Origin of the sequence: Peribacillus sp. FSL K6-1552, assembly GCF_038005205.1 — a bacterium.
In the GTDB taxonomy this organism is placed as follows: Bacteria; Bacillota; Bacilli; order Bacillales; family DSM-1321; genus Peribacillus; species Peribacillus butanolivorans.
Genome location: NZ_JBBOST010000001.1, coordinates 1 through 57,671, shown reverse-complemented (window position 1 = coordinate 57,671; position 57,671 = coordinate 1). Strand labels below are relative to the sequence as shown.

Below are 57,671 nucleotides of genomic sequence, written 5' to 3'. Positions count from 1 at the left end.
CCAACATTCAAAGCTTCAAGTAGCTGAGGCCCAGCAGGAAATTCAGTCCACTTAACGGTATAACCCACTTCTTTTAAACGTGTTTCCAGCTCTCCTTTTGATTTTAAAATATTTAATGTCCCGAATTTTTGATAGCCGATTCTGATAGTCTTATCACTTTCTTTTACGTCAGCACTCTTTGTACTGCTTTTTTCCTGCCCACATGCTCCTAATACCAGCATAATGATGCTAAGAATACTCAGTATCCACACATTGCGTTTTTTTTCCATACTCTACACCCCTCATTAAACTGATTTGTATAAAATAAAAAGCTCCTTTTCTTCACCAAAAGTACAATAGGTCAAAAAGATGCCTAATGTGAGATGGTAAGTGAAAAGGAGCCTTCGGTAGCCCGATCGGCCATTTAATTTGTGAGCTTTTTTCTTACTCAGAACCAGAAAGAGAGTTTTTTCTTTAGATTCATAAAATATAAATTGAATATGTATACATATTAATATCAGTATTCGCACCTGTCAACTAAGAATTGATTTATTTTCGGAATAATTCAAATATTTTATATAAAAAAACATGGCGGACACTAGGCCCACCATGTTTTCTTTATTTTTTATCAATCAAATAATGTGCTAACAGATTGTTCTTCATGAACACGAATAATTGCTTCCGCAATCAAAGGAGCTACAGAAAGCCCAACAATTTTATCGATTTTCTTGTCTTCAGATAGAGCAATCGAATTTGTTACGACCAGTTCCTTGATAGTTGAATTTTGAATCCGTTCGATAGCAGGGCCTGACAGGACTGGGTGTGTACAACAAGCGTAGACTGCTTTCGCACCATTCTCTACAAGTGCATTAGCTGCAAGTGTAATAGTACCTGCTGTATCGATGATGTCATCAATCAGGATTGCCGTTTTTCCTTCAATATTACCGATGATGTTCATGACTTCAGCCACATTCGGTCTTGGACGACGCTTATCGATAATAGCAATCGGTGCTTTTAAGCGATCTGCCATTTTACGGGCACGCGTTACTCCACCGTGATCCGGAGAAACGATGACAATGTCACTTAGATCTTTTTCTTTGAAGAAATCAGCTAAAATTGGAACTGCAACAAGGTGATCAATTAGAATATCAAAGAAACCTTGGATTTGTGGCGCGTGTAGATCCAATGTGATGACACGATGTGCACCAGCTGTTTCTAAAAGATTCGCTACAAGTTTAGCTGTAATTGGTTCACGAGCACGTGCTTTACGGTCTTGTCGAGCATAACCGTAATAAGGCATTACTATGTTGATTGTTTTAGCTGAAGCACGTTTTAGAGCATCGATCATAATTAAAAGTTCCATTAAATTTTCATTGACTGGTTGGCTTGTTGATTGGATTACGTAAACGTCACAGCCACGAATACTTTCTTCAATATTAATCTGAACTTCACCGTCACTGAAACTTGTTACGCTACATTTTCCAAGTTCAACACCGATTGCAGCAGCAATTTCTTGAGCTAAATCAAAGTTTGAATTTAAAGAGAATACTTTTAAATTAGGATCTAAATACTGATTTGACATGATGACCTCCGTGGGTTAATTATTAAATTTTAACTTCTTCACATAATCTTCTTTGTTTACTTGACGAGCACGAGCAACAGATAAAGCTTCCTGCGGTACATCTTGAGTGATGGTTGACCCGGCAGCTACATATGCCCCTTTTCCTATCGTTACAGGTGCAACAAGATTAGAATTACAGCCTATAAAAACATCGTCTTCAATCTTCGTCAAATGTTTATTTGTACCGTCATAATTCACGGTAATAGATCCGCAGCCAATATTAACATTCTCTCCAACCTCTGCATCTCCAATATAACTCAAATGAGAGGCTTTGCTTCCTTTACCAAAAACGGTTTTTTTAATTTCGACAAAATTACCGATTTTAACTGAATCCTGAATATCGGATTGAGGTCGAACATGTGCAAAAGGACCGATTTTAACTGAACTTCCAATACTGCTTTCGTGTACAACCGATTGTTGAATCTCAGTTCCATCACCAATTTCACAATCACTGATCTCCGAATTAGGACCAATCAGGCAATCCTGCCCGATAATACTTTTCCCTTTAATCAATGACCCAGGATAAATAACCGTATCCTGCCCAATTTTCACATCAGCTTCAATAAACGTTGTAAGTGGATCGATAATCGTTACACCATTTCTCATATGTGATTCATTGATACGACTCCGTAGAGTTTGCTCAGCCTGCGATAAAGCCACTCGGTCGTTTACACCCAATGTCTCATCAAAATCACTTGATTGAAAGGCTGTCACCGATTCGCCTTCTTCTTTTAAAATTTCAATAACATCCGGCAAATAATATTCACCTTGGACATTATCATTTGAAACTTTTTTCAGCGCGCTAAATAATGCCTGGTTATCGAAACAATATGTACCGGTATTTATTTCCTTAACATATCTTTCTTCATCGGAGGCATCCTTATGCTCGATGATTTTTTCAACCAGGCCGTTCTCACTGCGAAGAACTCTTCCATAGCCATCCGGATTATCCGCATATGCTGTCAGAATCGTTGCTTTCGCCTTACTTTGCTCATGCAATGTTATAAGCGCTTCCATCGTCTCTGCTTTGATTAACGGTGTATCTCCGCAAATAACAAGGGTAATTCCGCTTTTATCGGATAAAACGTCTCCCGCTTGCATTACAGCATGTGCCGTGCCTAATTGCTGCTCTTGTAATGCATACTTGCAAGAATCACCAAGCTGTTCTTGAACTTTTTCAGCTCCATGGCCGATAACTGTTACAATATCTTCTATCTGAAGTTGATTGACTTGATCGATAACATGTTGTACCATTGGTTTTCCGCAAACAGGGTGTAAAACCTTGTAAAGCTTAGATTTCATCCTAGTACCTTGCCCAGCGGCCAAAATTATTGCATAGCGATTACTCATAACAGGCCTCCATTTTCACCTTTTTATCCACTAAAAATATTATCTCAAATAGTGATTCATTTCAAGGTAACAATTAAAAGTACATATAATTGTCAACAGCTAATTCAAGAAAAAGTTCAATTTTCTACCTACTCGCAAACTTTATTTTTGATGTTTTAGTATTTATTAAATCCTTTAAATATTAATTATTTGCCTACAAAAATGAGATTTTTTCATTATCCCCTTAATGGCTAGAAGTACACAAATGATATCTCCTCACCCTTTTTAATACATTCCACTCCTTATGTTAAAGCATTGCTACAATTGCATTTTGCCCTATGTAAACATCATTTAGAAGCACAACCACTGTTGTAAACTTCCATTCCGAATCCGAGTTACCTAATCCTTTCACATTCAGACTTTCACAGGTTACGTTAACATTTTTACAAAATAGTTAAAATGCCCTTTAACTAAAAATAATAAAAAATTAGTGTGTCCAAAAATGTTTAAAAAATAAAAAGAGGGGGTATTTAAATTTTTGAAGATATTAACATTAATAATACAAAATAAGACAATAGTGGAACAAAAAGCAATTATGGTTGCTAAGTAAAAAAACTATTCTGTTTTGAAACAATAAAAAAGAGCACTACTTATGAAGTAGGCTCTAGATGCACGAATTTTAAATTTAAAGTTCAAAATTAAGAGTGATTAAGAAGCTCCAGCTCCCGCTTCCTCTAATTCAGTTTCAAGTTCTCCTAATCGATGATATTCTGTCAAGACAGCTTCTTGAATTTTCCCGCGTGTAGAGGAATTGATTGGATGTGCGATATCTCGGAATTCTCCATCTGGAGTTCGTTTACTTGGCATTGCTACAAATAAACCATTGTTTCCGTCGATTACACGAATATCATGAACCACAAATTCATTATCCAGTGTAATTGATGCGATAGCTCTCATACGACCATCCGTATTCACACGGCGTAATCTTACGTCAGTTACTTCCATTTAAGCTCACCATCCCTTTTTGTTGTTGTTAAAACTTAAAGTACATATTCAACAAAAAAACGTGAACTCCTTCTATTATCTGTAAGTTTTTTAGAAAATTCAGCCTAGTTTTAAAAAAAAATAAAAATCCCCCTTAAATTCCAGGGAAAATGCCCATGACGAATTCCCCCTAAAAAAGAAGACAAAATAAAAAACGCCCGTTTATTTAACGAGCGCAACCACTTCTATTTCCACTAGTGCATCTTTAGGAAGACGTGCAACCTCTACACAAGAGCGTGCAGGCTTATGACTTGAAAAATATTCCCCGTATACTTCATTAATTGAACTGAAATCGTTCATACTTTTAATAAATACTGTAGCTTTAATGACTGTTTCTAAAGAGGCGCCTGCTTCTTTCAATACAGCCTGAAGATTTTTAAACACTTGATGTGTTTGTTCTTTAACATCTCCTGTTACCATTTCACCAGAAGCAGTAAGAGGAATTTGACCTGAACTGAAAAATAACTTATCTACGATCACGCCTTGTGAATATGGACCAATTGCAGCTGGTGCTTCATTCGTATGTATCGTTTTCATGAAAAATTCCCCCTAATTCTTTCTCGTAAGATAATTGCCACGACTGACATTTATTTTCTTATCTCTTTCAACTACCTGCGTCAATTTAATTAATGAAACATAGTCCTCTACGAGACATTCTTCTGTATGTTCGGATTCCACTAGCACGGCAATTCCGGCAACGGTAGCCTTAAATTCATCCAGCAAGCTGACCATACCATTAATCGTACCTCCAGCTTTCATGAAATCATCAACAATCAATACATTCGAACCCTCTACCAGACTTCTTTTTGAGAGCACCATTGTCTGAATTCTCTTTGATGAGCCAGAAACATAATTAATACTCACTGTAGAACCTTCTGTTACTTTATTATTTCTTCTTACTATGACAACAGGAACATTCAAATAATTTGCCACTGCGTATGCTAATGATATCCCTTTGGTTGCCATTGTCATGATGACTGAGACATTTTTTTTAGCATACATGGAAGCGATTATTCTGCCAACCTTATTCACCGTTTGCGGATGTCCTAATATGTCGGTCATATACAGATAGCCGCCCGGAAGTAGCCTTTCAGGACTAGCGATTGTATCGCATAGTTCATCTATAAAGGCATTGGCTTCATCTTCCTTGATGGAAACAATATATTTCACTCCACCCGCGGCACCTGGCACGGTCGTTAAAGACCCTATACCGCGTTGTTCAAAGGTATCTTTAATGATTGTTAAATCCTCACTTATCGAAGATTTGGCAGAACTATACCTTTCAGCAAAGTAGGTCAGCGAAACAAGTTCCCCTGGATGTTCTAATAAATAATTTGTCATATCGACTAGCCTCTCGCTGCGACGAAATTTCATTGAAACACCCCCTTTGTAAATTCCGAATATTATATTGCAACTATACCATTAATGTACGTATCTATTCAAGGTCGTTTCGATCACCTAACAAGCGCACTGCATAGACTTGATCACAAAATCCACGAAGACCATTATAAATTCTTTGCATGCGGGAATCATGTTCCACCAAACCAAAAACGGTCGGACCGCTTCCGCTCATTAAGACAGAATCTGCACCAAATGTCTTCATTTGATCTTTAATATTCGCAACCTCGGGATATAACTGCAACGTCACTTGCTCAAGTACATTCCCCAAACCTTGGCAAACATCTTGATAGCTGCTTTCCTTAATGGCTGAAATCATACTAGGGACATCAGGATGTTCCATTTTTGCAATTTGCAGCCTTTTATAAATATCAGCAGTCGATACACCGATTGTCGGTTTAGCTAAAATAACCCAGCATTTTGGCGGTGCAGGAAGATGCGTGATTTTTTCCCCACGGCCTCTAGCCAACGCCGTACCCCCATACACACAAAATGACACATCAGAGCCAATCTCAGCTCCAATTTCCGCAAGCTCATCCATAGAAAGACCAAGCTTCCACAGTCTATTCAAACCTCTTAATGTAGCAGCGGCGTCACTGCTTCCACCTGCAAGTCCAGCTGCTACAGGTATATTTTTCTCTATAGTAATAGAAACACCTTTATTAATTCCAAAACGTTCCTTTAGGATAAATGCAGCTTGATAAGCTAAATTCCGATGATCATCCGGAACAAATCGATTATGGGATAGAATCTGAATGTGATTCCCCTTTATTTCTTTTAGTTCAATTCTATCGGCAAGGTCGACTGTCGTCATGATCATTTCTACCTCATGATACCCATCAGGCCGTTTGAAAAGCACATCCAAAGCCAAATTAATCTTAGCCGGGGCTTTTTCCATAAGCTTCAATATGTCCACCTACTTTAACGTTCTTAAAAGTTCTTGTCCTATTTTATCATATTTGTTTATATTCTAAAGGTTTTTTCATCGTAATTTCAATGTATTGAAGTGGAGATTGAACTATAGAGGGGAATAGTCACCTATAGACACTTGGAAGAAGGGATCGCCCCTACTCCCCAAAAAGAGTTAATATGCAGCCGATTTGTATTGATCCATGTATAAAAAAACCAGACTCCATATCTACAATGTAAGCATAAATGAATATGGCTATACATTGTAGAAAGAGTCTGGCCTTGTTTATAAGGACAGCATGATTCCATTTAGTGTTTGTCTTACTCTTTATCCACCAATTGACGTTGTGCTTTTTCGACAGCTAGTTTTACCATGTTTCCTGCGTCCCGAGCTCGAATTCCTCCCCAGCCCTCTTTCTGGACAACATCGTAAAATCCAAGTTCTTTTGCCAATTCCTCTTTAAAACCTTCTGACATAATCCCTTTTTTTCTACTCAAGCGAAACAACCCCTTTCACATGCTGTCACATGCCTAGTGTTTGCATCATACGCTATTTCATAACACCCTTTTTCATCCTAAACTAGTTAGTATTAGATATTTAACACAAAACAAAAAGCAGCAAACATAATTGTTCGCTGCCTCCTCTAAGTTACATCTCTTGTTGTTTGTTTAAAAATGTTAGTTCCACGGTTTCCGTTAAAACATCCGCATAGCTGTAAGATACTCTTTCAAACGCATTTTCATCTTGGTCGAGCTCAATTACAAAAACAGCCGGATAAGTTTCCGCCAAAGTTCCAAAACGTTCTACAGTCTTTCTTCTTCCACCGTTTGCTTTTAAAAGCAATCTTTTACCTAGGTTTGAATCAAGTGCAGTTTTAATATCAGCTAGAGTTTTTGGCATTTTCGGTCCACCTCACTAAGTTTAGTATATCACAAATTGTAAATATACGCAAACAAAATAATAAATTATATCAGCACTTAAAAATGTAGTCAATATATTTTTACCTGAAATTCGGCAAAATCGCGAACATTTTTATTATATCCTGGTAAATGAGAAAATATGTAAACGAACTATTCATTATAAAATATGCCGAATTTTCGTAAATAAATCCACTTCTAGGCTCTTTTCATCTAGAAAAAGCAGACTATTTGTTATGATATCCGAATTCTAACATGATAAAAGCGAGCTGCATTCTTTCAAAATGCAGCTCGTTTATTCTTCCTGAAATGGCTTAAAGGGAAGCCCTGTCCGCAGCACCCCTTTTGTTTCAACTCCACCTAAACCTTTCTCTCCCGTTAACGTATTCCGAAGAACATCCCATACATGGATATGTTCTATAAAAGGCGTAAAGCTTACCTTCCCGACAATATATACTGGATCAAGAGCATGTATATTAACACGTGAAGGTGAGCTTGCGAAATTGGCCCCAGCTTGGATAAGGGATTCAAAATGGGATTGACAAGCTCCCGCAAATATAATCAATTGATCCAAATGAGATACCTTCTTCCTCGCCTCTCGTACGGTCTGTACAAAGTCCCTTGAGTGACGATAGGCATTGATATCGCTCATTGGTCCTTTTGATTTAGAATAGGCATCATGACCAGTGACAACAAGGATATCCGGCCTGTAATGGTCCAATAACCCCCCTATTCGCTGGGACATTTCCTTTTCGTTGCAATAGACACCGTTAACTGGAATACCGAATTTCTGATATAAATCCAGGCATTTCCTAAGGTAGGAAGCATCACCGTCCACATGAAGCACCCTGCCTGGTATCTGAAAATATTCGCCACTATAGCGGTACCCATTACTGGATAGATAGCCGCTTTTTTGTTGCTGCAGCTCTAAGTCCTGTGTTAATAAGCGGTAAGATTGTTCCTGAAGTACCTCATTGGACCTTTGTCGGACATTTCTCTCATTGTCATTTATTATCATTAAGTCTTGAAAAGGTGCATCTGCAATCAATCGGATATCTTCCCCATAAAGAATCGCTTCACGTCTTCCATCAATATCACGGATATCGATTACTCGAAACAACACGTCGCATTTATAAGAAACCCGACCAACAATATCGTTTATTTGAATATTCATGGCCTCACCCCATGAGAAGACTTATTTTCAGCCCGCCCTAGATTATTTTCATTCTTAAGTTATGCGAACCATTCTTGAAAGGTGAAAGTAAAGGAGACTACATATATCTATAGGAAGAAGAAGTCTATTCCCCTAAGGCTATGCTTAGATAAAAAAAAGCCGGAAGCTGGGAGTAGACCCGTTCCGACTAAAACTTTTTTAACATTTACCTTATTTGAAATTCGGCAATAACGCATCACTCAAGCGGCCAAATTCCTTAATGCTTAGTGTTTCACCACGTCTTGTTGGATCCACGTCTGAGGCTTCGAGAGCGGCAAGGATAAGTTCTTTTTTCGATTTCCCATCTGGCAGTTGACTTGTTAAGTTATTTAAAATCGTTTTCCGACGTTGCGCGAAGCTAGCCCGGGTAACAATAAATAAGAAATCCTCATCTTGTACTTCAACAATCGGCTTAACCCGCTTAGTCAGACGTATTACCGCTGAATCGACATTAGGTTGCGGCATGAAAACCGTTTTCGGCACAATCATCACTGTTTCTGCTTCGGTATAATATTGGATGGCGATGGATAAAGAACCATATTCCTTTGTCCCAGGTTTAGCAGCAATTCGATCAGCCACTTCTTTTTGTAACATACACACAATGCCTCTTATGGGAAGGTTCTCAGACAAAAGCTTTAAAATAATAGGCGTTGTGACATAGTAAGGTAGATTTGCAACAACCATCAAGTCTGAGATATCAGCGAATTCCTCTTCAATGACCTTTTTTACATCCGCTTTTAGAATATCCTCATGAATGATGTTCACATTGTTATAAGGTGACAGTGTATCCGATAAAATCGGCAGTAAACGCTGATCAATCTCAAAGGCCGTTACTTTTTTGCTACTTTTCGCTAGTTGTTCCGTCAAGGCGCCTATTCCCGGCCCAATTTCAATGGCGCCGCTTTCCTCTGTCAACTCAGCATGATCGACAATGCGTTTCAAAATATTCGTATCAATTAAGAAGTTTTGGCCTAAGCTCTTTTTAAAAGAGAATCCGTGCTTCTTTAGTATTTCTTTCGTTCTGACAGGGGTTGCAATATCCTTATTCATGTTTTTCCTCCTGATTTATCTGTACAATTGCTTCATAAAAAGCCTCAGTTGATATTTGGAACATTTTTAATCTCTTATATAACTGTTTCCCATTTGTAAAACCAATCTTCAAGATAGAGCCAAGTCTTTCCCTTCGCTCTTTGGCACCTGATCCTCCGATTAAACCTGCATCTATTAAATCCTGCTGTGAAATCTCTTCTGAAGCCTCTTCATCCATTAATTGAGCGTCTTTCAGGGCATTACGAATCGCTTCAGGGGAAGCGTGCTCTACACCTATCCCTCTCCCAGACTTAGGAAGTGCTTCTTTTTTCGTTAAAAAGGCATGTTTACAGCCTTTTACTTGTTCTGAAATTATATTCCTGATTTTTTGTCCAGGAAAGTCCGGATCTGTAAAAATGATAACTCCTCGTGTCTCTTGTGCAAGCCTTACCTGCTCAATGCAGGATTCATTCACCGCAGAACCATTCGTTTCTATTGTATCAGCATTAACAGCCCTTTTTATCGCTACCGTATCATCTTTACCTTCTACAACAATTATTTCTTTGATTTTTTTCATGTTTTCCTCCATACAGAAAAGCGCAAGCACTTTGATTAGCTCTTTAAAACGGACTTAACTCAGATAGACCAATTACCTTTTGAGTCATCGTTTTTCCCATGAGTTAGAATCTATAACTAGACACCATTGCTAAATAAAAATAATTTTACCGCTTATTGTGGAAACCCTATGACTTATTGAATCGTCTATCTTATTAAAACAGTTTTACACTGGGGTTTTCAACAAATGGAAAATAAAACGTCAAAAAACAGGAGACAATTTATCTCCTGCGAGAGAAACCTTATTAGTTCAATACGCGAATCTTTACTTTCTTTACACCCCAGCGATATGCATCATTTTTTGAGGAAAAGAAGACATCTATCCTATTTCCCTTTATCGCTCCGCCTTTGTCAGCAGCTACTGCATAGCCATAACCTTCTACATATACTTTCGAACCCATTGGAATTACACTTGGATCGACCGCAATAATTTTGGCATCAGGATTACTCTTAAGGTCCACACCCGTTGAAGTAACACCTGAACAGCCCTTACAACTTGCTGTATAAGCCGTTGATGAAACATAAATCTCTTTTCCACTTGTAGAATTAACGTTACTCGCTCCGCGTGATGCCTGAGCAACCGTCGTTTTTGTTCCGACCGTTATAACCTTATCCTGCTTTTTATTTACGACTTTTTCTGAAAGTAATTTTCTTTTGACCTCTTTGCCATTCTCCTTAACAACTTCATATTTCTTAGAAATGAGTCCGTCTTTTCCTTCTTTGACGATATTCTCTTTCCCTTTCGATAAGGAATCATCTTTTTTAGTTATGACAGCAAAGTCCACTGGTTCTTCCACTACATCGGTGACTTTTTCAATTCGAATAACGTTTACCGTATTCTTAGCTTCAACTTTTTCGACTAATCCCGGCTCAACTCGATCCAAATCATTGAGCTTTACACCTTGTTGCTTTAAAAAGTCAGCGACAGTAGTCGAAGTTGACCATACCTGCTTTTCGTTTCCACCTACCACTAATTTTAGTGAAAATGCCTTATCGATGGCAACTTCCATATTTGCTTCCATCTTCGTGTTTTTTGAAGGTGTGATTTTATCCTTCTCATTCACTTCAAGGTCTTGTTCCTTTAAAAATTCTTCCACCGTATCGGCTGTTGACCAAACCTCCTCAGTCTCTTCATCTTGTACCAAGGTAATTTTTTGAGCAGGCTTCCAGACCACTTCTAGATTATCCTCTACCTTACTGTCTCCTGAAGGGTGGACATAGTCCGCGGCTTGTACGGTAATCTCTAAATCTTTTAACATATCATTTACAGTAGCTGCGTGTGTCCGCACTACCTCTTTTTTTCCGTCCAGCATTATTGTAACAGTATGCTTTGTTCCTTGATGGATTAGTATTCCCAGTGCCGTAGAGACAAGAATCGCACTGCATATTGCAATTGCCATTCTCTTCTTCCCTAGCTTGGGAATAAGGTTTTTCATAGTTTTTAATAGAATGAAAAACTCCTCCTTCCTCCCGGTGATTATATAGACATAGTTATCAAGCTGTCAACCCATTCACTTCTCATTCAGGAAATTACTACCTATTATGCATATTCTCTATTGAAAAGGAAAGGGCGAATTCTCGACATAATATGCCTATGATAGGAGTGAGATTTGTAGAAACCTTAAAAAATGCGTTTTTAGTTAGCAGACCCCGGGAGATAGTGTCCAAAAATGCTGTCAGTTAATGCCGAATAATTTCTTAGCATTGTCCGTCGTCGCTTTAGAAACTTCCTCTACTGAAAGTTGTTTAATTTCAGCGATTTGTTCAGCGACAAGCTTCACATAGGACGGTTCATTACGCTTTCCTCTATAAGGGTGTGGTGCTAAATAGGGGCAGTCTGTTTCGATTAGTAGACGATCTAAAGGTACTGCAGCAGCCACCTCTTTTGGCTTTTTCGCATTTTTAAAGGTTACAGGACCTCCCAATGAAATATAGAAGTTCATATCAATACATTCCATTGCCGTTTCAGCACTACCACTAAAGCAATGCATGATGCCTCCTACTTCTGATGCTTCTTCTTCCTTTAATATGTTCACGATATCCGCGGTCGCTTCCCGGTTATGGATGATAATGGGTAGACCTACCTTTTTAGCCAATTGGATTTGCTTCCTGAACACCTCCATTTGGATAGCTTTCGGTGATTTATCCCAATGATAGTCAAGTCCCATCTCTCCTATAGCCACAACCTTAGGATGAGAGGATAGTTCCTCAATCCATTTTAAGTCTTCTTCTGTCATATCTATCGCATCTACAGGATGCCAACCGACTGCTGCATACATAAACTCATAAGTTTCTATTAATTCCATCGCTCTAGTTATAGTTGGTCGGTCAAACCCGACGACAACCATATTATTCACTCCTGCTTCCTGTGCTCTTTCGATGACGTCTTCGAGGTCCTCGTTGAATTGCTCCGCATTTACATGCACATGTGTATCAAATAACATACTTTTCTTCCTTTCTAGCACTATTTTATAAAAAAATGAGAGTTTTATGTTTCACATTTAGGTAACAAAAATATTACAAATATTCCCTTTGTGTATCAACACCAAATATATGACTAAAAACATAGACCCCATAATAGTTATGTTTTCCAAAAGTATAAAGAAAAAACATAAAAGTGTTTCATATGAAACACTTTTATGTTTTGAGTTTATTTTACCTTCGAACCATTTGGAATGGAGGCATCTATTGTAGCAACAGAGAGAACTCCATCCTGGCTACCTGCCAAAATCATCCCCTGAGAAAGCTCGCCACGAAGCTTCACAGGTTTCAAATTCGTTACACAAATCACTTTTTTCCCTACTAAATCTTCAGGTTTATAGTGTTGGGCAATACCTGAGACAACCTGCCGCTTTTCATATCCTAAATCTAGTTGCAGTTTAAGAAGCTTATCTGTTTTCTTTACTGGCTCTACTTCTATGACCTGAGCTACACGAAGCTCTACTTTTGTAAAGTCATCAATAGTAATTTCATCAACCTCTGGAATAGTCTCTTCTACTTTTTCTGCAACCTTAGGTGTTCCACCCTGCATTTGTTCTTTAATATATAAAACTTCCTCTTCCATATCTAAACGAGGGAAGATTGGATCTCCCTTTAGCACTTTTGTTTCAGAAGGAATCTGACCGAAGTCCGCTAAGCTATCCCACGACTTTAAAATTTCATCCTGGATGTTAAGCTGAGCAAAGATTTTTTCCGGTGTTTGTGTCAAAAATGGTTTCAGAAGGATAGCCGTCCTACGTAAAGATTCTGCCAAATGCACCATAACACTCGCAAGCTCTTCTTTTGTTGCTTCATCTTTTGCAAGCATCCATGGCTGAGTTTCATCGATGAACTTATTTGTTCTGCTGACAAGCTGCCAAATAGATGTTAAAGCAACTGAAAATTCCATGTTCTCCATGGCTTCCTCATACTTGCCCACAGTATCTTGATTCATTTCTAACAGTGCCTTTTCAAACTCATTATTCGAACCTTTGTAACTTGGAATTACACCGTCAAAATACTTATTGACCATTGCTACTGTTCGATTTAATAAGTTTCCTAAATCATTCGCCAGATCAAAATTGATTCTTTCTACAAATCCTTCCGGCGTAAATACTCCATCTGAACCAAATGGAACTTCGCGTAGAAGGTAATAGCGTAATGAATCCAAGCCATATCGATCAATTAATGTAACAGGGTTAACTACATTTCCCTTTGATTTCGACATCTTACCGTCTTTCATGAGCAGCCATCCGTGAGCAAAAACTTTCTTAGGAAGCGGTATGTCCAGAGCCATTAACATAATAGGCCAGTAAATCGTATGGAAACGAACAATTTCCTTTCCGACTAGATGCACATTCGCCGGCCAATAATTCAGGTATTTAGAATCATTATCCGTTCCATACCCTAAAGCTGTAATATAATTAGTCAACGCATCAATCCAGACATAAATAACATGCTTTGGATTTCCTGGTACTTTGATACCCCAATCGAACGTTGTACGGGAAACAGCCAAATCTTCCAATCCTGGTTTAATGAAGTTATTAATCATTTCATTTTTACGAGATTCCGGTTGTATGAACTCTGGATTTTCCTCATAAAACTTTAGCAACCGATCGGCATACTTACTCATCTTAAAGAAATAAGACTCTTCTTTTACCTTTTCAACAGGTCTTCCGCAATCTGGACAGTTTCCATTGCTTTCTTCAACCTGACGTTCCGTGAAGAAAGATTCGCAAGGTGTACAGTATAATCCTTCATATTCGTCCAAGTAAATATCGCCCTGATCAAGTAATTTCTTGAAGATTTTGGCTACCACATCTTTATGACGATCTTCGGTTGTTCTAATGAAATCATCATAAGAGATATCAAGCTTTTGCCAAAGCTCTTTTATTCCTGATACGATATTATCTACATATTGCTGCGGAGTAATTCCCTCTTCCGCCGCTTTACGCTGGATTTTTTGACCGTGTTCATCTGTTCCTGTTAAGTACATCACATCAAAGCCACGCATCCTTTTATAACGAGCCATAGCATCCCCTGCCACTGTCGTATACGCATGCCCTATATGTAAATTACCACTAGGATAATATATGGGTGTTGTAATATAAAATGTTTTTAATTTATCCTGCACTTTATTCCCTCCTCAACTTTTAAAAAACTGGCTTTAGGACTTGGCCAAGCCAATGAGACTACTTTAAAACTATTATCTCTATTTTAACTCTATATACTATTCTACGCGACAAGAATCATTAATCAAATTATCTTGATAATAGAATAAAAAATATTATAAGTAGATACCCCAGTTAAACCTTCGATATCAGGACACACTCTCCCATATTATGTAAGCATTACCTCTTACCTCAACAAAATATACCTAATATTTATTTTTTGTGCAACAAATCACATAATTTAAAGTCTTCCCCAAGAAAATTATCCTTAATTCAGAACTTATACTTTGAAACTAAATTGGATTTAATCATATAATAGAGAAGCGTGTTCTTCATGCGTAGTTTGTCGAATCATGCTGAAGTAAGTAGTTCCTTGTTACTGATTTAATCTTCGCATAAAACGAAATTGCTGGATTTTTCTCTTTCCCAGCCTTTTTACTTCCTTGGGAAGAAAAGCTATACTCTCTTCTTACAAAAAAATGAAAATAAATCATTGACGAATTTGGGAATGGCTGGTATTATAAATTTATAAAAAAATTTGTCGAATATTGGCGAAAAAAATAGAAAATGGGTACTAAATTGTAAACTGAGAGGAGAATTTTCAAAAATGAAATCTACAGGAATCGTTCGTAAAGTTGATGAGTTAGGCCGGGTGGTTATTCCAATCGAGCTTCGCCGTACATTGGGAATCGCTGAGAAAGACGCTCTTGAAATCTATGTTGATGACGAGCGCATCATCTTGAAAAAATACAAACCAAACATGACTTGCCAAGTTACTGGTGAAGTTTCTGATAATAATCTTACACTTGCAAACGGTAAATTAATTCTTAGTCGTGAAGGCGCTGAATTACTTATCCAAGAAATTCAACAAAACTTTTCAACTTCTAAATAAATGATATAAATAAAAAAACTTCCGATCTTCGGAAGTTTTTTTTATTGCTTACTTAAATATATTATTGTTCATCAATGTGGTACGCCTGGTATACGTCGCGTTTTTGTATATTACGGTCTTTTGCGACCTGCTTGATAGCATCCTTGGAGGTAACCTGTTTGGTTTCTATATAATAATTGACATGACCAACAATGTCAAAGGCCATCCACCATGCTTCTTCAGGCTCTTCCTCCAACCATTGCGCCCCTTCTATTATCAAACAGAACTCACCGCGTATCTCGGATTCCACTGCCCACGCCAATGCCTCACTTACCGTCCCACGAATAAACTCTTCAAACTTCTTCGTTAATTCACGGCATAATACAATACGGCGGTCTCCTAGAATTTCATGCATATGTTTTAATGTTTCTTTTAAACGATGTGGCGATTCATAGACAATCCATGTCGCTTCCATTTTTTTTAACTTCTCTAGCTCTTGCTTTTTTTCTTTTGCTCCCCGCTGTAAAAAGCCATAAAAGTAAAAAGGCTGTGGCGCAAGACCCGAAGCAATCAACGCAGTTAATGCAGCATTAGCACCCGGCAATGGGATGACCTTAAACTGCTCAGCAATTGCATCTTTAACCAGTTCATATCCAGGGTCAGAAATTGTCGGCAGTCCAGCATCACTGACTAAGGCTATTACTTCTCCTGAACGAAGCCTCTCAAGCATCTGCTTCCCGCTATATTCCTTATTATGTTCATGGTAACTAACGATAGGGGTCGAAATTTCAAAGTAATTACATAGTTTCTTCGTGTTTCGCGTGTCCTCAGCAGCAATAACATCTGCTTCCTTTAAAATTCTCAAAGCCCGGAAGCTCATATCCTCAAGATTTCCGATCGGTGTAGGAACTAGATATAGGGCCGGCTCCAATCCTTCTTTTTCAAAACTCTTTTGCTGCCACATAGGTTACTTATCCTCCTTTGCCATCCACTTTTGTTTTTGTTTTCTTGTTAATTGCTTAAACAGGTATTCTGCCTGCATGGCTAATGTCTGAGATTCAAACGTTTCATGATAAATCAGTTCAACAGGGGTACGTCCCCGTGTATACTTCGCCCCCTTGCCTTGATTATGCGTGTCGACCCTACGATCTAAGTTATTTGTATACCCTGCATAATAGCTGCCATCCTGGCATTTCAACACATAAAAATAATGCCTATTCTTCTCCATATAAAATCCTTCTGATTTCCGGATTATATTCATTTTGTTCATTATACACAACAAGAGGTGGGAGAATCTTCAAATCAGGGCTTCCGTCCTTTATCCCTTCAATAAGAATCGTATTTGCTTCTTTTGTGCTTTTTGGATAAACAAATTGTAGTCGCTTTGGTTCAATCCTGTACACTCTCATTAAATGTAAAATATCCATTAAACGGCCAGGCCTATGAACGAATGCTGCTTTGCCACCCTGACGCAATAACTGACTTGAGACACGCATTACGTCCTCAAGGTTACACATAATTTCATGCCGAGCAATTGCAAAATGCTCATTTTTATTTATTTCCTCGATCGATGGAGTAGGAAAATAGGGTGGATTACATGTTACCACGTCATATTTACTATACCCTATCTGTTTTGGAATCTCTTTTATATCTCCATGAATCATCTCAATCTGAGAGGATGCGTCATTATAATCTACGCTTCTCTGAGCCATGTCATATAACCGCTCTTGAATCTCGATACCTTTAATTGTTCCTTTCGTTCTTGTGCTCAACAGCAATGGTATAACCCCATTTCCTGAGCAAAGATCGACGAGTTTTCCTTTTTGAATCGGCACGTTTACGAACCTTGATAATAAAACGGCATCTAATGAGAAAGAAAACACCGATGGGCTTTGGATGATTCTTAAATTCTCAGCCAATAGATAATCGAGGCGTTCATCTCCTTTAAGTTCTACCAATGCTGTTACCCTCCTATATATGTATAGAAAAAGCATGTTTAGGGCCCATGCTTTAACATATCTATCGTACAAAAAGGGTCTGACTCATAGTAAGCGTCAGACCCCGAATCACTATATATTGTAAACGGTCTATCTATCACGTAAAAGAGATGGAACATTCTTTTATATTATTCCATTTTCACTTCTTGTTTAAAAAAGATAAACAGAACAGGCAATCTCCTTCTTTTCGTAAACTCCCAAAATGCAGATTACAAATATGGAAGCCTTCTTGATAGATACGGGCTAGATTGTCATAGCCTTCCCCGATATCCATAACCTTTTCCGCACTCGCAGTACGATTTTTTACTTTTTGTTTAACCTTTACAGAAGCAGGTGCACTCTCGACTTCCACAAGGCCTAATCGATGACGTAAGTGCTCGTTTTCCAACTTGAGCGACTGATTTTCCTCGAGAATTTCCGCTAGATTCTGCTTCAATTCACCAAGCTGTTTATATAATTGGCCTATCTGCGTTTCCATATTGGTCACCGACTCAAAAATATCTTTCTTATCCACGCTCTCCCACCACCTTAATAATCTGTGGCTTGAATAGAAACGGCTCCCTCTTTTAGAATCTCATCTAAAGTATACTCTAATACTCTTTCCTGCTCGATTAGTTCAATCTGAAGTACGCGTTCTAGAATATTAAGCCCCACTACCTTGCCTTTGCCACCAGGCGTATTAATCATTTCACCTAAATCAGGAAGCATTTCCTTCGCACTTTCATACTCATCATTTTCATATTTCAGACAGCACATCAATCGACCGCATAATCCTGAGATTTTTGTAGGGTTCAATGATAAATTTTGATCCTTCGCCATTTTGATTGAAACAGGTTCAAAATCACCAAGAAACGTTGAGCAACATAGCATTCTGCCACATGGCCCGATTCCTCCAAGCATTTTTGCCTCATCCCTGACCCCAATTTGGCGCAGTTCAATCCGTGTTCTGAATATGGCAGCTAAATCTTTGACTAAATCTCGGAAATCCACGCGACCATCCGCTGTAAAATAAAATACAACTTTATTTCTGTCGAACGTATATGACACATCTACAAGCTTCATATCCAGCTTATGCTCATCGACCTTTTGACAACATATAGAATAAGCCTCTTCTGCAGCTGCCTTGTTTTCGTCAACAATTAACTTATCTTTTGCATCGGCAACCCGAAGTACCTTTTTCAATGGCAGGACAACATCATTTTCATCTACTTGTTTACGGGCTGTAACAACTTTACCGAATTCAACACCGCGGACAGTCTCCACTATTACAAAATCGTCCTTAGGAATAGCGAATTCACCCGGATCAAAGTAGTATATTTTGCCCGCTTTTTTAAAACGGACACCTACAACATCATACAAATCATGATCCCTCCTGCAAATTCAGCACAAGCTGTTCCATTAACAGCTGTGGATTTGTGTTGGACATCAGCTTCCTTTTTGCTTCCAAAATATACCCCATATGTTCAGCGAGGCGTCTCGGAGAAAGATGAAGAGCGTGAGTTTCAAATTCCTTCAGTTTACTTTGAAATACAACAAGGTCCTTCTTGTCCAACTGAATGTATAATAAATCCTTATATATAAGAAGTAACAAATCAAGACCTCTATCAACCTGTTCTCTTTCTTTAAAGTGTGAAAACCAATCCGTCTGAAGGTATAACAAAGCCTTCAAGGAATTCTGTTTTAACACTTCATATAATTTTACCACTATTTTTTGAGCTTGTACAAACCATTCATCATGGCTAAGTTCGATTCCAGCTTCCACATTCTGTGTTAAATGTGAGATAACCGAGGCAAGCTGCGGATCTAAATCCTGTTCTATCAGCTTCCGCTTTACATTTTCCGGGGATAACGGCTTAAACGAAATCACTTGGCATCTTGATAATATAGTCGGAAGAATTCTCTGAAGCTGTTCGGTCATCAGAATGGCCACAGTATCAGCTGAAGGCTCTTCTAAAAATTTCAATAGGCTGTTTGCTGCCCCGACTGACATTTTATCCGCATCGGCAATCATATAAACTTTCCGATCTGCCTCTACACTTTTCTTCGAGAATTCTTCTTGAAGACTCTTAATTTGTTCCTTTTTGATCGACAGCCCATCCCGCTCAATCAAATGAACATCAGGGTGATTCCCACTTGAAATTCGTTTGCAATTCCGACATTGCTCGCATGGCTTGTAACCTGCTGTCAGGGCCTCACAAAGTAAGCTTTTAGCGAAGGTTTTACTTATATCTTGCTTACCTGCCCCTTTTTCCCCTTCAAATATATACGCATGAGCCACTCTGTTTTTCGTTATGCTGTTTTGAAGCATCGTCATAACTTGTGGCTGAATTTGACTCATGTCTTGCCATGTTTTATCCAACACTATCAACTCACTTAAGTATATAAATTAATCAGAAGTCCTTTAATTTCACCAATCATTTCTAATATTTCGAGCGAGCTCTTCTCTTTATTCAGAATTTCCTCGCTTAATTCAACTAATCTCGCATCGATCGTTTCCACGGTTTTCAATGGTTGGCTTTGACCATATTGGTTCCAGGTCGTAGACTGCTTCAATTCTAGACCATTTTCAACAGCTTCTCGGACAAACCGCTTCACTAACGCTTTATATTTCGCCAATTCTCTAAAGGTACGTGACCGAACCAATCGCTGGCCCGCCCCTTCAATATCACCTATTAAACGGTTTAATGTTTGGATTTGCATCTTTTGATCCTGTGTTTGGACCATTTGTTGAAACCTTCCATTGCCTGTTTGAGCATGTTTGGTATCCTGCTGCGCTTTATCCAGCTTAATTGGGATATCATGGTTGATTTTCATAACGAACCTCCATACAACTAACCGTTAAAATTGTAAAAAGTTTTCAACTGGCAGAACGAATATGGTTGCACCGCCTACTTGAATTTCCACTGGATAAGGTACATAGGATTCGGCATTCCCACCCATCGGTGAAACCGGTGACACTAACTGGGATCGTGATTGACAATTCTGTTTGATAATCTGAATGGCTTGGTCAACACGTGCATCCTCTGTACCAATCATAAAGGTTGTATTTCCTGATTTTAAAAACCCGCCCGTACTGGCAAGCTTGGTTGTCCCGAAATTATTTTCTACTAATTCATTCAGCAGCCGATGACTATCCTTGTCTTGAACGACAGCAATGATCATTTTCATTCTCATCATCCTCCGGTTACTCTGAATTTTCCTAACTCTATTATCTCTATTATAGCAATTAGTCTTTGCTTGGAATAGTGTTCGGTTGAATAATATGGAAATTCAAATAGTTACTGTTCTGTTTTTTCTAAAAACGTCAGTAAGCGGGCTTTCGTTTCCTCAAAAACATCCTCAATTGTCCGGCCCGCATCCACGATAATGAACCGATCTTTCCATCTATTTATTATTAACTGATACCCCTCACATACTTTTTTATGAAAATCTATGGCTTCCAGGTCTAGTCGGTTCACTTCCCGGTCCCCATTGGACTGAATACGTCTCAACCCTTCTTCTGGATCGATATCAAAAAAGAACGTAGCATCCGGCATCATATCTCCAATTGCGAACTTATTGATATTGTATACTTCTTCTATATCTAAGCCTCTTGCATACCCTTGATAGGCCAGAGAACTATCTATAAAACGGTCACACAGAACGATACCTCCTCGCTCTAGCTCCGGAATAACTATCTCAACTAAATGCTGACGCCTTGCAGCTGCATATAATAAAGCCTCTGTTCTTGGGTCCATAGCTGTATTGGCTTTATTCAGGATAACCTCCCTAATTTGCTCGGAAATGGGAACGCCTCCTGGTTCTCGTGTTAATAGGACTTGGTAACCTTCTTCTTGAAGAGCCTTACCGAGCATTTGGATAATTGTTGTTTTCCCAGCTCCCTCAGGTCCTTCCATTGTTATAAAAATACCACGGTTCATCGGTGCACCTCCAAGGTTCTTTGTTTGTAGTATATCATTTTAACCAACCTGCCCGCTTTCATAAACGATTAGCTCTCCGTTTGAAAGGGAGGAACCGCCATGAAATCTTGATCCCAGGTCAAGCAGTCTTTTTAAGTTGAATATATGCTTCGAGGTAATCATTTCCCCGGACATAATTAAAGGGATCCCCGGCGGATAAGGGATGACCATCTCAGCAGATACCTCTCCAACAGCCTGACTTAATACTACGTGTCTCGATTTCCTTTGACCCATTACAGAATATGGCAGTGCAAGGCTTGTCATTGAATTCTCAGCTAGCCAGCTCACTGCTTGATTGCCCTCCCGTCTTCCAGTTTTTTCTTCAGTTACATTTTTTATTTTTTGAACAATTTCTTGAAAAGGAAAATAGTCATTTTTCTTTAATAATGGCAAAATCATTAACAAATTAAAGGGATCAGCTAATTCTGAATAAATACCTTCTGCTTCACACAACTGCTGTAACTCAAACCCACTTAAACCCTTTGTTGATTGAATGACTACTTTTAAAGGGTCTGCTGACGTTCCCGGTGGTGCTTCTAACACCCGTACCGATTGGAGACTAGCTAATTCCCTTCTGAAATCGGATATCCTTTTAATAAGGCAGTTTTGATCTTCTAATGTAAATGAGGCTAAATAAGACCTGGCTAAGTCTAGAGATCCCATAATCGGATAAGAAGGACTGCTTGATTGGAGCATTTGCAAATAGAATGACACCTGATCTATATCTAATAAGGTTGTATTAATATGGAGATAGGAACCCATCGTCATTGCTGGCAGTGTTTTATGAGCCGAGTGAACAACGGCGTCCGCCCCAGCTAAAATTGCTGTTCTAGGAAAGGGACCTCCTAACTGAAAGTGAGCACCATGTGCCTCATCTACCAGCACTGGAATTCCTCTTTGGTGTGCCAACTTCACCATTTCAGAAAGATCTTCACCAAGACCATAATAATTTGGATACGTTACAATGATAGCTTTTACATCTGAATGAACTTCCAGGGCTTCTTCAAATAGTTCCATTCTGACACCACCTGCAACCCCCCATTCCTCATAAAAAATCGGTTGTAAAAAAATCGGTTGTACATTCGCTAACATCAGTCCATGTAAAATTGATTTATGACAGTTCCTTTGAACAAGCACCTTATCTCCTTCCCGGCAGGTGGCAAGGATCATCGCAAGGTTCCCAACAGTTGAACCATTGACTAGAAAATAACTCTTCTGTACACCATATAGATCAGCTAGTAGTTCCTCAGATCTCAAAATAGCACCTTCAGGGGCATGTAAGTCATCTAAACCGCTTAGTTCCGTAGCATCTATTCCCAGTAAGGAGTTATATACTGCTTGGCCTTTATTACTAAACACCCGTCCATTTTTATGCCCTGGGACATGCAGAGATATCGGATTCTTTTTATTAAATGCACTCATTGCATCGAACAATGGCGTCTGTAATTGATTCATTTCTCTCTCTTCCCTCAAATCATAGTATTTTTTCATTTTATCAAAAAAGTTCGATTTAATCTCTTATTGAGACGAGCGGGGTAGCAATTATGTAGGACTACGCTCCGTATATTTGTAATTCTGAAACAAGCACCTGCTGTCTGCAACTATTCTTCTAAAGCCAAAAAAAGAGTTAGAGAATAAGAAACATTCCATTTCTTTATTCTCTAACTCTTCAACTTTCTATAAACTACTATTGCTTAAGAACAAATTTCAGGATTGGTGATTTTTCTTAATTGTTTCAAGTAATATTTATACCTAGGATCGTTTGTATCCGTCCCAATCATATCCCTTTCGCATTCCTCACAAATAAAAGTCGTATATAAGTGTATCCCCATACCTTTTATCTGTTCACAAACCACGCACGATTCCCCTGCCGTTGTTTTGGTTGTTGTTGTCCCCAACATCTCCACCTCCATACCTGCATTCTCCCCAAAAACCATTGTTCGCATACATAACTTTAAATAGTTTAAGAGAACCGGGGCTGCTTTTAACAATGTATGATGAAGGTTTTCAATACGTGTATGTCTCTATAAAAGTTTCCATAATTGATAAACGCTTTATTATTAATGACTTGTTTTTTATTAAACAAAAAAGACCAGCCAGGATGGCTGATCTTTTCAAAATGGCTTGGCGGCGTCCTACTCTCACAGGGGGAAACCCCCAACTACCATCGGCGCTGAAGAGCTTAACTGCCGTGTTCGGAATGGGAACGGGTGTGACCTCTTCGCTATCGCCACCAAACAATAAAGGAACGTTGTTCCTTCAAAACTAGATAATAAGAAGGTATTTCATTTTTTAAAGCGTGGTTAAGTCCTCGATCTATTAGTATCAGTCAGCTCCACATGTCGCCACGCTTCCACCTCTGACCTATCAACCTGATCATCTTTCAGGGATCTTACTAGCTTGCGCTATGGGAAATCTCATCTCGAGGGGGGCTTCATGCTTAGATGCTTTCAGCACTTATCCCGTCCGCACGTAGCTACCCAGCTATGCCTTTGGCAAGACAACTGGTACACCAGCGGTGCGTCCATCCCGGTCCTCTCGTACTAAGGACAGCTCCTCTCAAATTTCCTGCGCCCGCGACGGATAGGGACCGAACTGTCTCACGACGTTCTGAACCCAGCTCGCGTACCGCTTTAATGGGCGAACAGCCCAACCCTTGGGACCGACTACAGCCCCAGGATGCGATGAGCCGACATCGAGGTGCCAAACCTCCCCGTCGATGTGGACTCTTGGGGGAGATAAGCCTGTTATCCCCGGGGTAGCTTTTATCCGTTGAGCGATGGCCCTTCCATGCGGAACCACCGGATCACTAAGCCCGACTTTCGTCCCTGCTCGACTTGTAGGTCTCGCAGTCAAGCTCCCTTGTGCCTTTACACTCTACGAATGATTTCCAACCATTCTGAGGGAACCTTTGGGCGCCTCCGTTACTCTTTAGGAGGCGACCGCCCCAGTCAAACTGCCCACCTGACACTGTCTCCCACCCCGATAAGGGGCGCGGGTTAGAATTTCAATACAGCCAGGGTAGTATCCCACCAACGCCTCCACCGAAGCTAGCGCTCCGGCTTCTCAGGCTCCTACCTATCCTGTACAAGCTGTACCAAAATTCAATATCAGGCTGCAGTAAAGCTCCACGGGGTCTTTCCGTCCTGTCGCGGGTAACCTGCATCTTCACAGGTACTATAATTTCACCGAGTCTCTCGTTGAGACAGTGCCCAGATCGTTACACCTTTCGTGCGGGTCGGAACTTACCCGACAAGGAATTTCGCTACCTTAGGACCGTTATAGTTACGGCCGCCGTTTACTGGGGCTTCGGTTCAAAGCTTCGCTTGCGCTAACCTCTCCCCTTAACCTTCCAGCACCGGGCAGGTGTCAGCCCCTATACTTCGCCTTGCGGCTTCGCAGAGACCTGTGTTTTTGCTAAACAGTCGCCTGGGCCTATTCACTGCGGCTTTTCTGGGCTATTCACCCTAAAAAGCACCCCTTCTCCCGAAGTTACGGGGTCATTTTGCCGAGTTCCTTAACGAGAGTTCTCTCGCACACCTTAGGATTCTCTCCTCGCCTACCTGTGTCGGTTTGCGGTACGGGCACCTTACATCTCACTAGAGGCTTTTCTTGGCAGCGTGGAATCAGGAACTTCGGTACTATATTTCCCTCGCCATCACAGCTCCGCCTTAATGGAAACGGGATTTGCCTCGTTTCCGGCCTAACTGCTTGGACGCGCATATCCAACAGCGCGCTTACCCTATCCTTCTGCGTCCCCCCATCGTTCAAACGATGTATAGGTGGTACAGGAATATCAACCTGTTGTCCATCGCCTACGCCTTTCGGCCTCGGCTTAGGTCCCGACTAACCCTGAGCGGACGAGCCTTCCTCAGGAAACCTTAGGCATTCGGTGGAAGGGATTCTCACCCTTCTTTCGCTACTCATACCGGCATTCTCACTTCTAAGCGCTCCACCAGTCCTTCCGGTCTGACTTCAACGCCCTTAGAACGCTCTCCTACCATCGACACCATACGGTGTCAATCCACAGCTTCGGTGATACGTTTAGCCCCGGTACATTTTCGGCGCGGAGTCACTCGACCAGTGAGCTATTACGCACTCTTTAAATGATGGCTGCTTCTGAGCCAACATCCTGGTTGTCTAAGCAACTCCACATCCTTTTCCACTTAACGTATACTTTGGGACCTTAGCTGGTGGTCTGGGCTGTTTCCCTTTCGACTACGGATCTTATCACTCGCAGTCTGACTCCCAAGAATAAGTATTTGGCATTCGGAGTTTGACTGAATTCGGTAACCCGTTGGGGGCCCCTAGTCCAATCAGTGCTCTACCTCCAATACTCTCATCTTGAGGCTAGCCCTAAAGCTATTTCGGAGAGAACCAGCTATCTCCAGGTTCGATTGGAATTTCTCCGCTACCCACACCTCATCCCCGCACTTTTCAACGTGCGTGGGTTCGGGCCTCCATTCAGTGTTACCTGAACTTCACCCTGGACATGGGTAGATCACCTGGTTTCGGGTCTACGACCTCATACTCATTCGCCCTATTCAGACTCGCTTTCGCTGCGGCTCCGTCTTATCAACTTAACCTCGCATGAAATCGTAACTCGCCGGTTCATTCTACAAAAGGCACGCCATTACCCATTAACGGGCTTTGACTACTTGTAGGCACACGGTTTCAGGATCTATTTCACTCCCCTTCCGGGGTGCTTTTCACCTTTCCCTCACGGTACTGGTTCACTATCGGTCACTAGGTAGTATTTAGCCTTGGGAGATGGTCCTCCCTGCTTCCGACGGGATTTCTCGTGTCCCGCCGTACTCAGGATCCACTCAGGAGGGAACGAAGTTTCAACTACAGGGTTTTTACCTTCTTTGACGGACCTTTCCAGATCACTTCATTTACCCCGTTCCTTTGTAACTCCATGTTGAGTGTCCTACAACCCCAAGAGGCAAGCCTCTTGGTTTGGGCTAATTCCGTTTCGCTCGCCGCTACTCAGGAAATCGCATTTGCTTTCTCTTCCTCCGGGTACTTAGATGTTTCAGTTCCCCGGGTCTGCCTTCAGTACCCTATGTATTCAGGTAAAGATACTGTTCCATTACGAACAGTGGGTTTCCCCATTCGGAAATCTCCGGATCAAAGCTTACTTACAGCTCCCCGAAGCATATCGGTGTTAGTCCCGTCCTTCATCGGCTCCTAGTGCCAAGGCATCCACCGTGCGCCCTTTCTAACTTAACCGTTAAAAAAGATCTTACTGATGCTTTGAAAAAATTAATTGCCTTCTATCTATTATCTAGTTTTCAAGGAACAAGTTGTCCCAATCACAACGTGATTGTTTCAATTGGTGGAGCCTAGCGGGATCGAACCGCTGACCTCCTGCGTGCAAGGCAGGCGCTCTCCCAGCTGAGCTAAGGCCCCATTATAGGGAAATGAATGGTGGGCCTAAATGGACTCGAACCATCGACCTCACGCTTATCAGGCGTGCGCTCTAACCAGCTGAGCTATAGGCCCATTCACATAAAATAATAAGCTTCTGCTTCCCAAGCTTATCGCGGGATTACTATTTAATTGAATGAATTACTCATTCAAAACTGAACAAAACAAAAGCGCTCTCGTATTTATCCTTAGAAAGGAGGTGATCCAGCCGCACCTTCCGATACGGCTACCTTGTTACGACTTCACCCCAATCATCTGTCCCACCTTAGGCGGCTGGCTCCATAAAGGTTACCTCACCGACTTCGGGTGTTACAAACTCTCGTGGTGTGACGGGCGGTGTGTACAAGGCCCGGGAACGTATTCACCGCGGCATGCTGATCCGCGATTACTAGCGATTCCGGCTTCATGTAGGCGAGTTGCAGCCTACAATCCGAACTGAGAATGGCTTTATGGGATTCGCTTACCTTCGCAGGTTTGCAGCCCTTTGTACCATCCATTGTAGCACGTGTGTAGCCCAGGTCATAAGGGGCATGATGATTTGACGTCATCCCCACCTTCCTCCGGTTTGTCACCGGCAGTCACCTTAGAGTGCCCAACTGAATGCTGGCAACTAAGATCAAGGGTTGCGCTCGTTGCGGGACTTAACCCAACATCTCACGACACGAGCTGACGACAACCATGCACCACCTGTCACTCTGTCCCCCGAAGGGGAACGCCCTATCTCTAGGGTTGTCAGAGGATGTCAAGACCTGGTAAGGTTCTTCGCGTTGCTTCGAATTAAACCACATGCTCCACCGCTTGTGCGGGCCCCCGTCAATTCCTTTGAGTTTCAGCCTTGCGGCCGTACTCCCCAGGCGGAGTGCTTAATGCGTTAGCTGCAGCACTAAAGGGCGGAAACCCTCTAACACTTAGCACTCATCGTTTACGGCGTGGACTACCAGGGTATCTAATCCTGTTTGCTCCCCACGCTTTCGCGCCTCAGTGTCAGTTACAGACCAGAAAGTCGCCTTCGCCACTGGTGTTCCTCCAAATCTCTACGCATTTCACCGCTACACTTGGAATTCCACTTTCCTCTTCTGCACTCAAGTTCCCCAGTTTCCAATGACCCTCCACGGTTGAGCCGTGGGCTTTCACATCAGACTTAAGGAACCACCTGCGCGCGCTTTACGCCCAATAATTCCGGACAACGCTTGCCACCTACGTATTACCGCGGCTGCTGGCACGTAGTTAGCCGTGGCTTTCTGGTTAGGTACCGTCAAGGTACCAGCAGTTACTCTGGTACTTGTTCTTCCCTAACAACAGAACTTTACGACCCGAAGGCCTTCTTCGTTCACGCGGCGTTGCTCCGTCAGACTTTCGTCCATTGCGGAAGATTCCCTACTGCTGCCTCCCGTAGGAGTCTGGGCCGTGTCTCAGTCCCAGTGTGGCCGATCACCCTCTCAGGTCGGCTACGCATCGTCGCCTTGGTGAGCCATTACCTCACCAACTAGCTAATGCGCCGCGGGCCCATCTATAAGTGACAGCTAGAGGCCGTCTTTCCATCTTCTCTCATGCGAGAAAAGAACGTATCCGGTATTAGCTCCGGTTTCCCGAAGTTATCCCAGTCTTATAGGCAGGTTGCCCACGTGTTACTCACCCGTCCGCCGCTAATCTCAGGGAGCAAGCTCCCATCGATTCGCTCGACTTGCATGTATTAGGCACGCCGCCAGCGTTCGTCCTGAGCCAGGATCAAACTCTCCGAAGAAATGTTTGACTTGCTCATTTTGCTTTTTTGATAGTGTGTGCTCACTTTTAAAAATTAACGTTGGCGCTTTGTTTTGTTCAGTTTTCAAAGAGCAATTTCAGTGTCGTTTATCTCGTAAGCGACTTCATTATCTTACCATCCATTTAATCTTATGTCAACATTTATTTTATATTGTTTTTTCGATTGAATGTTATGGTTGTCGTTGTTGGCGACTCCTAATATATTATCAGTTTGTTTATTTCTCGTCAATAGTTAAATCAAGATTTTGCAAAAAAACATTAATACACTTCTAACTTATATATAGATAAAAGCCTCAAGACAATATCCTTGAGGCTTTTATTGCCTTTAATATTCAATCAGATTCCCCTTAAATAATCCAGTAACCAATGGCAGCCAACGCCGCGACTCCCGGTATTCCAAGCAGACCGGCAACTGCTGAAGTGGCGAGATTAATGGGTACATGAATGCCCGCTTGATTCCCTAGCGTATTCAAAAAAAACAGAAAGACCGCACCAATAATAATCTTTATTACCCCCTGCCCTAGAAACCGAATGGGTTTTATAGGTGCACCGATAATGAGGAGCATTAAGATCAAGCCTCCAACTACGGCAACAAAAACAACTGGTTCCACAACTCATTCCTCCCCGTAAGCTTGTACTACACTTATATGAAGGGAGTCTTGGTTTAAGAACTCAACCCAATAAAAAGTGGTTATAAAGGGTATTCCTTTATAACCACTCTGCTATTATCGTTGAATGCGGACGTTTCTTCTTTTTACTTCTCTAAATAAGTAAAAATATTTTACTTCCGCTAGTCTTGCTTGTGCAATTACTTCCTCAGATGGGTCTACGCTTTTTTCAAGTAAAGATTTTTGATTATGCCAATTCCGTTTCAATTGTTCAAGCTCTTCAATTAATGCCTCATTGAATTCATTTCGAAGTCGCTTTTTTTTACGAAAGAACAAGTGAAGTCCTCCCAGCTATCTTATATTTCTCTTCTTCCTTCTATTGCTTTTGATAGCGTCACTTCATCCGCATACTCCAGATCTCCGCCAACAGGAAGTCCATGGGCAATTCTTGTCACCTTAATCCCTGAAGGTCTGAGCAGCCGCGAAATATACATGGCAGTTGCTTCTCCTTCAATATTAGGATTAGTAGCCAAAATGACCTCCTGCACTGTTTCGTCCTGCAGGCGCTTTAATAAATCGGGAATATTTATATCTTCCGGACCGATTCCGTCCATCGGTGAAATACTGCCATGTAGTACATGGTATAAGCCATTGAACTCTCTCATTTTTTCCATCGCTATTACATCTTTTGGGTCCTGTACGACACAGATTAAACTTCTATCTCTCCTTTGATCCTCGCAGATATAACAGGGATCCTGATCTGTGATATGACCACAGACTGAACAATACGTCAGATTCCGCTTAGCATTTACCAGCGCTTTTGCAAAATCCAAAACAGTATCTTCCTTCATACTTAACACATGAAAGGCTAATCGCGCAGCCGTTTTCGGCCCAATCCCCGGCAATTTCATAAAGCTGTCAATAAGCTTGGAAATCGGTTCTGGATAATGCATCAAATTCCTCCTAAAAATTTCAAAAGAAACCTCCTGAAAGGAAGTTTCTTTTGAACTTGCTTAAAACATACCTGGAAGGTTCATTCCTTTAGTAAATTGCCCCATCGTCTGGTTTGTCAGTTCTTCTGCTTTTTTCAGAGCATCATTGGTAGCAGCTAATACTAAATCCTGAAGCATATCGATATCATCTGGGTCAACAACTTCTGGTTTGATGATTACATCAACTATTTCTTTATGGCCTGTCACGATAACTGTTACCATTCCACCGCCTGCAGTACCTTCAATCTTTTTTTCACCTAGCTCTTCTTGTGCCTCTGCCATCTTCTTTTGCATCTTCTGCATTTGTTTCATCATGTTTTGCATATTACCACCGCGCATACCCATTTTTCCTACCTCCAATTATTCTTTAATTTCAAGTAAATCATCGCCGACTAATTTTCTAGCCTCTGCTATAAAGGGGTCTTCTTCTTTTGATTCCGTTTCTTCTGTACCTTCGAACTGCTGTGTTGAAATAAAGTCCTCCCGCAACCTCTGCCATTGGCTCTCTGGAACTCCAGCTATCTCCATACGCCGACCAGTTAATTGCTGCATGATTGAGGCAATCACTTCCACGAAACGGTTATTTTCCATTGCCATTTGACAATGGATATCATATTTGAATTTTACCACAAAAGCCTCAGTTGACGCAGCAACAGGTTCTGCTTCCGTTAATAAAGCTGCTAATGACTTTTGGTTTTGCTGACCTAATTGTTCAAGTACTTCGCCCCACTTGCTTTTCACTACATTCAAATCTGGTTTCGTTGCTTGTTTTAAAACTTGATTAATCTTGCCTGTTGGCGCTTTATAAGCCTTTTTTATAACCCGCTGTGATTTTACCTGTTCTGCAGGCTTTTCTGCCACAGCCGCTGAGATGCCACTTCTCTGTATTTCCTGTAATTTAACTTCCAAATCCTCTATTTTCTGAAGCAATTGTTGAATCTGCCCATTGTCCATTTGATTTGATCTCTGCTCATTACATAATTTCACAAGGGCCACTTCAAGGAAAATTCTTGGATGATTTGTCCATTTCATATCCTGCTGTGTTTGATTAAAACTTTCAATAATGGAATAAATCGATTCAGAAGAGATGACTTCTGATAATTCTTTAAATTGCGGATCGATTAACACACGCTCAAAGGATTCAGCGAGAGCTGGTGCTGTTTGGTACAACAACATATCACGGAAATAATAAATCATGTCTTCAATAAACCGAGCTGGGTCTTTTCCCATAGCCAACAATTCATCAAGTACTTCAAGTGCCACTGCTACTTCTTTATCATAAATTGATTTTGCCAACCGACTTAAGAATGCCTGCGAAACAGAACCAGTGACAGTCAATGCATCTTCTACAGATACCGTCTCTGAACTGAATGAAATTGCCTGATCAAGCAAGCTTAGCGCATCACGCATCCCGCCTTCAGCTGCTCTCGCAATAATATGCAAGGCCTGTTCATCACATGAAACCCCTGTTTCAGCAATGATTTGAGCCATACGCCCAACAATATCCTGCGGCTGAATTCTTTTGAAATCAAACCGTTGACAACGCGAAATAATCGTTAGCGGAATCTTATGAGGTTCAGTCGTTGCTAATATAAAAATAACGTGCTTTGGCGGTTCTTCCAATGTTTTTAATAACGCATTGAAGGCCCCTTGTGAAAGCATATGTACCTCATCAATAATATAAACTTTATATGTAGCCGCATTCGGTGCATATTTGACCTTATCACGAATGTCACGGATTTCTTCGACACCATTATTGGATGCTGCATCAATTTCAATAACATCTGATATGGAGCCATCAGTGATTCCGCGGCAGGTAGCACATTCGTTACAGGGTTCACTTATCGGGGCATGCTCACAATTCACTGCTTTTGCAAGAATTTTGGCAGCGCTCGTTTTCCCTGTCCCACGTGGACCGGAGAATAAATAGGCATGCGAAACCTTTTGCCCGATTAGGGCATTCTGCAACGTTTTTGTTACATGTTCCTGCCCAACTACATCAATAAATTGTTGTGGCCGCCATACCCGGTATAATGCTTGATACCCCACGGAAATCCCTCCTTATTTTCTCCATCTTGTTTATTATACATTACTGATTTCCTTATTTTCAAAGTCAGCTTAAAGAAAACTCACTGATTGTCATATTCTTTTCAAGATTTACAACTAATTTAACTTCTTAACGTGCAAAAAAACTCACCCGATACGAATGAGTTTTTTGATTATGTAAAATAACTGCCGTGCACCTTCTGTCGATTAGCAACCATAAGCGTTACTTAAGCAGTTAGCTCGGCCCAGGCAACCCTGCGGCACATGAGAACTTCCACTTAATGCTGCTTCCTTCCGGACCTGACATGGTTCATGGAGACCCATTGCGCAGGACCCGGGCGTCAACACCACTTACTTAAGGCAGACCCTACAGTACGCTAACCTCGAGAAGGAATTCAACCTCGCTAGAGCGGATTGCGAGTACAGGGCACCGCTACCTCCCCGTCTAGCACGGCAAATGTAATACCAATTTTCATAGCGTCATATCGACGCATAATTCATTATACTAAGGTAACAAAAAAAACGCAAGCCTTGTTCATTGAACTGTCTATTTCCCTAATCTTTAGATAAGGAAAAGGCAGGCACAGCAAGTATTCAGAGAAGGTTATTAATTTTCTTCCAAATTTTTAAGTGCTTTTTCCTTTTTCAAGGTTTTCTTTCGATTCCTAAGCTCTTTAAAAAAGGCTGTCAGGATCCCTCCGCACTCGTCCCGCAACACACCGCTTGTAACCTCACATTGATGGTTGAAGCGTTCGTCTTGAAGTAAATCCATAAATGTCCCTGCACAGCCTGCCTTTGGATCATGGGCGCCAAAAACGACCCTTTTCACCCTCGATTGCAGAATAGCCCCAGCACACATAGGGCAAGGTTCCAACGTTACATAAAGTGTCGCCTTCTCAAGGCGCCAACTACCAAGTGAACCACAAGCCTCATTAATCGCAAGTAACTCCGCGTGGGCAGTAGCATTCTGCTCTGTTTCCCGCAGGTTATGCCCCCTCGAAACTATTTGATCATCTATCACAATTAAAGCTCCAATCGGCACTTCGTTCAACATCTGCGCCTTTTCAGCTTCCTTTAAAGCCAATTTCATGTAATAGGCATCATCTTTCATAAAAAAACCCCCTCATATTAAGTAGGAGTAAACAGACAAATATAAGACAAAATAAAGGTCATACTACTTATTCTAATGAATAGTAACGCAAGCGACCTACCGGCTGCAAGTAAATTCAAACAATATAAGGAGGATATACTATGAATAAATCTACTTCCCCTTCCTTTGCTTTGCTTATCATTGATATAATTAATGATTTTAATTTCAATCACGGTGACATGCTCCTTGAACATACGAAGCTTATCATCGAGCCAATACTGAAGTTGAAAAAGCACATGAAAGAAAAGGGATTCCCTATCATTTATATCAATGACCATTATGATTTATGGCAGGCTGACTTCGATAAGATTATCGACACCTGTAAAAATACAGGAAATGCTCAGCTAATTGAAAAAATCAAACCACAAAAAGATGAGTTCTTTCTCATCAAACCGAAGCATTCGGCTTTTTATGGGACTGCCCTCAATACACTGCTTAAACAACTGAAGGTGGAAACCTTAATACTTACCGGCATTGCTGGTAACATCTGTGTGTTATTCACGGCTAATGATGCCTATATGCGAGAGTACCAATTATGGATCCCTGAGGATTGTATCGCTTCTGCATCAAAAGAAGATAACCTTTATGCGTTAACAATGATGAATCATGTTCTCAAAGCTTCCACACAAAAAAGCGGAGACGTTTAGATTGAAAGACTCCGCCCAACTAGGCACTGACATTCCACTACCCTCGCATGACACTCCTAAATTCTCCTTCATTAACACCGGACAAAAATATCACTTAAGCTTCAAGTCTGTGATACAATATCTCTTGGCTGAAAAACCTAATAAACTGGGAGTTTCAGTCCGATACCTCATTGAAGGAGGACAGAATGGATGAAAACCACCCCATTTATCACTGTCGAAGGTCCAATCGGTGTAGGGAAAACATCACTAGCAAAAGTTATCGCTGACCATTTCCAAATTTCACTATTAAAGGAAATTGTTGATGAGAATCCATTTCTCGGGAAATTTTATAACAATATCGATGAGTGGAGCTTTCAAACAGAAATGTTTTTTCTATGTAACCGTTACAAGCAATTAGAAGATATTGAAACGAAGTTCCTTACTAATGACCAAGCCGTAGTGGCTGATTACCATATATTCAAGAACTTAATATTTGCTGAACGTACGTTAAAAAACGGACAATACAATAAATACCTTGAAATATTCAATATCTTAACTCGAGATATGCCAAAACCAAATATGGTTATTTATTTAAACGCAAGTATAGATACTCTTCTGTCCCGAATCGGCAAAAGAGGACGTGAATTCGAAAAAAACATCAGCTCCCATTATTTAGAGCAGTTATCTTCGGATTATCAAACATTTATGGAAACGTTTGAGAAACAGCACCCTGACATACCTGTTCTTACATTTAATGGAGATGAATTGGACTTCGTTGGGAATAGGAATGACTTGAACACGATAATCATCCAAATAGAGAATGCCCTGCAAAAAGGAGTACAGCCACATGAACTTACGAAAGAAGTATAATATTCCAAACAACGCCGTCATTACGATAGCAGGGACGGTTGGTGTAGGTAAATCGACCATGACCAATGCATTAGCGAATGCCCTACAATTTAGGACATCTTTTGAAAAGGTTGATACGAACCCCTACCTGGATAAATTTTACGATGATTTTGATCGTTGGAGTTTCCACCTGCAAATCTACTTCCTCGCTGAACGGTTTAAAGAGCAGAAAAAAATCTTTGAATATGGCGGCGGTTTTATCCAAGATCGTTCCATCTACGAAGACACAGGAATTTTTGCAAAGATGCATTATGAAAAAGGGACAATGAACGAAGTAGACTACGAAACGTACACAAGCCTATTCAACGCGATGGTAATGACACCCTACTTCCCTCATCCTGACTTGCTTATCTATCTCGAGGGATCACTTGATGATATCCTCGACCGGATCCAAGAACGGGGGCGGCCAATGGAACAGCACACTCCTATTGAGTATTGGAAGGAAATGCACGGCCGTTACGAAGAATGGATTGATCAATTTAATGCATGTCCAGTCCTTCGATTAAATATTAATGAATATGACCTTATGCAAGATGAGAATAGTATTGAACCTCTTATAAAACGGATCGCAGAATATATGGAGCAAACCAGATTATTACGAAAAATATAAAAAATAAAAACCACCGGGAATTCCGGTGGTTTTTATTATATTAGAAAACAAAAATCCCGTTACATTTCTGTAACGGAATTCAACGATATCCAATTTATGCGCTGTGGTTATTAATAAGTTATGGAGGAGGTAGAGGGATTCGAACCCCCGCGGGATTTGACTCCCCTGTCGGTTTTCAAGACCGATCCCTTCAGCCGAACTTGGGTATACCTCCGTATCAACATTTATTATAATACATTGAATCAAAATCAAAGTCAAGCACTCTTAGAACATTTTTTTAAAATAATTATTAAACCAGATAAAAAAAAGAACAGCTTCTCTATTACGAGAAACTGTTCCTTTTATACTTTTGAAACATTATGGTTTAATGACTTCCGCACCGCGCATATAAGGTCGTAATACTTCAGGGATGACAACACTGCCATCTTCCTGCTGATAATTTTCCAATAGTGCGGCAACTGTCCGGCCGATTGCCAATCCTGACCCATTTAGTGTATGAATATGTTCTGGTTTCCCTTTAACATCACGGCGGAAACGGATATTAGCCCGTCTAGCCTGGAATGCTTCGAAGTTACTACAAGAAGAAATTTCGCGATACGTTCCATAGCTCGGGATCCAGACTTCGATATCATACTTTTTCGCAGCAGTGAAACCAAGATCGCCTGTACACATGCTTAATACTCGATAAGGAAGGCCTAGCAATTGAAGGACTTTTTCAGCATGTCCTGTAAGGTTTTCCAATTCTGCATAAGAGTCTTCTGGCTTTACAAACTTCACTAATTCCACTTTATTAAACTGGTGCTGGCGAATTAACCCACGAGTATCGCGACCAGCAGAACCTGCTTCTGAACGGAAAGATGCACTGTATGCTGCATAGCTTATCGGCAGATCGTCTATGCTTAGGATTTCATCACGATGGAAATTTGTCACAGGCACTTCAGCTGTTGGAATCAAGAAATAATCGTCGCTCTCAATACGGAAAGCATCTTCCTCGAATTTAGGTAACTGACCTGTGCCTGTCATGCTTGCACGGTTCACCATATATGGAGGCAGCATTTCTTCATATCCATGTTCTTCAACATGAAGGTCGAGCATAAAACTAATTAACGCACGCTCTAAACGAGCACCGAGACCTCTATAAAAAACAAATCGGCTTCCGGTTACTTTTGCTGCCCGTTCAAAATCAAGGATTCCTAAATCTCCAGCCACATCCCAATGTGGTTTCGGTTCAAACTTAAATTGCGGCAATTCGCCCCATTTACGGATTTCAACATTATCATCTTCCGTTTCACCCACTGGTACACTTTCATGTGGAATATTAGGGATAGAAAGCAGCAGCGTTCCTAACTGGGATTCTACTTCACGAAGTTCATCATCAAATCCTTTGATTTGATCACCAACCTCACGCATTTCCACAATCAACTGGTCTGCATCTTTTTTCTCCCGTTTCAATACAGCTACTTGCTGTGAAACTTCATTCCGTTTACTTTTCAGTTTTTCTGTATCAGCAATTAAAGATCGACGCTTCACGTCTAACTCCTCAAATTTACCTAAATCAGTTAAATCTTCTCCTCTAAATTGCAGAACACGTTTCACTTCTTCAAAATTATTTCGTACATATTTCAAATCCAACATTTACAGTTCCTCCTCATTTATGATTTGATAATTTATCAGAGAACGCAAAAAACTCCCGTCCCCTGAAGAAGGGACGAGAGTTAACCCGCGTTGCCACCCTAGTTGAAGGCATATGAAAAACACCTTCCACTTATCACGATAACGGCTTTTAACCGAAAGTAATTACTGACCCAATTAAGGTGTTCCATACTCTGCTCCAGGAGGGATTCACAAAACTCTAACACCGATTTCCACCAGCCATCGGCTCTCTTTAGAAAGAAATATTTGTTACTATATCCTGTCATGGCTTTCTCATAATCAAATTCTTTTCCATAATGTACTATAATTTTATACATTACGCAACCGTTTTATACACGAAACTTAAAACCAGCCTTTTACAGTAGAAGATACACTGCTCCATACATCACCAAAGAATCCACCAACTGCTCGCATTGATAACACAAACCAGTTTGCTTTTTCAACAGATTCTGCAGCTACGACGTCAACTTTCGCTGAATCCCCGTTAATATACCCGTAATCTTTACCATTTTTAGGAGTAACAGTGATGTAGCCAACCTTCTCACCTTTTTTGATTGGTGCAGTCAACTTACCGTCTTTGTCCAATTTGTTTTTATCAATCACTAATTCTGTTTTATAGTTTTCTTTCTCACCATTCTCAACAAGCAGTTCAATCGCTTTTTTAGATTGGATATTAACATTTTTCTCCTTACCTTTAACTACCGAAAGGGTTTCTTTCCCTTTCACTTGGTAATTGGCAGGAAGAATTTTTTCTTTTTCAAATGTTGCATATGCATAGTCCATCAGCTTAGTACTATCCCTGAAGCGTTCATTTTTAGTAGTAGACTTCATAACCACTGTAATATAACGTTGACCATCTCGGATAACTGTCCCCGTATGACCATAACCGGCAAAGTCAGTAGAACCTGTTTTCAGACCGTCTACACCTTTATATTCAAAAATCAGACCAGGTAACATCCAGTTGAAGTTTGGATACTCTTTCCCATCACGGAACTTCAATTTAGAAATGCTGGCATACTTTAATACTTCCGGATAATCATTAATAAGACGATAAGCAAGAAGTGCAGTATCAGTTGCTGTCATTACATTTTCTTCATCTTTTTTACCAGTAGGATACTCCCCTAACAAATTAGAGTTATTCAAGCCGCTGGCATTGACGAATTTATGGTTTTTCAGACCTAGCTTTTTCGCTTTTTCGTTCATCAATTTCACAAAATTCTTTTCACTACCTGAAACTAGCTGAGCTAAGGCTACTGTCGCTGCATTTCCTGAATAGACAGCCATCGCTTGATATAGTTCCTTAACTGTATAATCTTCACCTTCTGTTAAACCAACATTCGACAAATTCGGTGCTTTTGAAAGATCATGTACATACTTATTTATTTTAACTTTTTGATCCCAAGTGATTTTCCCATTTTCAATTGACTCCATTATGATATATTCTGTCATCATTTTTGACATGGATGCAATCCCTAATACTTTATCGGCATTTTTTTCATACACGATTTGTCCTGTTTTACCATCTATAATGATGGCTGCCTCTGCCTTTAAACCTAAATTATCAGATTCAGCTTCAGCTTCCCCCGGTTGATAGGCAAATTGCGACATAACAAGAACAAAAACAAAAGTGAAAATGAGGGTAATCTTGCTGATTTTTTTCAATTTCCAATACCTCCAACTATTAAGCTTATCTCTATAACAAAAGAAGAAACTCTATCTATTTCCCTTAATCCTTGTTTAGTTTATCACAGAAGAAATAAAAAAAATAGACAGAGTCATCGGAGACCCTGCCTATTTTCACTTTAAATTTTAATGACAATTATAAGTTAAATTTATTACAATGAATAGTTCGGCGCTTCTTTTGTAATTTGAACATCATGTGGGTGACTTTCCCTTAACCCCGCACCAGTCATTTTAATAAATTGAGAGTTTTCTCTCAAATCTTCTAATGAAGCTGTACCGCAATATCCCATTCCTGAACGAATACCACCGATCAGTTGGAAAATAGTATCTGAAAGAGGTCCTTTATATGGAAGGCGTCCTTCTATGCCCTCTGGAACAAATTTCTTATTATCTTCCTGGAAGTAACGATCCTTAGAACCTTTTTCCATTGCTGCAACAGAACCCATTCCCCGGTACACTTTAAAACGGCGTCCTTGGAAGATTTCTGTTTCACCTGGGCTTTCAGTTACACCGGCAAGCATACTTCCAAGCATGACTGCGTGTCCACCTGCGGCTAGAGCTTTAACGATATCACCCGAGTATTTAATTCCGCCATCAGCGATAATTGTTTTTCCATGTTTCCTTGCTTCTGTTGCGCAATCGAAAACGGCCGTAATTTGAGGAACGCCTACACCAGCTACAACTCTTGTAGTACAAATAGATCCCGGTCCAATTCCCACTTTAACAACATCGGCTCCTGCTTCAATCAGTGCTTTCGTTCCTTCCGCAGTGGCCACGTTACCAGCGATGATAGTAAGTTCAGGATATTTCCCGCGAATCTCCTTTACTGCGTCAAGGACGCCTGCTGAATGACCATGAGCAGTATCAAGTACAATTGCATCTACTTGAGACTTAACAAGCATTTCTACACGCTTCATTGTATCTTTAGTCACACCGACAGCAGCACCTGCGAGTAATCTACCTTGCTTATCTTTTGCTGAATTAGGGAACTCAATAACTTTCTCGATATCCTTGATTGTAATAAGCCCTTTTAATACACCGTTATCGTCTACAAGAGGGAGTTTTTCAATTTTATACTTCTGAAGAATTTTCTCGGCTTGTTCCAAGTTAGTTCCAACTGGAGCTGTAACCAGATTCTCTATTGTCATAACACTAGAAATCTTCAAGGAAAAATCGGAAATAAATCGCAAATCACGGTTCGTAATAATACCAACAAGTTTTTGATCCTGTTCATTATTAACAACTGGTACACCCGAAATACGGTATTTACCCATTAAATGCTCTGCATCAAACACTTGGTGATCTGGTGTTAGGAAAAATGGATCTGTAATAACACCGCTTTCTGAACGTTTTACTTTATCAACTAATTCAGCTTGTGCTTCAATCGACATATTCTTATGAATAATACCTAACCCACCTTGACGAGCCATAGCAATTGCCATCTCTGCTTCTGTTACGGTATCCATTCCTGCACTGATGATAGGAAGGTTGAGCTTTAAATTCTCGGCTAAGTTGACTTGAAGGTTAACATCTTTCGGTAAAACCTCTGATTTCGCTGGAATTAATAGGACATCATCAAAGGTTAAACCTTCTTTTGCAAATTTATTTTCCCACATAATTTTCCCCTCCTGCTTAAAAATATTATTTGTAGGTTATCAATAGGACATACTACTGTCAAGAAGAGAAATAAATGTTAGATTATTCTATCAATTCAAAGGAGAGGCTGCAATGCCTGAAAACAATGATAATTTCGATAAATATATGCCTTTTTTTTCTGCATCTTCATCTCAACTTTTTTTACAAAAATGTTACACACATGAAAAAATAGAAGATGCAGAAATAAAAAGTTACGAAAACTGTTATCCTTTTATATACCATCTTGAACATGCGAAAACCTATTATAACCAGGCTGCTATAGCACCACTTTCTATCCAACCAATTTTATCCTTTTATGGATTTACCCAATTGTTAAAGGCCTGTCTACTTACCATCGATCCCAACTACCCGGAGTCCACTTCGTTGCTTGCTCATGGGGTAACTACAAGAAAGAGAAAAAAGCAACAATACGACTTTTTAAAAGATGAGGTAAAAACGCAAAAGAATGGACTTTTCACCTGTATTGCTGAAAAAATATTTAATTTAAAACATATGGAAGGTGAAAAATTTTCTATGGGAACGTTATTAAAGGAAATTCCAGATATGCAAAGCCTTGCATGGAATATTTCCCGTAAAAACTTTATACCTCTGTTACCTTCTTCTGATGGTTTTCAATTGCCTTCTACCATATTGGATAGCTATCAAATGACTAGTAGCCGCTTTGAGGAGTTTTTGACATCAAAAATAAATCAAATATATCACCTTACAGAAACTCCTGGAAAACTGCTAATACAAACAGATAAAGTTCTTGTTTATAATGCTCCTTCTCCTATACGGTATAACTTGGTAGAGGAACAATTCATGTTATCCCTCAATAAAAGTTCGTCGGCTTTTTTATTACCTGAACTTTTGATTCATTATTTAATCTCTTATAACCTAAGTATAATAGCTCGTTATGAAACAGAATGGTGGGCAGAGTTGATGAAAACTATGCCTAATGATGATTACCCCTGTATAGTGCAATTCCTTAAAATAAGCCAATCTAAGGTACCATTTTTAATATTTGAATGGATTAGGTCTGAAAGGTTCAACCCCTGATTATTCTAACTACCTTCCAATAGGAAATGACTTATGGAAAATCTGATATACGAAAAAGACCAGCCAAGGATGGCTGATCTTTTTGAATGGCTTGGCGGCGTCCTACTCTCACAGGGGGAAACCCCCAACTACCATCGGCGCTGAAGAGCTTAACTGCCGTGTTCGGAATGGGAACGGGTGTGACCTCTTCGCTATCGCCACCAAACAATAAAGGAACGTTGTTCCTTCAAAACTAGATAATAAGAAGGTATTTCATTTTTTAAAGCGTGGTTAAGTCCTCGATCTATTAGTATCAGTCAGCTCCACATGTCGCCACGCTTCCACCTCTGACCTATCAACCTGATCATCTTTCAGGGATCTTACTAGCTTGCGCTATGGGAAATCTCATCTCGAGGGGGGCTTCATGCTTAGATGCTTTCAGCACTTATCCCGTCCGCACGTAGCTACCCAGCTATGCCTTTGGCAAGACAACTGGTACACCAGCGGTGCGTCCATCCCGGTCCTCTCGTACTAAGGACAGCTCCTCTCAAATTTCCTGCGCCCGCGACGGATAGGGACCGAACTGTCTCACGACGTTCTGAACCCAGCTCGCGTACCGCTTTAATGGGCGAACAGCCCAACCCTTGGGACCGACTACAGCCCCAGGATGCGATGAGCCGACATCGAGGTGCCAAACCTCCCCGTCGATGTGGACTCTTGGGGGAGATAAGCCTGTTATCCCCGGGGTAGCTTTTATCCGTTGAGCGATGGCCCTTCCATGCGGAACCACCGGATCACTAAGCCCGACTTTCGTCCCTGCTCGACTTGTAGGTCTCGCAGTCAAGCTCCCTTGTGCCTTTACACTCTACGAATGATTTCCAACCATTCTGAGGGAACCTTTGGGCGCCTCCGTTACTCTTTAGGAGGCGACCGCCCCAGTCAAACTGCCCACCTGACACTGTCTCCCACCCCGATAAGGGGCGCGGGTTAGAATTTCAATACAGCCAGGGTAGTATCCCACCAACGCCTCCACCGAAGCTAGCGCTCCGGCTTCTCAGGCTCCTACCTATCCTGTACAAGCTGTACCAAAATTCAATATCAGGCTGCAGTAAAGCTCCACGGGGTCTTTCCGTCCTGTCGCGGGTAACCTGCATCTTCACAGGTACTATAATTTCACCGAGTCTCTCGTTGAGACAGTGCCCAGATCGTTACACCTTTCGTGCGGGTCGGAACTTACCCGACAAGGAATTTCGCTACCTTAGGACCGTTATAGTTACGGCCGCCGTTTACTGGGGCTTCGGTTCAAAGCTTCGCTTGCGCTAACCTCTCCCCTTAACCTTCCAGCACCGGGCAGGTGTCAGCCCCTATACTTCGCCTTGCGGCTTCGCAGAGACCTGTGTTTTTGCTAAACAGTCGCCTGGGCCTATTCACTGCGGCTTTTCTGGGCTATTCACCCTAAAAAGCACCCCTTCTCCCGAAGTTACGGGGTCATTTTGCCGAGTTCCTTAACGAGAGTTCTCTCGCACACCTTAGGATTCTCTCCTCGCCTACCTGTGTCGGTTTGCGGTACGGGCACCTTACATCTCACTAGAGGCTTTTCTTGGCAGCGTGGAATCAGGAACTTCGGTACTATATTTCCCTCGCCATCACAGCTCCGCCTTAATGGAAACGGGATTTGCCTCGTTTCCGGCCTAACTGCTTGGACGCGCATATCCAACAGCGCGCTTACCCTATCCTTCTGCGTCCCCCCATCGTTCAAACGATGTATAGGTGGTACAGGAATATCAACCTGTTGTCCATCGCCTACGCCTTTCGGCCTCGGCTTAGGTCCCGACTAACCCTGAGCGGACGAGCCTTCCTCAGGAAACCTTAGGCATTCGGTGGAAGGGATTCTCACCCTTCTTTCGCTACTCATACCGGCATTCTCACTTCTAAGCGCTCCACCAGTCCTTCCGGTCTGACTTCAACGCCCTTAGAACGCTCTCCTACCATCGACACCATACGGTGTCAATCCACAGCTTCGGTGATACGTTTAGCCCCGGTACATTTTCGGCGCGGAGTCACTCGACCAGTGAGCTATTACGCACTCTTTAAATGATGGCTGCTTCTGAGCCAACATCCTGGTTGTCTAAGCAACTCCACATCCTTTTCCACTTAACGTATACTTTGGGACCTTAGCTGGTGGTCTGGGCTGTTTCCCTTTCGACTACGGATCTTATCACTCGCAGTCTGACTCCCAAGAATAAGTATTTGGCATTCGGAGTTTGACTGAATTCGGTAACCCGTTGGGGGCCCCTAGTCCAATCAGTGCTCTACCTCCAATACTCTCATCTTGAGGCTAGCCCTAAAGCTATTTCGGAGAGAACCAGCTATCTCCAGGTTCGATTGGAATTTCTCCGCTACCCACACCTCATCCCCGCACTTTTCAACGTGCGTGGGTTCGGGCCTCCATTCAGTGTTACCTGAACTTCACCCTGGACATGGGTAGATCACCTGGTTTCGGGTCTACGACCTCATACTCATTCGCCCTATTCAGACTCGCTTTCGCTGCGGCTCCGTCTTATCAACTTAACCTCGCATGAAATCGTAACTCGCCGGTTCATTCTACAAAAGGCACGCCATTACCCATTAACGGGCTTTGACTACTTGTAGGCACACGGTTTCAGGATCTATTTCACTCCCCTTCCGGGGTGCTTTTCACCTTTCCCTCACGGTACTGGTTCACTATCGGTCACTAGGTAGTATTTAGCCTTGGGAGATGGTCCTCCCTGCTTCCGACGGGATTTCTCGTGTCCCGCCGTACTCAGGATCCACTCAGGAGGGAACGAAGTTTCAACTACAGGGTTTTTACCTTCTTTGACGGACCTTTCCAGATCACTTCATTTACCCCGTTCCTTTGTAACTCCATGTTGAGTGTCCTACAACCCCAAGAGGCAAGCCTCTTGGTTTGGGCTAATTCCGTTTCGCTCGCCGCTACTCAGGAAATCGCATTTGCTTTCTCTTCCTCCGGGTACTTAGATGTTTCAGTTCCCCGGGTCTGCCTTCAGTACCCTATGTATTCAGGTAAAGATACTGTTCCATTACGAACAGTGGGTTTCCCCATTCGGAAATCTCCGGATCAAAGCTTACTTACAGCTCCCCGAAGCATATCGGTGTTAGTCCCGTCCTTCATCGGCTCCTAGTGCCAAGGCATCCACCGTGCGCCCTTTCTAACTTAACCGTTAAAAAAGATCTTACTGATGCTTTGAAAAAATTAATTGCCTTCTATCTATTATCTAGTTTTCAAGGAACAAATTGTCCCAATCACAACGTGATTGTTTCAATTGGTGGAGCCTAGCGGGATCGAACCGCTGACCTCCTGCGTGCAAGGCAGGCGCTCTCCCAGCTGAGCTAAGGCCCCATTATAGGGAAATGAATGGTGGGCCTAAATGGACTCGAACCATCGACCTCACGCTTATCAGGCGTGCGCTCTAACCAGCTGAGCTATAGGCCCATTCACATAAAATAATAAGCTTCTGCTTCCCAAGCTTATCGCGGGATTACTATTTAATTGAATGAATTACTCATTCAAAACTGAACAAAACAAAAGCGCTCTCGTATTTATCCTTAGAAAGGAGGTGATCCAGCCGCACCTTCCGATACGGCTACCTTGTTACGACTTCACCCCAATCATCTGTCCCACCTTAGGCGGCTGGCTCCATAAAGGTTACCTCACCGACTTCGGGTGTTACAAACTCTCGTGGTGTGACGGGCGGTGTGTACAAGGCCCGGGAACGTATTCACCGCGGCATGCTGATCCGCGATTACTAGCGATTCCGGCTTCATGTAGGCGAGTTGCAGCCTACAATCCGAACTGAGAATGGCTTTATGGGATTCGCTTACCTTCGCAGGTTTGCAGCCCTTTGTACCATCCATTGTAGCACGTGTGTAGCCCAGGTCATAAGGGGCATGATGATTTGACGTCATCCCCACCTTCCTCCGGTTTGTCACCGGCAGTCACCTTAGAGTGCCCAACTGAATGCTGGCAACTAAGATCAAGGGTTGCGCTCGTTGCGGGACTTAACCCAACATCTCACGACACGAGCTGACGACAACCATGCACCACCTGTCACTCTGTCCCCCGAAGGGGAACGCCCTATCTCTAGGGTTGTCAGAGGATGTCAAGACCTGGTAAGGTTCTTCGCGTTGCTTCGAATTAAACCACATGCTCCACCGCTTGTGCGGGCCCCCGTCAATTCCTTTGAGTTTCAGCCTTGCGGCCGTACTCCCCAGGCGGAGTGCTTAATGCGTTAGCTGCAGCACTAAAGGGCGGAAACCCTCTAACACTTAGCACTCATCGTTTACGGCGTGGACTACCAGGGTATCTAATCCTGTTTGCTCCCCACGCTTTCGCGCCTCAGTGTCAGTTACAGACCAGAAAGTCGCCTTCGCCACTGGTGTTCCTCCAAATCTCTACGCATTTCACCGCTACACTTGGAATTCCACTTTCCTCTTCTGCACTCAAGTTCCCCAGTTTCCAATGACCCTCCACGGTTGAGCCGTGGGCTTTCACATCAGACTTAAGGAACCACCTGCGCGCGCTTTACGCCCAATAATTCCGGACAACGCTTGCCACCTACGTATTACCGCGGCTGCTGGCACGTAGTTAGCCGTGGCTTTCTGGTTAGGTACCGTCAAGGTACCAGCAGTTACTCTGGTACTTGTTCTTCCCTAACAACAGAACTTTACGACCCGAAGGCCTTCTTCGTTCACGCGGCGTTGCTCCGTCAGACTTTCGTCCATTGCGGAAGATTCCCTACTGCTGCCTCCCGTAGGAGTCTGGGCCGTGTCTCAGTCCCAGTGTGGCCGATCACCCTCTCAGGTCGGCTACGCATCGTCGCCTTGGTGAGCCATTACCTCACCAACTAGCTAATGCGCCGCGGGCCCATCTATAAGTGACAGCTAGAGGCCGTCTTTCCATCTTCTCTCATGCGAGAAAAGAACGTATCCGGTATTAGCTCCGGTTTCCCGAAGTTATCCCAGTCTTATAGGCAGGTTGCCCACGTGTTACTCACCCGTCCGCCGCTAATCTCAGGGAGCAAGCTCCCATCGATTCGCTCGACTTGCATGTATTAGGCACGCCGCCAGCGTTCGTCCTGAGCCAGGATCAAACTCTCCGAAGAAATGTTTGACTTGCTCATTTTGCTTTTTTGATAGTGTGTGCTCACTTTAAAAAATTAACGTTGGCGCTTTGTTTTGTTCAGTTTTCAAAGAGCAATTTCAGTGTCGTTTATCTCGTAAGCGACTTTAATAATATATCAATTATATTATTTTTTGTCAACAACTTTTTTTCTCTCGCTGTCGACTTAGTTATTATATCTAGTATCACAAGTAATTGCAAGAGCTATTTTAAAATAAATAAAATACTTCGCCCAATTCTTTGGTTGTCTACTTAATATAGAAGAAGCTTACCTGATTAAATTAGTAAGCTTTTTCTATCATTATAAGATTTCCTCTATATATAACTCCCGATTTATCCCTAAATTAATTATTTGATCATTATCTACTACCTTAACTAGTGGCCTGGTTTGAGAACTTGGATCAATAAAAACAATTTCAGCAATAGATCCATTGTTCAACTTGACCTTACTTCCAATAGAAAAATTAGCTAATCCTGATAATAGTGTCTTAACGACCGCTAAATCAAATTTACCAAAGTCATCATGTAAAATCATTTCCATTACTTTAAATGGTGACTGTTTTTTCCTATATAACCTTTCAGAAGTCATGGCATGAAAAACGTCTGCAACTGCAATGATTTTTGAAAATAAGTGCATGGATTTAGTTTTTATTGTTTGGGGATAGCCAGTTCCATCTAACCTTCCATGATGCTCTAAAATAGCTAACTTCACACTATCCTTAATGATAGAACTATCTTTTATCATTTTATAGCTAAAAATGGGATGATTGTGGATTTCCTCATTTTCTTCGACAGTTAAACTCGTCGTTTTATTGAAAATCCTTGGTGACAGCTTAGCCATACCACAGTCAGCCAAACACCCTCCAATAGCTACTTGATAGACATCCGCTAAATCGCATTGAATTTTAAAGGCAATATATCCCCCTATTAATCCAGTTGAAATAGCATGATGATACATGTAATCTTCTTTATTGCAATAATGGTGCAGTATCAGAATGTTTCCTGGTTTCTCCAAGACTTTATCAACTAAAGGAATAAGAATTGAACGAATCATGGCTACCTCTACCTTGCTCCCAGCCTGCCAATTTTTAAATAAACTCTTATACGTTTGAACCGATTTCAGATATAAATTAGTAAAATTTGAAAACTCTTCTATTTCATCCAGTTCATTATCTATAACTTCTTTCGGTAAAAATTTTTTTCCATCAATTAATGTTTTTTCAACGCTAACCTCTGTTATTAAAAAGGCTTGCAAAGTCTTTATTAATTCCTTAGTCAATATTGTTTTTTCATACATGATAGGGCGGTCCGTAAGACCTTTAATATCTTTTGAAAGAATACATCCTTCAGCTAAATAGTGAGTTTTTACTAGCAAAACTGTTCACCTCTGTAACAGTTATTTAATGAATATCATTTTACTAGAAAAACATGGAACAAACTATAATTTTCGTGATTAAATACCTAAAAAAAAGCTTTTCATTAGTATGATACCTTTATCTTTCCTCAAAAAACATGACTATATACTCATCATTTGCATTATCTTTTAGAGAGACTTCGCCTGTAAACCCTCAATTACTTCATAAAAAAAGACCCAGCATAATGGCTGGGTCTCTATTATTAAACGATTATTCTTCCGTATCTTTTTCAGGTTCTTCGTTTTCGACTACTTCGTTAGAATCAGAATCTAAATCAATACTCGTTGGATTCTGTTCTATTCCTTCTTCTTGTTCAACGAATTCTTCTTTTTCTTCTTCTTCTCTTCCAACGATGGCCACCGTTGAAACATATTCATTGTCTGCAGATTCGAGACGAATGAGCTTAACACCCTGTGTATTACGACCCGTTTTAGAAATACCTTCGACTTCCATTCGGATTAACACACCAGCTGCTGTAATCAGCATCAAGTCCTCTTCTTCTCCTGTCACTGTTTTCACGGCAATAAGTTCACCATTTTTCTCTGTGACATTACATGTTTTTATCCCTTTACCACCACGGCTTTGAATACGGTATTCCTCAGCAGATGTCCGTTTTCCATAACCATTTTTCGTAACAATCAAAACTTCTTCATTTTCTTCAAGAATTTCCATACCGACTACTTCGTCATCCGCCCTTAAGGAAATCCCTTTTACTCCAGCTGCGGTACGTCCCATTGTGCGTACATCCGTTTCAGGGAAACGAATCATCATTCCGGCTTTTGTTCCGATAATAATCTGTTTCTCTCCATTCGTAAGACGTACAGAGATCAATTCATCATCTTCTCGTAGCCCTAAAGCAATTAAACCGTTATTGCGGATATTTGCAAAGGATGACAGTGGTGTACGCTTTGATATACCGTGTCTGGTTGTGAAGAATAAATACCAATCATCGACAAATTCCTTCACCGGTATGATTGCATTGACCCACTCACCTTTATCAACTTCTAGCAAATTGATAAGTGGCAGTCCTTTTGCCGTCCGGCCATATTCAGGAATTTCGTATCCTTTGGAACGATAGACTTTACCTTTATTAGTAAAGAATAATAGTGTGTCATGAGTTGAAGTTGTTAACAAGTGACCAACAAAGTCATCTGCATTCGTACCCATTCCCTGTATACCTCGACCTCCGCGTTTTTGGCTGCGGTACGTGGTTGCAGGCAAACGTTTAATATAACCGTTATGAGTCAATGTCACGATTATATTTTCCTCTGGAATCAAATCTTCATCTTCTAAGCTCTCAAAACCGACTAATGTAATTTCAGTTCTTCTTTTATCATTAAATCGTTCTTTAATTTCAAGAAGCTCTTCACGGATAATTTCAAGAACCTTTTCCTCATCAGCAAGGATAGCTTTATATTCTGCTATTAATGCCATTAATGCTTGATATTCATCTTCAATTTTTTCCCGTTCCAAACCGGTCAAGCGTTGTAAACGCATATCTAAAATTGCTTGTGCCTGTTTTTCAGAAAGTGAAAATTGTGTCATTAACCCTTCTCGGGCAATGTCTGTAGTTTGGGAACCACGGATTAATGTAATGACTGCATCCAAATTATCAAGGGCAATACGCAAACCTTCTAAAATATGAGCACGCGCTTCCGCTTTACGTAGTTCAAATTCAGTTCTACGACGTATAACTACCTGTTGATGCTCTAAGTAATAGTGCAGACATTGCTTTAAGTTCAATACTTTAGGCTGTCCATCCACCAGTGCAAGCAAGTTGATTCCGAAGGTTGTTTGCATTGCAGTGTGCTTATACAAGTTGTTTAAAAGGACATTTGCATTTACGTCCTTTCGTAGTTCCATAACAATACGCATACCGTTGCGATCTGATTCATCCCGTAAATCGGTAATACCTTCAATTTTCTTATCCCGAGCAAGTTCTGCAATTTTTTCAATTAATCTTGCTTTGTTCACTTGATAAGGGATTTCTTTAACTAGAATAACCTGTTTTCCATTGGACTTCTCTTCAATTTCGACTCTCGCCCTCTGAATGATTGACCCTTTTCCAGTTTCATAGGCTTTTCTAATTCCACTGCGCCCTAAAATTAACCCCGCAGTTGGAAAATCTGGACCAGGGATAAATTCCATCAATTCTGGAATCGTTATATCAGGATTCTTACTTAAAGCCAATACACCGTCAATTACCTCACCTAATTGATGGGGCGGAATATTGGTAGCCATTCCGACTGCTATCCCTGACGAACCATTCACTAATAAGTTTGGGAAACGGGCTGGCATAACAGCTGGTTCTCTTTCTGAACCATCATAGTTATCCTGATAGTTAACCGTATCCTTATTCAAATCACGAAGCAATTCCATCGAAATCTTTGACATTCTCGCTTCTGTATACCTCATGGCGGCCGCTTGGTCACCATCGACCGAACCGAAATTCCCGTGTCCATCAACGAGCATATAACGATAGTTAAATGGCTGAGCCATCCTGACCATCGTTTCATAAACAGCAGAGTCACCATGCGGGTGATATTTACCGATTACTTCTCCGACAATACGGGCTGATTTTTTAAATGGTTTATCCGACGTCATACCAAGATCATTCATCGCATAAAGAATTCTTCTGTGTACCGGTTTCAAGCCGTCCCTTACATCAGGCAACGCCCGGGATACGATAACGCTCATCGCGTAATCCAAAAAAGATGTACGCATCTCGGTACTTATATTTATTTCTTTTACACCTGATCTTTCATTTTCTGACATGGAGCCAACCTCCTTTATAAAGCTTTTACTCTCATTTTTTTAACTGATCTTGCATTATGTAAAGAACAGGATGTAAATTCATCCTGTCAAAAAAATCAGATATCGAGGTTTTTTACATAAATCGCATTTTCCTCAATAAAGTTACGACGCGGCTCTACTTTATCTCCCATCAACATTTCGAAAGTTTCATCTGCCTCAATGGCATCTTTCAAACTAACTTGAAGTAGCGTTCTCGTATCAGGGTTCATTGTTGTTTCCCATAGTTGCTCTGGGTTCATTTCACCCAACCCTTTATAGCGCTGTAAGTTAGGCTTAGGAGTGCTTGGCAGGCTCGCCATGATTTGTTCTAGTTCGCGGTCATTATAGGCATATTCCACTCGTTTACCCTGCTGAATTTTGAAAAGAGGTGGTTGGGCAATATAAATATAACCATACTCTATAATTTTCCGCATATAGCGATAGAAGAATGTCAACATTAAAGTTCTAATGTGGGCACCATCTACATCCGCATCGGTCATGATAACAATTTTATGGTATCTAGCTTTTTCAATATTGAATTCATCGCCAATACCTGTTCCGAGTGCAGTAATAATTGTACCAATTTCTATATTATGAAGGATTCTATCCAATCGCGCCTTTTCCACATTTAGGATTTTACCCCTTAGCGGCAGAATAGCTTGGAAATGGCGGTCACGTCCCTGTTTAGCTGAGCCACCAGCCGAGTTTCCTTCTACAATGTACAATTCGCTGATAGACGGATCCTTCGACGAACAATCTGCCAGTTTACCAGGTAGACTGGAGACTTCCAAGGCACTTTTTCTTCGAGTTAACTCACGTGCTTTCTTGGCCGCCATACGAGCTCTTGCCGCCATTTGCCCTTTATCAACAATTTTTCTAGCCACTGAAGGATTTTCGTATAAGAAGGAATCCAACCTTTCCGATAGAATGGAATCAGTAACCGTTCTTACTTCTGAGTTTCCAAGTTTGGTTTTGGTTTGCCCCTCAAATTGCGGTTCAGGATGCTTAATAGAAATAATTGCCGTTAACCCTTCACGGACATCTTCACCAGAGAAATTGGTGTCGGCCTCTTTTAAGAGCCCGTTTTTCCGTGCATAATCATTGATAACCCGTGTTAACGCAGTCTTGAATCCTGATTCATGTGTACCGCCTTCATACGTATGAATATTATTGGCAAAGGAAAAAACGTTACTGATATAGCTGTCATTATATTGCAAAGCTAATTCGACAGATATACCTTCTTTCTCGCCTTCCATGAAAATCGGTTCCTCATGAAGGACTTCTTTTGAACGATTCAAATGCTCAACATAAGATTTGATACCGCCCTCATAGTGGTATTCCCTGATTTTCTCTTCTTCTTCACGTTTATCTTCAATGATGAGCTTCAAGCCTTTATTCAAGAATGCAAGCTCACGGATACGTGTGGCTAATGTATCGAAATCATATTCCACGGATTCCTTGAAAATTTCAGGATCCGGAATAAAGTGTACTGTTGTCCCTGTATGATCGGTTTCCCCAATAATTTTCAAATCTTCTCTAGGGACCCCTCGGTTAAATTGCTGATAGTGGATTTTACCTTCACGATGTACATACACTTCCAATACCGTGGATAGGGCATTAACTACTGAAGCTCCTACACCATGCAGACCACCGGAGACCTTATAACCTCCGCCGCCAAATTTACCGCCCGCATGAAGGACCGTCATGATTACTTCTACTGCTGGCCGTCCCATTTTTTCATGAATACCTACTGGAATTCCCCGACCATTATCGACTACTGTTATGCTATTGTCTTCTTCGATCGTCACTTTGATTTCAGTACAGAAACCTGCTAGTGCCTCATCAATACTATTATCGACAATTTCCCAAACAAGATGGTGAAGTCCTTTTGCAGAGGTAGTACCGATATACATCCCCGGACGTTTACGAACTGCTTCTAAGCCTTCTAAAACCTGTATCTGATTCTCATCGTATGCCTGAGCTTGTACTTCTTTTTGTTCCATTGTCATACGTATCACCTACACTTTTCTTTTGGCATTTATCAAAATTTCAGGAGTAATTATTACGTTATCGCTTAAATTCAAAGAGAATCTATATCATCGATTAATAACGATGGCTGCAGTGAACGCTTTTTCAAAGTGGACGACGCAAGCGGTGAATAATAGACCTGTTTATCCGTCACTACAATCGATTTAACCGAGTTTTTTGCTAAATGGTAAGTTACATCAGACTTTTTCTCCAAAAACTCACTCATGATTGGAGAGGCCTGGAGCAGCTTCTTATCTAAAATGGCTATGACATCGTCCGTTTTCACAAGAATGTCTTCACCAATATGGAGATACATACATTCACCTCATCATTTAACCTTTTTTATACTTCCTTGACTAACATAAAAGGTGGACGCTTCTCTTAGGGTTTGATGATCGATTCCATCAACAGAGGGTGTCGTCACGAATGTTTGCACTTTCCCTTGTATCGTATTCAGTAAATGAGATTGACGGAAATCGTCAAGTTCCGATAACACATCATCCAATAATAAAATGGGATACTCGCCGATTTCTTCATGAATCAGCTCAATTTCGGCAAGTTTCAAAGACAGGGCAGTTGTACGTTGTTGTCCTTGTGAACCATATGTCTGGACATCACGGTCATTCACAAAAAAAACCAGGTCGTCACGATGAGGACCAACCAGTGTTACACCCCGTTCAATTTCCCTTGTTTTTATTTTATCAAATTTTTCTGTGTATACTTCTATCATTTTCGTCAAATCCATAGATTCTGATACATCAAGCGACGGTTTATATTGGATTTTCAATACTTCTAGATTTCTGGAGATCCCCGAGTGAATTGGCTCTGCCCACTGCTGGAGCTTTAAAAGAAACTCGTATCTTCTTTCGACAATTTTCGCTGCATACTGAATAAATTGATCAGTTAGCACGTCAAGCATCGTCGTATCCGTTTGTTTCCGGGTCTGCAGAAGCTTTAAGTAATGATTTCTTTGTTGAAGTATTTTATGATATTGGCTCATATCATGAAGGTATACGGGAGAAACCTGGCCAATTTCCATATCTATAAAACGGCGTCTGACTAGAGGACTTCCCTTTACAAGGTTAAGATCCTCAGGCGCAAACATGACCACATTCATATTTCCAACATATTGACTTAATTTTCTTTGTTCAATATGGTTGCACTTCGCCTTTTTCCCTTTTTTTGAAATGGTCAGCTCAAGTGGTATTGAGGTATTTCTCTTTCTAACTCTTCCTTCTATTTTAGCATACTCTTCATCCCAGCGAATAAGTTCTTTATCATTTGAGGTCCGGTGAGATTTTGCCATTGCTAAAACAAAAATAGATTCCATGACATTTGTTTTTCCTTGAGCATTTTCGCCGAGGATTACATTGACCTTATTCTCAAAAGTCAGGTTCAATTCGGTATAGTTGCGGTAATTTCTCAAACTTATATTTTCAATATACATATTCCGCTCTTCCCTTATGTTTTAGCTTGTAATTGTGAAGACGCCAAATCCAGGAATCTCTATTTTATCACCTGATCTTAATTTTCTGCCTCTTCTCACGTCTAATTCGCCATTAATGAAAACCTCGTATTCACTTAAGAACCATTTCGACATTCCGCCGCTTTGAATCAAATCGGCTAATTTTAAAAATTGTCCAAGCGTAATATATTCTGTGCTGATTTTTATGGAGTCCATTTCATGCCTCACTCATTTCTAAGTAGTCTTTAATACTTCATTTTACTAAATAAATCCCATTAAGACAAAGTATAGCTTTTTTCGCTCTTATTTTTTATAGTTCTAGGTTTTATTCAGAATTAAAAACGCTGTAAAAAACCTTATGGGGCCTATATTTAAGTATAAAAAAATTAAAGGCTTGCTAAACAAGCCTTTAATTTTTTTGAAATATTATTTTAGCTTAATAAGTTCTTACAGGCAGAATTAATTGAAGCATAGAATCATCATGAAGCGGACGAATTACAAATGGACGCATCGCACCTGTAAAGTTGATTTTAATATCCGATCCTTCTAAAACTTTTAAGGCATCCATAACAAATTTAGCACTGAAGGAGATTTTCAAATCCTCACCTTCAATGGCCTCTGCTTGAACTTCCTCAATTACTTTACCAATTTCAGGTGTATTAGAAGAGACTTCGATAATGCGACCTTCTAAAGTTGTCAGTTTGACCACATTATTTCTGCCTTCTCTGGCCAATAAAGATGCTCGGTCGATTGCTTGCAGAAAATCTTTTGTGTGAACAGTTACATCCGTTTTGCTCTCTGAAGGAATCAAGCGGGACGTATCTGGATAATTCCCCTCAAGTAGGCGGGAGAAGAATAATAAATTTTCTGCTTTGAATAAGACTTGATTATCGGTAATGACGATTTCTATGAGTTCGTTTGTATCATCAAGGATTTTACTTAATTCATTTAGACTTTTGCCTGGAATCACAACGCTATAGGTCCCAGTAATTTTATTTTCAATTTTTGCTGTGCGCATTGCCAGCCTGTGACTATCTGTTGCAATACAGGTCAATTCGTCATCTTGAACCTTTAAGTTTACACCTGTTAAGATAGGGCGTGTTTCTGAGGTGGACACTGCAAAGCCAGTTTGACGAATAAGAGTTTTTAACAGGTCTGTTGGAAGCTTGAAAATATTTTCTTCCTCAATGATTGGAAGATGAGGGTATTCTTCAGGATCCAGTCCATTTAAGTTAAATTCAGCTTTACCTGAGCGAATAATTGTTTGAAAGTTGTTTTCGACTTCAATTTCTACAGTATCCATCGGTAATTTTTTGACAATTTCACTGAAAAAACGAGCATTTAGGACAATTCCCCCGCTATTTTTCACTTCAACAATTTCATCACCGTCTACTTCAGCTGGAATAAATGATTGAATGGAAATATCGGAATCACTTCCTGTCAAAGTAACACCTTCAGTTGTAACACTTATTTTTATCCCAGTTAAAATAGGAATCGTTGTTCTTGATGTGACTGCTTTCATTACTTCTTGGACACTATGAACTAATCGATCTCTTTGAATTATAAATCTCATGTTTCATCCTCCAAATTTTTAATTGCCGAATAGGCATATTTATTAATATTTTTTATTAAAAAAGATAGTAGTAATAGTAGTAGGGCCTGTTGATATGTGGATAAGTCGACTCAGCCTAAGGAAAAACAGTCTATCCACATGTGGACAGACTGTGTGTAAGTAGTCATCAGTTATACACATTATCCAGAATCATCTATACCTTCAACTGATCCTGTATTTCTTTGACCTGACGTTGAAGCTGGGTATCTGTTTGCATGAGTTTAGAAATTTTTTCATGCGCATGAATAACGGTCGTATGATCGCGACCACCAAATTCATCCCCTATCTTTGGCAGAGATGAATCCGTTAACTCCCTGGAAAGATACATGGCGATCTGCCTTGGAAAGGCTACAGATTTAGTCCGTTTTTTCGCTTTGAAATCTTCCAATTTCACACTATAATGCTCACCAACTGTTTTTTGGATTTCTAATATGGTGATTATTTTAGGTTTCGAGCTTGGAATAATGTCTTTTAATGCTTCGGCTGCTAAATCAGCATTAATATCCTTATTAATTAACGAAGAATAAGCAACAACACGTATAAGTGCACCTTCAAGTTCACGAATATTCGAGTCAATTTGATTGGCAATATAAAGCATAACTTCATTTGGAATATCAAGACCTTCTGCTTTTGCCTTCTTACGTAAAATAGCAATTCGCGTTTCTAAATCAGGCGGTGTGATATCCGTAATTAAACCCCATTCAAAGCGGGAACGGAGGCGATCTTCGAGTGTTGGGATCTCTTTTGGAGGACGGTCACTCGAGATGACAATCTGTTTGCTTTCTTCATGTAGTGCATTGAATGTATGGAAAAACTCTTCTTGAGTTTGTTCTTTTCCTGCTAGAAATTGAATATCATCAATTAATAAAACATCTACACTTCGGTATCTATCACGGAATTCCCCTGCTTTATTATCTCGGATTGAATTGATAAATTCGTTCGTGAATTTTTCAGAAGATAAATAAACGACCTTTGCCTTCGGATTATGCTCAAGTACGTAATGCCCAATTGCATGCATTAAATGGGTTTTACCTAGTCCTACGCCTCCATAAATAAATAATGGGTTATAGGCTTTAGCAGGAGCTTCTGCGACAGCGAGAGACGCGGCATGGGCAAAACGATTGCCGGAGCCGATGACAAACGTATCAAAGGTATTTTTCGCGTTTAACATATGCTGAGGAAATGCATTATGTTCTTTATCCTGTTTTTTAATCTTTTTAGGCTGAACAGGAACAGTAAAATCACCATCTTCTTGATTGGGAGGAATGATGAATCTTGCTTCTAATTCCTCACCGGTAAGTTCAAACAATACATCAGAAATAAGATGTGAATAGCGTTCTTCAAGCCAGTCCCTGGCAAATTCATTGGGAGCGGTGACTGTTAATGTATCACCTTGTAGTAAATAAGCCTTGGTTGATTTAAGCCAAGTTTCAAAGCTTGGTTTACTAATCTTTTTTTCAATTTTTCCGAGCGCCTGGTTCCAGAGGCTATCGATGTTATCCAA

The 57,671-nt window shown here is 40.9% G+C and carries 48 protein-coding genes, 5 tRNA genes, 6 rRNA genes, 1 other RNA gene and 1 other annotated feature (1 of these 61 running past the window's edge); of the genes, 5 read left to right on the top strand and 55 right to left on the bottom strand.

Annotated elements, in window-relative coordinates; translation table 11 throughout:
- The 15 genes from NST21_RS00300 to metG form a co-directional block, all read right to left on the bottom strand.
- Positions 1–269: the 5' portion of a sulfonate ABC transporter substrate-binding protein gene (locus tag NST21_RS00300; RefSeq protein ID WP_340887254.1), read on the bottom strand. The gene continues 712 nt to the left of window position 1, outside the view; only the first 269 of its 981 coding nucleotides appear in the window; it begins with the start codon at positions 267–269; the stop codon falls past the left edge of the window.
- 338 nt (positions 270–607) lie between these two features.
- Positions 608–1,561: a ribose-phosphate diphosphokinase gene (locus NST21_RS00295; protein WP_061440331.1), complete on the bottom strand. Its 954-nt coding sequence runs from the start codon at positions 1,559–1,561 to the stop codon at positions 608–610.
- A 15-nt stretch (positions 1,562–1,576) separates the two neighbouring features.
- Entirely contained in the window at positions 1,577–2,950 is a 1,374-nt protein-coding gene (gene glmU, locus NST21_RS00290) for a bifunctional UDP-N-acetylglucosamine diphosphorylase/glucosamine-1-phosphate N-acetyltransferase GlmU (RefSeq protein WP_340887251.1), read from the bottom strand.
- Positions 2,951–3,637: 687 nt separating this feature from the next.
- A complete protein-coding gene (spoVG, locus tag NST21_RS00285; RefSeq protein WP_034316332.1) occupies positions 3,638–3,934 on the bottom strand; it encodes a septation regulator SpoVG in 297 nt (98 codons plus the stop codon).
- 201 nt (positions 3,935–4,135) lie between these two features.
- Entirely contained in the window at positions 4,136–4,510 is a 375-nt protein-coding gene (locus NST21_RS00280; RefSeq protein ID WP_053348999.1) for a RidA family protein, read from the bottom strand.
- Between the two features lie 12 nt (positions 4,511–4,522).
- A complete protein-coding gene (gene purR / locus NST21_RS00275) occupies positions 4,523–5,347 on the bottom strand; it encodes a pur operon repressor (RefSeq protein WP_340887250.1) in 825 nt (274 codons plus the stop codon).
- Between the two features lie 61 nt (positions 5,348–5,408).
- The gene (gene ispE, locus NST21_RS00270) at positions 5,409–6,278 is read right to left on the bottom strand and encodes a 4-(cytidine 5'-diphospho)-2-C-methyl-D-erythritol kinase (protein ID WP_053349001.1); all 870 of its coding nucleotides are present in this window, start codon (positions 6,276–6,278) and stop codon (positions 5,409–5,411) included.
- 323 nt (positions 6,279–6,601) lie between these two features.
- Positions 6,602–6,778, bottom strand: a complete 177-nt coding sequence (locus tag NST21_RS00265; RefSeq protein WP_053349002.1) for a small, acid-soluble spore protein, alpha/beta type — start codon at positions 6,776–6,778, stop codon at positions 6,602–6,604.
- Between the two features lie 151 nt (positions 6,779–6,929).
- Positions 6,930–7,181 (bottom strand): biofilm formation stimulator Veg, encoded by a 252-nt coding sequence (gene veg / locus NST21_RS00260; RefSeq protein ID WP_034316343.1) that lies wholly within the window; start codon positions 7,179–7,181, stop codon positions 6,930–6,932.
- 312 nt (positions 7,182–7,493) lie between these two features.
- Positions 7,494–8,372: a sporulation peptidase YabG gene (gene yabG / locus NST21_RS00255; protein ID WP_340887247.1), complete on the bottom strand. Its 879-nt coding sequence runs from the start codon at positions 8,370–8,372 to the stop codon at positions 7,494–7,496.
- A gap of 210 nt (positions 8,373–8,582) precedes the next feature.
- Positions 8,583–9,461 (bottom strand): 16S rRNA (adenine(1518)-N(6)/adenine(1519)-N(6))-dimethyltransferase RsmA, encoded by an 879-nt coding sequence (gene rsmA / locus NST21_RS00250; RefSeq protein WP_053349004.1) that lies wholly within the window; start codon positions 9,459–9,461, stop codon positions 8,583–8,585.
- Positions 9,454–10,017, bottom strand: coding sequence for a ribonuclease M5 (gene rnmV, locus NST21_RS00245; RefSeq protein WP_053349021.1), 564 nt, complete (start codon positions 10,015–10,017; stop codon positions 9,454–9,456). The genes rsmA and rnmV overlap by 8 nt, the downstream gene beginning before the upstream one ends.
- Before the next feature lie 283 nt (positions 10,018–10,300).
- Positions 10,301–11,455, bottom strand: coding sequence for a ubiquitin-like domain-containing protein (locus tag NST21_RS00240; RefSeq protein WP_340887244.1), 1,155 nt, complete (start codon positions 11,453–11,455; stop codon positions 10,301–10,303).
- 276 nt (positions 11,456–11,731) lie between these two features.
- Complete coding sequence (locus NST21_RS00235; RefSeq protein ID WP_340887243.1) at positions 11,732–12,499, bottom strand: TatD family hydrolase; 768 nt, start codon at positions 12,497–12,499, stop codon at positions 11,732–11,734.
- Positions 12,500–12,705: 206 nt separating this feature from the next.
- Positions 12,706–14,667: a methionine--tRNA ligase gene (gene metG / locus NST21_RS00230; RefSeq protein ID WP_340887242.1), complete on the bottom strand. Its 1,962-nt coding sequence runs from the start codon at positions 14,665–14,667 to the stop codon at positions 12,706–12,708.
- 644 nt (positions 14,668–15,311) lie between these two features.
- On the opposite strand from metG, the gene NST21_RS00225 reads away from it, so the two are divergent.
- On the top strand, positions 15,312–15,596 hold the full coding sequence (locus NST21_RS00225) for an AbrB/MazE/SpoVT family DNA-binding domain-containing protein (protein WP_056525508.1): 285 nt from the start codon (positions 15,312–15,314) through the stop codon (positions 15,594–15,596).
- 61 nt (positions 15,597–15,657) lie between these two features.
- Here the strand turns inward: NST21_RS00225 and rsmI are convergent, their stop codons facing one another.
- The 23 genes from rsmI to tadA form a co-directional block, all read right to left on the bottom strand.
- On the bottom strand, positions 15,658–16,539 hold the full coding sequence (gene rsmI / locus NST21_RS00220) for a 16S rRNA (cytidine(1402)-2'-O)-methyltransferase (protein WP_053349009.1): 882 nt from the start codon (positions 16,537–16,539) through the stop codon (positions 15,658–15,660).
- 3 nt (positions 16,540–16,542) lie between these two features.
- The gene (locus NST21_RS00215; RefSeq protein WP_340887241.1) at positions 16,543–16,803 is read right to left on the bottom strand and encodes a GIY-YIG nuclease family protein; all 261 of its coding nucleotides are present in this window, start codon (positions 16,801–16,803) and stop codon (positions 16,543–16,545) included.
- The gene (locus tag NST21_RS00210) at positions 16,790–17,533 is read right to left on the bottom strand and encodes a tRNA1(Val) (adenine(37)-N6)-methyltransferase (protein WP_340887240.1); all 744 of its coding nucleotides are present in this window, start codon (positions 17,531–17,533) and stop codon (positions 16,790–16,792) included. The genes NST21_RS00215 and NST21_RS00210 overlap by 14 nt, the downstream gene beginning before the upstream one ends.
- Before the next feature lie 178 nt (positions 17,534–17,711).
- Positions 17,712–18,050 carry a DNA replication initiation control protein YabA gene (yabA, locus tag NST21_RS00205; RefSeq protein ID WP_207196469.1) on the bottom strand — a complete coding sequence of 113 codons (339 nt, stop codon included), beginning with the start codon at positions 18,048–18,050 and terminating at the stop codon, positions 17,712–17,714.
- Positions 18,051–18,100: 50 nt separating this feature from the next.
- Positions 18,101–18,931: a PSP1 domain-containing protein gene (locus tag NST21_RS00200; protein ID WP_053349013.1), complete on the bottom strand. Its 831-nt coding sequence runs from the start codon at positions 18,929–18,931 to the stop codon at positions 18,101–18,103.
- A 1-nt stretch (position 18,932) separates the two neighbouring features.
- Positions 18,933–19,931, bottom strand: a complete 999-nt coding sequence (gene holB / locus NST21_RS00195; RefSeq protein ID WP_340887239.1) for a DNA polymerase III subunit delta' — start codon at positions 19,929–19,931, stop codon at positions 18,933–18,935.
- Between the two features lie 14 nt (positions 19,932–19,945).
- The gene (locus NST21_RS00190) at positions 19,946–20,386 is read right to left on the bottom strand and encodes a YaaR family protein (protein WP_340887237.1); all 441 of its coding nucleotides are present in this window, start codon (positions 20,384–20,386) and stop codon (positions 19,946–19,948) included.
- Between the two features lie 24 nt (positions 20,387–20,410).
- The gene (locus tag NST21_RS00185) at positions 20,411–20,740 is read right to left on the bottom strand and encodes a cyclic-di-AMP receptor (protein ID WP_053349015.1); all 330 of its coding nucleotides are present in this window, start codon (positions 20,738–20,740) and stop codon (positions 20,411–20,413) included.
- A 110-nt stretch (positions 20,741–20,850) separates the two neighbouring features.
- Positions 20,851–21,492: a dTMP kinase gene (tmk, locus tag NST21_RS00180; protein WP_098177770.1), complete on the bottom strand. Its 642-nt coding sequence runs from the start codon at positions 21,490–21,492 to the stop codon at positions 20,851–20,853.
- A gap of 39 nt (positions 21,493–21,531) precedes the next feature.
- Complete coding sequence (locus NST21_RS00175) at positions 21,532–22,986, bottom strand: aminotransferase class I/II-fold pyridoxal phosphate-dependent enzyme (RefSeq protein ID WP_340887235.1); 1,455 nt, start codon at positions 22,984–22,986, stop codon at positions 21,532–21,534.
- Between the two features lie 239 nt (positions 22,987–23,225).
- Positions 23,226–23,444, bottom strand: a complete 219-nt coding sequence (locus NST21_RS00170) for a sigma factor G inhibitor Gin (RefSeq protein ID WP_082527567.1) — start codon at positions 23,442–23,444, stop codon at positions 23,226–23,228.
- 209 nt (positions 23,445–23,653) lie between these two features.
- A 5S ribosomal RNA gene (gene rrf / locus NST21_RS00165) occupies positions 23,654–23,769 on the bottom strand.
- A 61-nt stretch (positions 23,770–23,830) separates the two neighbouring features.
- Positions 23,831–26,763 (bottom strand): 23S ribosomal RNA (locus tag NST21_RS00160).
- 104 nt (positions 26,764–26,867) lie between these two features.
- A tRNA-Ala gene (locus NST21_RS00155) sits at positions 26,868–26,943 on the bottom strand.
- Positions 26,944–26,959: 16 nt separating this feature from the next.
- Positions 26,960–27,036: transfer RNA gene (locus NST21_RS00150), tRNA-Ile, on the bottom strand.
- Between the two features lie 117 nt (positions 27,037–27,153).
- Positions 27,154–28,705, bottom strand: a 16S ribosomal RNA gene (locus NST21_RS00145).
- The 16S, 23S and 5S rRNA genes sit together here with 2 tRNA genes alongside, the layout of an rRNA operon.
- A gap of 367 nt (positions 28,706–29,072) precedes the next feature.
- Positions 29,073–29,336 (bottom strand): pro-sigmaK processing inhibitor BofA family protein, encoded by a 264-nt coding sequence (locus NST21_RS00140; RefSeq protein ID WP_056528987.1) that lies wholly within the window; start codon positions 29,334–29,336, stop codon positions 29,073–29,075.
- A 114-nt stretch (positions 29,337–29,450) separates the two neighbouring features.
- Positions 29,451–29,669 (bottom strand): YaaL family protein, encoded by a 219-nt coding sequence (locus NST21_RS00135; RefSeq protein ID WP_053348886.1) that lies wholly within the window; start codon positions 29,667–29,669, stop codon positions 29,451–29,453.
- 20 nt (positions 29,670–29,689) lie between these two features.
- Positions 29,690–30,286, bottom strand: a complete 597-nt coding sequence (gene recR, locus NST21_RS00130; RefSeq protein WP_053348887.1) for a recombination mediator RecR — start codon at positions 30,284–30,286, stop codon at positions 29,690–29,692.
- Positions 30,287–30,346: 60 nt separating this feature from the next.
- Positions 30,347–30,664, bottom strand: coding sequence for a YbaB/EbfC family nucleoid-associated protein (locus tag NST21_RS00125; RefSeq protein WP_053348895.1), 318 nt, complete (start codon positions 30,662–30,664; stop codon positions 30,347–30,349).
- A gap of 21 nt (positions 30,665–30,685) precedes the next feature.
- On the bottom strand, positions 30,686–32,374 hold the full coding sequence (dnaX, locus tag NST21_RS00120; protein ID WP_340887234.1) for a DNA polymerase III subunit gamma/tau: 1,689 nt from the start codon (positions 32,372–32,374) through the stop codon (positions 30,686–30,688).
- A gap of 186 nt (positions 32,375–32,560) precedes the next feature.
- Positions 32,561–32,825, bottom strand: an RNA gene (gene ffs / locus NST21_RS00115) — signal recognition particle sRNA large type.
- Between the two features lie 153 nt (positions 32,826–32,978).
- Positions 32,979–33,482: a tRNA adenosine(34) deaminase TadA gene (gene tadA / locus NST21_RS00110; RefSeq protein ID WP_340887232.1), complete on the bottom strand. Its 504-nt coding sequence runs from the start codon at positions 33,480–33,482 to the stop codon at positions 32,979–32,981.
- 140 nt (positions 33,483–33,622) lie between these two features.
- Between tadA and NST21_RS00105 the strand changes: the two genes are divergently transcribed.
- From NST21_RS00105 to NST21_RS00095, 3 genes are all read left to right on the top strand, one after another.
- The gene (locus NST21_RS00105) at positions 33,623–34,168 is read left to right on the top strand and encodes an isochorismatase family cysteine hydrolase (protein ID WP_098178166.1); all 546 of its coding nucleotides are present in this window, start codon (positions 33,623–33,625) and stop codon (positions 34,166–34,168) included.
- A 189-nt stretch (positions 34,169–34,357) separates the two neighbouring features.
- Entirely contained in the window at positions 34,358–35,017 is a 660-nt protein-coding gene (locus tag NST21_RS00100; protein WP_340887229.1) for a deoxynucleoside kinase, read from the top strand.
- Positions 34,995–35,666, top strand: coding sequence for a deoxynucleoside kinase (locus NST21_RS00095; RefSeq protein ID WP_340887227.1), 672 nt, complete (start codon positions 34,995–34,997; stop codon positions 35,664–35,666). Before NST21_RS00100 ends, NST21_RS00095 begins: the two co-directional genes overlap by 23 nt.
- A 121-nt stretch (positions 35,667–35,787) precedes the next feature.
- Here the strand turns inward: NST21_RS00095 and NST21_RS00090 are convergent.
- The 4 genes from NST21_RS00090 to guaB all read right to left on the bottom strand — a co-directional run bounded on the left by NST21_RS00090 (position 35,788) and on the right by guaB (position 40,618).
- Positions 35,788–35,880, bottom strand: a tRNA-Ser gene (locus tag NST21_RS00090).
- 143 nt (positions 35,881–36,023) lie between these two features.
- On the bottom strand, positions 36,024–37,301 hold the full coding sequence (serS, locus tag NST21_RS00085; protein WP_056528968.1) for a serine--tRNA ligase: 1,278 nt from the start codon (positions 37,299–37,301) through the stop codon (positions 36,024–36,026).
- A 66-nt stretch (positions 37,302–37,367) separates the two neighbouring features.
- Positions 37,368–37,594 (bottom strand) — a binding site (T-box leader).
- Positions 37,595–37,661: 67 nt separating this feature from the next.
- Positions 37,662–38,981 (bottom strand): D-alanyl-D-alanine carboxypeptidase family protein, encoded by a 1,320-nt coding sequence (locus tag NST21_RS00080; protein WP_116821256.1) that lies wholly within the window; start codon positions 38,979–38,981, stop codon positions 37,662–37,664.
- A gap of 173 nt (positions 38,982–39,154) precedes the next feature.
- Complete coding sequence (gene guaB, locus NST21_RS00075) at positions 39,155–40,618, bottom strand: IMP dehydrogenase (RefSeq protein WP_056528966.1); 1,464 nt, start codon at positions 40,616–40,618, stop codon at positions 39,155–39,157.
- Positions 40,619–40,730: 112 nt separating this feature from the next.
- Here guaB and NST21_RS00070 point away from each other — a divergent pair, with 112 nt between their 5' ends.
- A complete protein-coding gene (locus tag NST21_RS00070; RefSeq protein WP_340887224.1) occupies positions 40,731–41,696 on the top strand; it encodes a YaaC family protein in 966 nt (321 codons plus the stop codon).
- Between the two features lie 89 nt (positions 41,697–41,785).
- Here NST21_RS00070 and rrf (NST21_RS00065) read toward each other — a convergent pair.
- The 13 genes from rrf (NST21_RS00065) to dnaA all read right to left on the bottom strand — a co-directional run bounded on the left by rrf (NST21_RS00065) (position 41,786) and on the right by dnaA (position 57,671).
- Positions 41,786–41,901 (bottom strand): 5S ribosomal RNA (rrf, locus tag NST21_RS00065).
- A gap of 61 nt (positions 41,902–41,962) precedes the next feature.
- Positions 41,963–44,895 (bottom strand): 23S ribosomal RNA (locus NST21_RS00060).
- A gap of 104 nt (positions 44,896–44,999) precedes the next feature.
- Positions 45,000–45,075 (bottom strand) — tRNA-Ala (locus tag NST21_RS00055).
- A gap of 16 nt (positions 45,076–45,091) precedes the next feature.
- A tRNA-Ile gene (locus NST21_RS00050) sits at positions 45,092–45,168 on the bottom strand.
- A 117-nt stretch (positions 45,169–45,285) separates the two neighbouring features.
- Positions 45,286–46,837 (bottom strand): 16S ribosomal RNA (locus NST21_RS00045).
- A gap of 318 nt (positions 46,838–47,155) precedes the next feature.
- Positions 47,156–48,151: an HD-GYP domain-containing protein gene (locus tag NST21_RS00040; protein WP_340887222.1), complete on the bottom strand. Its 996-nt coding sequence runs from the start codon at positions 48,149–48,151 to the stop codon at positions 47,156–47,158.
- 328 nt (positions 48,152–48,479) lie between these two features.
- Positions 48,480–51,044, bottom strand: coding sequence for a DNA gyrase subunit A (gene gyrA, locus NST21_RS00035; RefSeq protein ID WP_340887220.1), 2,565 nt, complete (start codon positions 51,042–51,044; stop codon positions 48,480–48,482).
- A 95-nt stretch (positions 51,045–51,139) separates the two neighbouring features.
- Positions 51,140–53,065 carry a DNA topoisomerase (ATP-hydrolyzing) subunit B gene (gyrB, locus tag NST21_RS00030; RefSeq protein WP_340892430.1) on the bottom strand — a complete coding sequence of 642 codons (1,926 nt, stop codon included), beginning with the start codon at positions 53,063–53,065 and terminating at the stop codon, positions 51,140–51,142.
- A gap of 77 nt (positions 53,066–53,142) precedes the next feature.
- Positions 53,143–53,406, bottom strand: a complete 264-nt coding sequence (remB, locus tag NST21_RS00025) for an extracellular matrix regulator RemB (RefSeq protein ID WP_053348303.1) — start codon at positions 53,404–53,406, stop codon at positions 53,143–53,145.
- Positions 53,407–53,418: 12 nt separating this feature from the next.
- A complete protein-coding gene (gene recF / locus NST21_RS00020) occupies positions 53,419–54,537 on the bottom strand; it encodes a DNA replication/repair protein RecF (RefSeq protein ID WP_053348304.1) in 1,119 nt (372 codons plus the stop codon).
- 21 nt (positions 54,538–54,558) lie between these two features.
- Positions 54,559–54,771: a S4 domain-containing protein YaaA gene (yaaA, locus tag NST21_RS00015; protein ID WP_053348305.1), complete on the bottom strand. Its 213-nt coding sequence runs from the start codon at positions 54,769–54,771 to the stop codon at positions 54,559–54,561.
- A gap of 220 nt (positions 54,772–54,991) precedes the next feature.
- On the bottom strand, positions 54,992–56,128 hold the full coding sequence (gene dnaN / locus NST21_RS00010) for a DNA polymerase III subunit beta (protein ID WP_340887218.1): 1,137 nt from the start codon (positions 56,126–56,128) through the stop codon (positions 54,992–54,994).
- 193 nt (positions 56,129–56,321) lie between these two features.
- A complete protein-coding gene (gene dnaA / locus NST21_RS00005; RefSeq protein WP_056521952.1) occupies positions 56,322–57,671 on the bottom strand; it encodes a chromosomal replication initiator protein DnaA in 1,350 nt (449 codons plus the stop codon).

Bases quoted from the DNA above. Each gene is read 5' to 3' on its own strand.
- NST21_RS00295 (WP_061440331.1), bottom strand. From the start codon at position 1,561: ATGTCAAATCAGTATTTAGATCCTAATTTAAAAGTATTCTCTTTAAAT.
- glmU (WP_340887251.1), bottom strand. From the start codon at position 2,950: ATGAGTAATCGCTATGCAATAATTTTGGCCGCTGGGCAAGGTACTAGG.
- spoVG (WP_034316332.1), bottom strand. From the start codon at position 3,934: ATGGAAGTAACTGACGTAAGATTACGCCGTGTGAATACGGATGGTCGT.
- NST21_RS00280 (WP_053348999.1), bottom strand. From the start codon at position 4,510: ATGAAAACGATACATACGAATGAAGCACCAGCTGCAATTGGTCCATAT.
- purR (WP_340887250.1), bottom strand. From the start codon at position 5,347: ATGAAATTTCGTCGCAGCGAGAGGCTAGTCGATATGACAAATTATTTA.
- veg (WP_034316343.1), bottom strand. From the start codon at position 7,181: ATGCCAAAAACTCTAGCTGATATTAAAACTGCACTTGATTCAAACCTA.
- yabG (WP_340887247.1), bottom strand. From the start codon at position 8,372: ATGAATATTCAAATAAACGATATTGTTGGTCGGGTTTCTTATAAATGC.
- rsmA (WP_053349004.1), bottom strand. From the start codon at position 9,461: ATGAATAAGGATATTGCAACCCCTGTCAGAACGAAAGAAATACTAAAG.
- rnmV (WP_053349021.1), bottom strand. From the start codon at position 10,017: ATGAAAAAAATCAAAGAAATAATTGTTGTAGAAGGTAAAGATGATACG.
- NST21_RS00240 (WP_340887244.1), bottom strand. From the start codon at position 11,455: ATGGCAATTGCAATATGCAGTGCGATTCTTGTCTCTACGGCACTGGGA.
- NST21_RS00235 (WP_340887243.1), bottom strand. From the start codon at position 12,499: ATGTTATTTGATACACATGTGCATGTAAATGCGGAGCAATTCAACGAG.
- NST21_RS00225 (WP_056525508.1), top strand. From the start codon at position 15,312: ATGAAATCTACAGGAATCGTTCGTAAAGTTGATGAGTTAGGCCGGGTG.
- rsmI (WP_053349009.1), bottom strand. From the start codon at position 16,539: ATGTGGCAGCAAAAGAGTTTTGAAAAAGAAGGATTGGAGCCGGCCCTA.
- NST21_RS00215 (WP_340887241.1), bottom strand. From the start codon at position 16,803: ATGGAGAAGAATAGGCATTATTTTTATGTGTTGAAATGCCAGGATGGC.
- yabA (WP_207196469.1), bottom strand. From the start codon at position 18,050: ATGGAAACGCAGATAGGCCAATTATATAAACAGCTTGGTGAATTGAAG.
- NST21_RS00190 (WP_340887237.1), bottom strand. From the start codon at position 20,386: ATGAAAATCAACCATGATATCCCAATTAAGCTGGATAAAGCGCAGCAG.
- NST21_RS00185 (WP_053349015.1), bottom strand. From the start codon at position 20,740: ATGAAAATGATCATTGCTGTCGTTCAAGACAAGGATAGTCATCGGCTG.
- tmk (WP_098177770.1), bottom strand. From the start codon at position 21,492: ATGAACCGTGGTATTTTTATAACAATGGAAGGACCTGAGGGAGCTGGG.
- NST21_RS00175 (WP_340887235.1), bottom strand. From the start codon at position 22,986: ATGAATCAATTACAGACGCCATTGTTCGATGCAATGAGTGCATTTAAT.
- NST21_RS00170 (WP_082527567.1), bottom strand. From the start codon at position 23,444: ATGGAGGTGGAGATGTTGGGGACAACAACAACCAAAACAACGGCAGGG.
- recR (WP_053348887.1), bottom strand. From the start codon at position 30,286: ATGCATTATCCAGAACCGATTTCCAAGCTTATTGACAGCTTTATGAAA.
- NST21_RS00125 (WP_053348895.1), bottom strand. From the start codon at position 30,664: ATGCGCGGTGGTAATATGCAAAACATGATGAAACAAATGCAGAAGATG.
- tadA (WP_340887232.1), bottom strand. From the start codon at position 33,482: ATGAAAGATGATGCCTATTACATGAAATTGGCTTTAAAGGAAGCTGAA.
- NST21_RS00105 (WP_098178166.1), top strand. From the start codon at position 33,623: ATGAATAAATCTACTTCCCCTTCCTTTGCTTTGCTTATCATTGATATA.
- NST21_RS00100 (WP_340887229.1), top strand. From the start codon at position 34,358: ATGAAAACCACCCCATTTATCACTGTCGAAGGTCCAATCGGTGTAGGG.
- NST21_RS00095 (WP_340887227.1), top strand. From the start codon at position 34,995: ATGAACTTACGAAAGAAGTATAATATTCCAAACAACGCCGTCATTACG.
- serS (WP_056528968.1), bottom strand. From the start codon at position 37,301: ATGTTGGATTTGAAATATGTACGAAATAATTTTGAAGAAGTGAAACGT.
- guaB (WP_056528966.1), bottom strand. From the start codon at position 40,618: ATGTGGGAAAATAAATTTGCAAAAGAAGGTTTAACCTTTGATGATGTC.
- NST21_RS00070 (WP_340887224.1), top strand. From the start codon at position 40,731: ATGCCTGAAAACAATGATAATTTCGATAAATATATGCCTTTTTTTTCT.
- NST21_RS00040 (WP_340887222.1), bottom strand. From the start codon at position 48,151: ATGTATGAAAAAACAATATTGACTAAGGAATTAATAAAGACTTTGCAA.
- gyrA (WP_340887220.1), bottom strand. From the start codon at position 51,044: ATGTCAGAAAATGAAAGATCAGGTGTAAAAGAAATAAATATAAGTACC.
- gyrB (WP_340892430.1), bottom strand. From the start codon at position 53,065: ATGGAACAAAAAGAAGTACAAGCTCAGGCATACGATGAGAATCAGATA.
- remB (WP_053348303.1), bottom strand. From the start codon at position 53,406: ATGTATCTCCATATTGGTGAAGACATTCTTGTGAAAACGGACGATGTC.
- recF (WP_053348304.1), bottom strand. From the start codon at position 54,537: ATGTATATTGAAAATATAAGTTTGAGAAATTACCGCAACTATACCGAA.
- yaaA (WP_053348305.1), bottom strand. From the start codon at position 54,771: ATGGACTCCATAAAAATCAGCACAGAATATATTACGCTTGGACAATTT.
- dnaN (WP_340887218.1), bottom strand. From the start codon at position 56,128: ATGAGATTTATAATTCAAAGAGATCGATTAGTTCATAGTGTCCAAGAA.